The following is a 57,671-nucleotide window of genomic DNA, read 5'->3' on the forward strand; positions in this document are numbered from 1 at the left end:
GGCTTAAGAATATCAATAACACGGTAGACATGTTTTACAGCACCGATGGCGTCCATTGGCGTAAGATCGAGAGCTCTCTGGAAGTTTCCGGGATGAACCACAATGCGCTGGGCGGCTTTCTGAGTTTGAGGATAGGACTTTGCTCCATCGGTGATGGCACTGTGCGATTCAGGGATTTCAGGTATAAGGCGATAGAATAAGTTGTAGATGAAAAAATATGGTATACAGATACTGTTGGCATTGCTGATGTCGGCGACGACGACAAGGTCACAGCAAATCGTCAGAAAACAGTTATTTGATAATAACTGGAAGTTTTGTTTAGGTGATATTCCTGATGCAGAAACAAACAGATTCAATGATGATGGTTGGCGTAACCTCGATCTGCCCCATGATTGGAGCATCGAAGGGGAAGTAAATCCTAAAAACCCGACGAAAGGCGCCGGAGGATACTTTCCTGCGGGGGTGGGCTGGTATCGGAAAACCTTTGCAGTTCCCAATGAATGGAGAGGTAAAAGCATTTCTGTCTATTTTGAAGGGGTTTACATGAACTCCGAGGTTTTTATCAATGGAAGATCGCTTGGGGTCCGGCCTTATGGCTATTCCGCATTCAGTTATGACCTTACGTCTTACCTGGATCCCGGCCATGAAAACGTCATAGCCGTGCGGGTGGATAATTCAAAACAGGTGAACAGCCGGTGGTACAGCGGTTCAGGCATCTATCGACATGTTTGGATGGTGGTTACCGATCTTGTGCATGTGGCCAATTGGGGAGTATCGATTACTACCCCTGAAGTTAGTTCTAAAAGCGCGACCGTTCGGATAAAAACATTGGTAAAGAACGAAACCGGCCTTCCTCAACGTATTGTTCTTAAGACCAGGCTTAGCACCGGAATATCTAAAAATGCAGGGATTGGTCAAGTCAGCACCGAGCTGGCTGCCAACAGCGAGAAAGAAATTACACAGACCGTAATGGTGTCAGATCCGTTGCTGTGGACTCCGGAAACCCCCCAATTATATGCGGCTGAGATACAGGTGTTGAAAGATAAAAGAGTAGTTGACGCAACAAAGACGGATTTTGGTATCCGTTCCATACAATTTACCGCTGAAAAGGGTTTCCAGCTTAATGGCAAATCGTTAAAGATCGATGGCGGCTGTGTGCATCACGATAACGGTTGCTTAGGGGCTGCTGCGTATGACCGCGCAGAAGAGCGAAAAGTCGAGCTGCTGAAATCAGCCGGATTCAATGCGGTCCGTACTTCTCACAACCCGCCCTCCGAAGCTTTCCTGAATGCGTGCGACAGATTAGGCTTGCTGGTGATCGATGAAGCATTCGATTGTTGGAGGATGGGTAAAAACAAGTATGATTATGCCACCTATTTTGATCAATGGTGGAGGCGTGACCTGGAGACCATGATCGTTCGGGATATAAACCATCCTTCTATCGTACTGTGGAGCATAGGTAATGAAATAGTGGAAAGGGGGACCCCAGAAGCGGTAAAGACCGCAAAAATGCTCGCTGGTGCGATAAGGAAAATAGATACATCCCGCCCGATGACCTCAGCGATCGTAGAAAATGGTAAAGATTGGGCAGCACTTGATCCGCTGATGGCAGCGCATGACGTTGCCGGCTATAATTATCATTTATATGCTGCGCCATCCGACCATCAGCGAGTGCCTGCACGGATTATCCTTCAGACCGAGTCGTATCCCAAAGATGCTTTTGCCACCTGGAAACTGGTGCAAAACAACAACTATGTCATTGGCGATTGTGTTTGGACCGCAATGGATTATTTAGGCGAATCGGGGATAGGGCGTTGGTACTATTCGGGCGATGTGCCGGGTGAACATTGGGAGAACGATCTTTTTCCCTGGCATGGAGCTTATTGCGGCGACATTGACCTGATCGGCTGGCGAAAGCCCATATCGCACTACAGGAACCTGCTGTATAATAATACTGAGAACCTCTATATGGCTGTCCGGGAACCGGAACCGGCGCCTCTCGAGATCAAAGAAACCTGGTGGTCGGTATGGCCGACCTGGGAAAGCTGGACATGGCCCGGGCTCGAAGGAAAGAATATCCAGGTTGAGGTTTATTCCAAATATCCCAGCGTCAGGCTTTACCTAAATGAAAAGCTCCTGGACGAAAAGCCGGCAACCGAAGAACAGGAATACAAGGCTTCCTTTTCAGTGCCCTATTCGCAAGGCGTTTTAAAAGCTGTTGGCGTGGAAAATGGTAAGGAAATCGACTCAGCTATTTTGCGAACTTCGGGCGATGCCGCGAAAATCAAACTGATTGCCGATAGGAAAGAAATGATGGCGAGTGGCCAGGACTTGATCTATATTACAGTTGAAATAATGGATAAGGATGGGGTATTCCAGCCCAACGCCGACGGCCGCCTGCATTTTAAAATAGACGGGCCCGGTGTGATTGCAGGGGTGGACAATGGCGATATGAAGGACACGGACAAATATGTAGCGGATAACCGCAAAGCATGGCACGGCCGGGCGTTGGTTGTCATTAGAAGCACCCATACTGCGGGGGAGGTTAGACTTACGGTGACATCGCAAGGGTTGCCCGATGCTTTTTTGGATATTGCAACAAAATAAACTCACAACTTCTAAAAATGAAACGAAGAACATTGATCAAGGGAATTGCCGCCACATTGCCGTCCTGGTGGTTATCCCGCGCCTTGGGTAATAATTTGTTTGGAGAAAACCATTTGATAGAATCCATTGCAAAAGGTCCATTCGACCCGACCTGGGAATCGTTACAGAACTTTAAAACACCCGATTGGTTTCGTGATGCCAAATTTGGCATGTGGGCGCATTGGGGGCCGCAGTGCCAGCCGGAAGCCGGGGATTGGTATGCAAGAAATATGTATGAGGAAGGATCATGGCAATATAAAATCCATCTGGAAAAATATGGACATCCTTCAAAGTTCGGCTTTAAAGATGTGATCAACGAATGGAAAGCAGAGAATTGGAATCCCGAAGAATTGGTGAGTTTGTATAAAAAGGCGGGCGCCCGCTATTTTATGGCGCTGGCCAATCATCACGACAATTTTGATTTGTACGACAGCAAGTATCAGCAGCATTGGAACGCTACTAAAATAGGTCCGGGTAAAGATTTGATCGGCGGTTGGGCAAAAGCGGCAAGAAACAATGGACTTCCCTTTGGGGTAAGCGTTCATGCATCGCATGCATGGCGCTGGTATGAAGTGGCGCAGCGTTCGGACAAAACCGGGCAATATGCCGGCATTCCTTACGATGGAAAGCTTACGAAAGCGGACGGAAAAGGAAAATGGTGGGATGGCCTGGACCCGCAGGATCTATATGCGCAAAATCATCCGTTGAGCCAGAATAGTTTAGATAATGAGTTCAACCCAGCGCAATGGGATTGGGGTAATGGCGTATATCCCCCAGATAAAGCATACATCGAAAAGTTTTATAACCGAACGATAGACCTTATCGACAAATACAATCCGGACGTAGTTTATTTCGACGACGACCAGCTTCCGTTCTGGCCTGTTAGTGATGCAGGCTTGCGCATTGCCGCTCATCTTTACAATAAAAGCATTAAAGAACATGGGGAGCTTCGGGCGATCGTCAATGGAAAAAAGTTAAATGAAGACCAGCGCAAGGCCATGGTATGGGACATCGAAAGGGGGCAAGCCCACGCTATTCAACCGCTTCCCTGGCAAACAGATACCTGTATCGGAGGCTGGCATTATGACCGTGGGTTGTATCAACGCGATGGTTATAAAACGCCAAAGATGGTGATACAGTCACTGGTTGACATCGTGAGTAAGAACGGCAATTTAATGTTGAACATACCTGTTCGCGGCGATGGTACGATCGACGAAAAGGAGAGGGGAGTGGTGGATGAAATTGGCAGATGGATGCAGGTGAACGGTCAAAGCATTTATGGTACAAGGCCATGGAAAATATTTGGTGAAGGACCTGCGCAGGAGGAAACGCTAAGCGATCAAGGTTTTAATGAAGGGAAAGGAAAGCCGTTTACGGATGAAGACATTCGCTTTGCAGTCAAAGGCGATGTGCTTTATGCTACTGCAATGGGCTGGCCGAAAGACGGGAAACTTACGATAAAGAGTTTGGCCAATAACAGCCAGTATTTCCCGAAAGAGATCCAAAAAGTGGAGTGGTTACCAACCGGGCAGTCGCTAACTTTCGAAAGAAGGGAGAAGGGGCTGGTGGTTGTTCTGCCAGAAAAAACTTCGGATGAGTTGGCCTACGCAAATGTGGTAAAGATTCGTTATGCTTAGAAATTACCTGGTAACCACTTTCAGAAATCTGGCAAGAAATAAAACTCTTGCTTTAATCTATTTGTTCGGCTTGGGAGTCAGCATTGCTGCGTGCATGCTTATTTTGGTATGGATCAGATACCAGCTAAGCTTTGACAAGTTTAACAACAATGCTTCCAACATCTATCGTGTTTATCCTCATATATTGATGAACGGGAACAACTTCACTTCGTCAATGGCTCCGCCGCCGCTTGCCGATCTGATGAAGCGCGAAATTCCGGAAGTAAAAGCCATCACAAGGATCTGGAAATACAATAGCCTGGCTGTAAGCAATGAAGAGAACGGTAGAGTAGTGAAAACGTTTAATGAAGAGGTATACCAGGCAGACTCCACTTTTTTTGACATATTCGACTATAAATTTTTGCAGGGCGATCCACACGAGTCGATGACTAAGCCTTTCACGATCGTTATTACAAAATCTGCTGCTATTAAATATTTTGGCGAAGCCGCTTTTAATAACGGGACTATACCCGGCAAGGCGTTGACGCTTAAGTTTGGCGGATGGGGAAATTTTCAGTGCAAAATAACCGGTATAACGGAAGATGTGCCACCGAATGCACACTTTCATTACAATATTATATTCTCCAATGTGTCCGACCCATGGAATCGGTCGCAGGTGTGGGTTGATAATACATACTATACTTACGTACTGCTGCAAAATGGAACTGACCCTTCTGTTATTGAAAGAAAGCTTTTACATGCTGTTACGCCCTTTGTCGATCCGCAACTGCGAGCTAACTTTAACACAAGCTATGTCAACCTTAAAGATAAAGGCAACTATTGGGAATATAAATTACAGCCACTCACTTCCATTCATCTGCACTCAAACTTTGAAAGAGAACTGGAGCCGGGGGTGTCATTCAGCAATTTGTATATCCTGGGCACTGCGGCCGTCTTCCTGCTTCTGATGGCTTGTATCAATTACGCGAATATTTCCACCGCCAACACGATGCGGCGCTCAAAAGAGATAGGCATACGAAAGACGTTGGGGTCATCGAGAATAAGGCTGGTCGGGCTCATATTTGCTGAATCAGGCGCTATAAGTTTGATCGCATGGTTGTTGGCCGTGGTGATTATTATAGTGCTGCTTCATCCATTTGAGCAAATTATGGCTACTGAACTTCCTGCATCAGGACTTGTGAGCGGTGTTAATCTGGCAATATTCCTCGCCTTATTTTTTGTGGTAACTGGTTTGGGCGGTATTTATCCGGCATTGTACCTGTCTTCGTTCAATGCAGTAAAAGCCCTTAAGGGAGCAATAAGGCCGGGCAGGAAGATGATGAGCTTCAGGAGTACATTGATCGTAGTGCAGTTCTTTATATTTATAGCGCTTATATCCTGTGCTATATTTGTCGATAAACAGTTGAATTTCCTGCACAGCCAGTCTCCGGGGTTTGATAGAGAAAATATCCTGGTGCTGGATGACCCATCTATGTTATTAGCGCAAAAAGAATCGGCTTTTGTTACAGAGCTAAAAAAGAACACAAATGTTATTTCGGCCAATCCGTGTATCGATTATCCCGGCAGCGGCCTGGACAATTTCCCTATCGCAGCCAACTACATCCCAGGAACCAGAGATCACCTTCTGGCCAACTTCAGCGCAGGCTACGACTTCCTCAAAACGTTTGATATCCCGCTGTTGCAAGGCAGGGATTTCAACCCGCAGTCAGATAATGATACCGTACAACGTATAATTCTTAATGAAGCGGCGGTAAAGGAGCTTGGTATTCAGGAGCCGGTGAATAAGATCATCAGCACCAAATACCTGAATGCACTTGACATCAGGACGAAGCGATATGAAATTGTCGGTGTAGCAAGAGATTTCAATTTTCAATCCCTGCATAAAGGCATCCGTCCTATTGCTATTTTCCTCAATAATCAAGGGACTTATGTAGCTGTAAGGATAAAAGGCGGCAATTTGCCAGGCACAATTGCGTACATTAAGAACCTTTGGAATTCGTTCGCGCCGGGCGGGGCTTTCGAATATCATTTTTTAGATGAGCGTGTAGACAATTTGTACAAAACAGAATCTGTTCTAAGCCGGGTACTAAACGTACTTACGTTCTTTGTCATTCTCGTTGCAGTGATGGGGTTAACCGGGCTTACGGTATTAACCGTACAGCAGCGGACCAAAGAGATCGGTATCAGGAAAGTAGTTGGCGCCTCTCTTTATAATATCGTGGCGCTGTTCTCAAAAGAGTATATAAAATGGATATGCCTGTCTTTCATTCTGGCGACGCCAGTCGCATACTTCTTTATACAGCAATGGCTGCAAAGCTTTGCCTATCGGATTACGATAAGTTTGTGGGTGTTTGCTGCGGCCGCAGGTATTGCAGTCTTTTTGGCGCTGGCGACCATCGCTTTCCACGCTGTAAAGGCCGGACTGGCAAATCCTGTGACAAGTTTAAAGAGCGAATGATGAATATCAGAATCGGGATCATTCTTTGTTTGCTTACTTGCTTTGACATGAAAGGGATGGCTCAGCATCCCAGGGAAAGGATCAATTTCAATAGGGACTGGCTATTTCAATTGGGCGATCATCCGGGAGCGGAAGGTATGCGATACGACGACGCAGGGTGGGAAAGGATCGGCCTGCCGCATTCTTTCAGCACACCGTATTTTATGTCGCCACAGTTCTACATGGGCTATGGCTGGTACAGGAAACATTTTACGATAGAAAAAGCGGGCGATGGGAGGCATTGGTCACTGGAGTTCGAAGCGGCATTCCAGGATGCCGAGGTTTTCGTCAATGGTCAACGGGTGGGACGGCACCAGGGAGGGTACACCGGTTTCACAATTGACATTACGGATGCTTTGCGGCAGGGAGATAACTTGGTGGCAGTGCGACTAAACAATCTCTGGAACCCGAGGCTGGCGCCCAGGGCCGGTGAGCATACTTTTTCGGGTGGCCTTTACCGGGATGTATACCTTGTCGGTACGGGGGCCGTGCATGTAGCCTGGTGCGGGAGCTACATTACCACACCCGAAATTTCGGCAGCGCATGCAAGGGTGCGTGTGCAGGCGGAGGTAACCAACCACCTGGATTCGGCATGCGAGGTGGAAGTAAGGACCCTGGTGGTTGACGCGGTGGGGAGGGGCGTTGCCCGATTCGTTCAGAAGCAGCAACTCGCGCCGGGGGAAACCCGGAATATCGATCAGTCCGGCCTGCTGCGGTGCAGAGCCCGTCTATGGTCTCCGGAGAATCCATACCGGTACCGGGCAGTAATCTCGTTATATGTCGGCGGGCGAAAGGCGGATGAGTACATAACCCCTTTTGGTATCCGGTCAATCCGGTGGAGTGCGGACAGCGGGTTCTTCCTGAACGGCAGGCATGTCTACCTGCGCGGGGCGAATGTGCACCAGGACCATGCAGGATGGGGGGATGCCGTGACGAATGCGGGTTTCTACCGGGATGTCCGGTTGATGAAGGAGGCCGGCTTTAATTTTATCCGGGGCTCGCATTACCCGCATGACCCGGCTTTTTATGATGCATGTGACAGCCTTGGCATGCTGTGCTGGTCGGAAAACCCCTTCTGGGGTATCGGCGGCAGCGATAATACCCCGGAAGGTTCCTGGAACTCCAGCGCTTACCCGACTATTGCGGCGGATCAGGGGCCTTTTGAGGAAAGCGTTCACCAGGAATTGGAGGAGATGATCAGGATCCAGCGAAATCATCCGTCTGTGATCATATGGAGCTTATCCAATGAGCCGTTCTTTACGGCGCCGGCCACCTTACAGAAGGCAAAGCGGCTTCTGAAGACCTTGGTGAACATCGCCAATACCTGCGATCCGACGCGGCCGGCGGCTATCGGCGGCGCTCAGCGGCCGCTCGACAGCAACCGTATCGACAAGATTGGACAGGTGGCAGGTTATAACGGAGACGGTGGTGCGTTGCCGATATTCCGGGATCCGGGGATTCCAAGCGTAGTGGCAGAGTATGGGAGTGTATCGGCAAAGCGGCCGGGGAACTATGCTCCGGGGTGGGGCGACCTGGCGGTGGATAGCGGTCATGCGGTTCATCCCTGGCGGGCAGGGCAGGCGGTGTGGTGCGGCTTCGATCACGGATCGATTGCCGGGGGGCAGCTCGGTGAGATGGGGATCGTGGACTATTTCCGCATACCCAAACGGGCCTGGTACTGGTACCGGGCGCATTACAGGAATATACCGCCACCGGAGTGGCCGCGTGAAGGGGTGGCGGCAGGGCTGCGGCTCGAGGTGGACAAGCAAAGCGCATCAACGGACGGAACGGATGACATTCGCATCATGGTCACCGTGGTGAATGCCGACGGCAGGCAGGTGAGCAATAGCCCGCCGGTCGACCTGGAGGTCCTTTCCGGACCCGGAGTCTTCCCCACGGGACGCAGGATCCATTTTGCGCCGGGTAGCGATATCGCTATTGCGGATGGTCAGTCGGCGATCGAATGCAGGGCGTGGTATGCCGGTGATTGTCGCATTGTCGCCAGCTCACCAGGACTTACCTCCACATCGACCACTATCCGGTTCACAGGAGCCATCCCATATAGGCCAGGTATCACTCTTCAGAACAACGGAAACCCCTACATAAAATTTACCGGTGAGCGGCCGGACACGGCTATGCGGCATTTTGGGAGGAATAACCCGACTTTCGCCAGCAGCGCCGCGGCGGGGCACTCGCCCGGATTTGCCGCGGACGGCGATCCGCTTACGTATTGGTGTCCTTTGACGGAGGACAGCGCTGCCTGGTGGATGCTCGATATGGAAAAGAGCGTGGAGGTGGATAGCATCGTTGTCGATGCAGAAACCGCAGACGACTGCCCATACGAGATCGAGATCGGGTTAAATGGTCATTGGACACCCCTGGATGATGTGAAGGACGCGAGGGCGCGACGGACAATTCCGGTGGCAGCCATGCCGGGGCGATATGTGCGGATAAAATTTCAAGGCAGGTGCAAGGCCCGGCTGTCGGAAGTAATAGTAAGCGGCCGGATCTTGCCATAATAATGAGTAAGAACGGCACCCCGCTTGGGCGCACTGGATTAGAGTTTCACGGGCTGTTTTGAAGATGCGGTCTTGTAGATTGCTTCGACAAGGCGGATATCGCGCCGGCCTTCCTCGCCCGGCGCCAACATGGGTCGCTTTTCTATAATGGATAGGGCATCGTCGTCCATTTGTTTGGCCTGTTGGAAGGGAACCTCGTATGGATGATGGATAATACCCAGGGGGCTGGTGCCGTTCTGGCCATTGTATTCGGAATAGGGCTGCATTTTTATGTCTCCCTTATCACAGCTGATCGTAATAAAATTCATATACTCCCCAAAACTGGTTTTGATGTCGGCGGTCACACCACCGGGAAATTCGAGCATGGCAATGGTTGTTTCATCGAGGCCGTTTTTGTAGATCTCCGGTCGCGTAGTGGAGGTTTCGGCTGAAAGGATGGAGGTTGGTTCCATGCCTGTCCCTAATCTGGCTCCCTGGATAGCATACACGCCCATATCGTACAATACTCCGCCACCCATCTCTTTTTTTTGCTTCCAGTGATCGGTGCGATTTTCGCGGTAGCCGGCCGCGCAGTTGACTTTCTTCACCTTGCCGAGGTGTTGTCCTTGCACCAATGCGCGCCACTCCTGGGTATTCGGCTCATGCTGCAGGCGGTAACCGATGGCAAGCGACTTTTTGTTGGTCCGGCAAGCATCGATCATGGCCGTGCATTCCGCCTCCGTCAATGCCATGGGCTTTTCGCACCATACTTCTTTGCCTGCGTTGGCGGCCTTTATTACGTATTCTTTATGCATGGAGGGTGGTAAGACTACGTAGACCACATCGATATCGGGGTTATTGGCGATGCTGTCGAAGTTCTGATAGTTGTAAATGTTCTTGTCCGGAATATTGTATTTTTTTTGCCACGCTTGTGCCTTGGCAGGGGTACCCGTTACGATGCCGGCGAGGTAACAGTGTCTGGTTTGTTGCAGGGCCGGCGCCAGCAGGTCGGTGCTATAGTAGCCCAGGCCGACCAGTGCTACCCCCAGTTTGTCTTTGGAGGCTCTTGGAGTGGAGAAGATCGTCCTGGGAGAAAGCAGGAGGATGCCGCCGCCGGCAGCGATCGTTTTAATGGCACGTCTCCTTGAAATGAAGTTCATACGATAACAATTTAAGGTTACGACAAAGGTAAAATTCGGGTTCGAATAGCTGGAAGTCTTCGCCGGGGATACTGAATTCAATTGATTGAATAAACGTGTAAGAATTTAAAATATGTTAATATCAATTGATATACAATTACATATGTAAATATAAGGAAAAAGGGAAAAATATTTTATTCAATCGATTGAATTTTTTAGCTTTGAAACCGATTGCATTGCAAGGCTTGACGCCGGGAACAAAATTCATTGTCACAACTAAAACGCTGCTTAATGAAACGATGTTTGCCATGTGGGGAACCAAATTATCCCCCCGCACGCCGACTATGGCGTAGTCACCCTCTTGGGTTTTCCCTTATTTTAATGCTCTCCCTTCTCTCCTCGCTGACGGGCTTCGCCCAGCAACGGATCACCGTAACGGGCCGGGTTATTGCTGCCGACTCGGCGGTCAGCGGGGCGACCGTACAGGTAAAAGGCGCCAAAGATGCCGTGCAGACGGGAGCCGATGGCGGGTTCTCCATCAATGCCCCGAAAGGCTCCAAACTGGTGATCACCTTTGTCGGTTATGCGTCGGAAGAGATCGCCGCCGCCGCCACCTTCACGGTCGTACACCTAAGACAGACCGCACAACAAGGCAGTGAGGTCATCGTGGTTGGTTACGGCGTGCAAAAAAAGGCCACATTGACGGGATCCGTGGCCCAGGTATCGGGCGCAGAGATCGCCGTGAGCCCTTCCCCCAACGTTGGCGCATCGATGGCGGGTAAACTGCCGGGCCTCATCGTTAATCAAGGTAATGGCGAACCGGGCAGGGATGATCCGAATATCCTTATCCGGGGTATGGCTACCATTCCGAATCCCGACCCCAATGCCCCGGTGAATAGCGGCCCCCTCATTATCATCGATGGGGTGGAGCGCAGCCTGATCACCCGGCTCGACCCAAACGATATCGAGACCATTTCCGTGCTGAAGGATGCCTCTGCAGCCATCTATGGTGCGCGTGCTGCTAACGGGGTCATTCTCGTGACGACGAAGTCGGGGCGAAAGGGTAAGACGGTCTTCGACTTCAATTATAATTACGGTATCCAGGATGTAACGAAGATCCCCAAGATGCTGGATGCGCCCACGTATGCACAGGTATATAACGAGGGGTTGTTCTACCGCGAAGGGCGCCCTACGAACTTCACGCCATTTTATTCGGATTCGGCGATTCAGAAATTCAAGAACGGGTCCGACCCCGTCCTCTACCCCAATACCGACTGGGTAAAAGCGGTGCTCAAATCCTCGCATGTCCAGAAGGTCGGTATTCAGGCCAGCGGCGGTTCAGATGCCGTCCGGTACCTGCTGTCTTTCGGCTCGACAACACAGAATGGCGATTTCAAACACAGCCCGGATGATTTCCAGCAATACAATATGCGCCTCAAGCTGGATGCGGATCTGGCCCCCAACCTGACCGTTGGCGCAAACATTTCGGGCATTTTCAGGGATGCTACCTACTCTTCTGTTACCGGGCAGCCAGGAGCAGGCACGGGTGTTAACTTCGTCAATATCTTACAGTCGAACCCCACCCTGGCCGCGATCTATCCCAATGGATTGATCGCTCCGGGCCGGTTGAACCAGAACCCGCTGCTGCTGGATCAAGAGGGTTTTGACAAGATCAGCAATGGTTCCATCTACACTACATTTACGGGCACCTACCGCGTGCCCTTTGTTAAAGGGTTGCGAGTGGATGTATCCTATAACTACGACTTTGCGAACCAGTTCGAGAAACTCTGGCAGATCCCGGCCTATTTCTACTCGTACAATGTCAATACGGGGAATTATGATAAGCTACTCCAAAATACAGCTATCCAGCTGAACGATATCTACAACAAATGGACCACACAGCTGACCAATGCGCGGTTCACCTATGACCGGACCTTTGCCGGTAAACACCATGTGACGGCCCTTGTCGGGGCGGAGCAGCAATACAATACCAATTCCTTTACCAATGCGGGTCGCAAGAATTTTGTGAGCTCCGCCGTTCCGCAACTCAATGTGGGCAGCACGGCCGCGGCGGATCAGAGTGTCGCCGGCAGCGCCTCCGCGGGAGCTTATAACAACTTTTTCGGCCGGCTGAACTATGACTTCGCATCCAAATACCTGCTGGAATTCTCGTTCCGGGACAACGGCTCACAGATCTTTCCCGTGGGCAAGCGCTACGGCTTTTTCCCGGGCGGTTCGGCAGGATGGGTGCTTTCCGAAGAGAAGTTCATGCATAACATCCCCGCCATCACCTACCTGAAACTAAGGGCTTCTCACGGCGAACTGGGCAACGACCGGGTGTATCCCTACCAGTACCTGCAGTCTTATTCCTTCGGGAACAACTACGTATTCGGACAGGCCGATGTGCCCGGGATCCATCCGAACACGGTGCCCAACGCGGATATCACCTGGGAGGTGAGCAAGAAGACGGACTTCGGCCTGGTGGCCACATTGTGGAACGGCCTGCTGGGGATCGACGCTACCTATTTCCTGGAGCATCGTTCGAAGATCCTGGTGCAGCCCAATCTTTCCGTGAGCAATATTTATGGCTATCCCAGCCTGCCCAGCGAGAATATCGGGAAGGTGAACAACCAAGGCTACGAGCTGATCCTGACGCACAAGCAGTCCTTCAACAACTGGTCTTACTCGATCCTGGCGAATCTCAGCTACGCCAGGAGCAAGATCATCTATATGGATGAAGTACCCCATGCGGAACCCTGGCAAAACCAGACGGGCCACCCGATCGGTTCCGCGCTTTATTACAAGGCCATCGGCATCTTCAAGGACCAGGCTGACCTGACGAGGAATGCCAACCAGGCCGGCACCGGCTCGCAGGTAGGCGACCAAAAGATCGCCAATCTGAGCGGCGGTTCGCAGATCACGGCCAATGACCAGTTCCGCTTCGATTATTCCGCGATCCCCATGGAGACCTTTGGCCTCACTACTATTATCCGCTATAAATCCTGGGATCTAAACCTCTTCTTCTACGGGCAGACGAAAGCGTACAACTTTGACCAGGTGTATGCGAACCTGGGCAACACGGACTTTTCCAATGCGATGGTGGCCAGGGCGAACAATCGTTGGACGGTGAGCAATCCCAACGGCAGTCTTCCCCGGTCCAATGAGTGGACGCCAGGCGCGACCACTTTGTACCTGAAGGATGCAACCTTTATCCGTCTGAAGACGGCTGAAATAGGTTATAGCCTGCCCCATAGCCTGATAACAAGGACGAAGACCTTCAACGATGTGCGGTTCTATGTCAGCGGCTTCAACGTGCTCACCTGGGCGAAGGCTATCAAATATGCCGACCCCGAGATCAGCGGGAACTCCACTACGTACCCGCAACAACGGATCATCAATTTTGGATGCACAGTCAAGTTTTAAAATTGTCAACAGATATGAAAAAAATACTTGTCATAATCATCATTGCCGGCAGTCTGGCGGCTTGCCGAAGAAATGTGCTGGACATTCCTCCGCAGGACAGGATCGCAGAGAATGTCGTCTGGACCGATCAAAACCTGGTGGCTGCTTATCAGAACAGCCTGTACAACGGGATACCCCATGGTTTCTACCTTCATATGTACTCGAAGTACAGCGACGAAGCGATCAATACGGCGCCATGCTGCGGGGCGGATATCTTCAAGCAGAATACCTACAACCCGGACAATATCGCCAGTGTCAACAACGGCGATTTCTGGGGCGGATATATGTATTACTGGACCCAGGGGTACCAGTATATCCGGCAGGCTAATTATTTCCTCCAGAAGATGGCGGCCGCTGGTTCGATCAGTTTCCCGACCAAGACGCGATTGATCGGGGAAACGCACTTCATAAGGGCATTCATCTATTTCAACCTCATCGAACGCTATGGCGGCGTGCCAATCGTCGATACGGCTTACACATTGGGCGATAGCGCGAATTTCAAGCGGAACACCTTCGACGAATGCGTAGCCTTCATCAAGAAAGACCTGGACGCCGCAAAGACGGCTTTGCCGCAGCGATACCAGGCAACAGACCCGAATTTTGGCCGGGCGACGCAGGACGCCTGCCTGGCGTTGTGGTCACGGGTTACGCTATACGCCGCTTCGCCCCTGTTCAATACGACCAGCGATCAGTCCAGGTGGCAGACGGCCTCCGACGCTGCCGCCGCGCTGCTCAACAGCGGGTATTCATTGTATTCGGATTACCGAACCTTGTTCAACCAGCCAAGCGGCAGTGCGGAGAACGAGTATATTTTTACCCGGGAGTTCACCACGGCCAACGGTACCCAGTATCCCATGCACAACCTTGGCCGCCGCTATGGCGCCTACGGCGGATGGTGGGCGAGCAACGGTCCTTCGCAGAACCTGGTCGACGATTATGATATGGCCACGACGGGTGAGCCGCCCTTCAAGTGGACCGGCGGAGGACCTGGGGCAACGACGGCGGCTACGCAGTCGCCCAACCCAGTTTCGGGATACGATCCCAACCATCCCTATTGGAACAGGGACCCGCGGTTCCAGGCGACCGTCTGGTGTGATTCGGGGACCTATCACGGCGATACCCTTTTTACATGGATCGCTTCCGATGGGAATTCCTGGGGATTCGACTCTTATAAACAAAGCAGTGATAATCCCGAAGGAGGATATATCCTGAAGAAATTCATGCCGGACAATGGGCCGATCAACTGGCAGACGTTCTACACAACACCGTGGCCTTTCTTCCGCCTGGCGGAGATCTACCTCAACTATGCCGAGGCGCAGTTCAATCTCGGTAACGAGGCCGTATGCCGGCAATACATCAATCTGGTGCGGGCAAGGGTAAACATGCCGCCGGTCCCCGCGACGTATACCGGCACGGCCTTACGCGACCGGCTCTACAACGAACGACGCATCGAGTTGGCCTTCGAGGGACACCGGTTCTTCGACGAGCGGCGGTGGACGATCGCAGGGGATATAGAGAACCGGCCACTGCGGGGAATGAAGATCATCAAAAACCTCCAGACCGGAGTGACGACATACACGCCAGTAACCTGGCTGCAGAAGATCCCTTATACCAGCGCCATGAACTTAATACCAATTGAAAGGGCGGAAATAAAGCGGGACCCGAATGTGACGCAATCGCCGGGCTGGCAATAGGGCTCTCCCGGCGGCGGGAAGACAAATGGTTACTGCCGCCGGGAACTTTGACGGATGCGGATCTCGGAAGCAATGACGACGGTTTCGGTCTTCGGCATCTCGTCCTGTTGGTAGATACGCTGGAAGTAAAGCTCGGCGGCTTTCCGGCCCAATTCCGCGCTGTGCTGGTCGATGGTCGAAAGGGAGGGTGTGACAAGTTGGGAAAAGGTCTCGTCGGCAAAGCCGAATACACCCAACTGGGAAGGAATAGTGATGCCAAGGGCGGCAGCGGCGTCCATTACCCCCAGGGATTGGAGGTCGGACACGGTGAAAATGGCGTCCGGGCGGTTGGGAAGCCTCAACAGGGGTAAGGCAGCTTGATTTGCACGTTCGCGTGAGAGAACGTTGTCGATGATGAAATTGTAAGGAATAGACAGGTTGGCTTCGGCGATGGCCGCGATGAACCCTTCCTTGCGCTCCCGGAAGATCTTCACGAGGTCCGGGCCGCCAAGAAAGGCAATGTTCCGGTAGCCCTCTCGGATGAGGCTCCTGACGGCTTCATAGGACACTGCCTTGTTATCATTGATAACCTTGAAGCTGTCGAAGGCATCAAGACAACGGTCGAATTGAATGACGGGGATCTTGTTCTTTGCAATCTGCCGGAGATGATCGGTACTGGCCGTTTCTTCCGCATTGGAGATGAGGATACAGTCGACATTCTGATGGATAAGGGTTTCGATGGCCTTGCCTTCCTTTTCGTAGGACTCGTGGGACTGGCAGATGACCAGGCTGTGGTTATTGGCAAAACAAACCTCTTCGATGCCTGAAATGGCATCGGAAAAAAAACTCTGGTTGATATGTGGAACGACTACGCCGATGGTCCGGGACTGACCACGCCGAAGATTGGCAGCACGCGAATTGTGCTTATAGTTGAGTTGCTCAGCCTTTTCCCTTACGCGCTGCCGCATGCTCTCGCTGACGGATTCGTGGCTGCTCAGCGCTTTGGAGACATAGGAGGGGGAGATGTTGAGTTCCTTGGCAATGTCATAGATCGTCGCGCGTTTTCGGCTGTTCATGTCAACTTTTTCAATGTTGAAATTAGGTTGAATTCATGAGAAACAATAGCCTTATGGAAATAAAATTACCGTCGGTTGTATTCGGTACCAGCGGACTGGGAAATCTGTTCGCCGCCACCCCCGAGGAGGTTAAAACACGGGTCGTGGAGGCATGCACGTCCTTGTCAGACGCACCGGTGGTCTTTGACTGCGCCGGCAAATACGGGGCCGGTCTGGCGCTGGAAGTCTTGGGCCGGGCACTGCGTCGGCTGAATGTCGATCCACAGGATGTGGTCATCAGCAATAAATTGGGCTGGGTCCGAAGCCCATTGCTCGGCGATGAACCAACGTTCGAGCCGGGGGTCTGGAAGGACCTTCGTTACGACGCAGTGCAGAAGATTGGTTACGACGGGATACTGGAGTGCTTTGAACAGGGGAATCAATTGCTGGGCGGCTATACGCCGCAAATGGTGTCGGTGCATGATCCGGATGAATATCTGGCCGGCGGCGGTGTGCAAAAGGGCCTGGATCTCCGCCGTTATGCAGATATTCTCGATGCCTATGAAGCCTTGTTCGACCTGAAGCGCCAGGGGCGGGTGTCGGCAGTCGGCGTCGGCGCGAAGGACTGGCGCGTGATAAAGCAGATCGTGGAGGATGTGTCACTGGATTGGGTGATGTTTGCCAATAGTATGACCGTGAAAAACCATCCGCCGGAGTTGATGGACCTCATCAGAAAGCTGGCTGATCGGGGCATTGCAGTGATCAATTCCGCCGTTTTTCATTCCGGGTTCCTCGTAGGTTCTGATTACTTTGACTATCGAAAACAACAACGCGCTGACGCAGCTTCGGCGCCCCTGTACCGATGGCGGGAAGAGTTCTTTGCCGTCTGCGACGAATTCCAGGTGACGCCTGCGGCGGCTTGCGTGCAGTTCGCCCTAATGGTGCCGGGCGTCAGCAGCATTGCGTTGCACTGCTCCGAGGCCGGCCGGGTAAGAGAGAACCTGGACCTGGCGGCCCGGCCGCTCCCGGAGGAGTTTTGGCGGGCATTGCAGGAGCGGCATCTGATCGATGTGGATATCCCGGCATTCGTGCGGTGATCGGCTAAGGAATTCATTAACAAACATACTATTTTCAATGAAGGAGATCCTATTTGCAGCATTGCTGGGGATGACAACAATATCCTCTGCTCAAACAGCAGGCGAACTGACCCTTTGGTACCGGCAGCCGGCAGGCGCCCGGTGGGAAAATGCCCTGCCGGTGGGCAACGGCCGGCTGGGCGCGATGGTTTACGGAAATGTCGGGCTCGAGAACATCCAGCTAAATGAAGAGTCGGTATGGAGCGGTAGCCCTAACCGAAACGATTACCCGGAGATGCTGGCGGCGTTGCCGGAGGCCAGGAAGCTCATCTTCGAGGGAAAACAGGCTGACGCGCAAAAGTATCTCGAGCAGTCCGTAAAGCTGAGTAAATCGAGCGGCCAGATGTTTGAGCCGGTAGGGAGCCTCCGGCTGGCTTTCGACGGTCATGACAATTATAGCCATTACCGGCGGGAACTGGATATCAGCCGGGGAATCGCCACGACCACGTACACAGTAGGGGACGTTCGCTACACCCGGCAAGTGCTGGCATCGCTGCCCGATCGGGTAATCGTGGTGCGGTTGACGACCAGCAAGCCGGGAAGCCTCTCCTTCAGCGCCTCTTATACCACTCCGGAAAAGAATGCGGAGCGGAAGACGAACGGCGGCGGGGAACTCGTCATCTCGGGAACCACGATGGATCACGAAGGCGTCAAAGGAATGGTCCGTTACGAAGGGATAGCTAAGATCACAACGGAAGGTGGTGCCATACAAAAGTCCGATACCTCGCTGCTCATCAGCAGCGCCGACGCCGCGACCATCTATATCTCCATCGCTACGAACTTTGTCAACTATCACGATCTGACCGGGGATGCCCATGCCCGCGCGACGGGCTACCTCGCAAAAGCATCCGCAAAGTCGTTTGCGGAAATCGAAAAAGCGCATATAACTGCCTTCGGCCGCTATTTCGACCGGGTACAGCTCGACCTCGGCCACTCGGACAACGACAGCCTGCCCACCGACGAACGGCTCAAAAACTTCCGCAACGCCAACGATCCGTCCTTCGTGACGCTGTACTACCAGTATGGCCGGTACCTCCTCATCTCCTCCTCCCAACCGGGCGGCCAGCCGGCCAATCTGCAAGGCATCTGGAACGACCGGTTGATGCCGCCCTGGGACAGCAAATACACCTTGAACATCAACGCGGAAATGAATTACTGGCCGGCGGAGAAGACCAATCTTCCCGAGATGCACGAGCCGTTTCTGCAAATGGTACGGGACTTGTCGGTCACGGGCCGGGAGACGGCCCGGGTGATGTATGGGGCCCGGGGATGGATGGCCCATCACAATACAGACATCTGGCGGAGCACCGGCCCCGTGGACGGGATGTTCTGGGGCCTGTGGAGCGATGGTGGGGCATGGACAAGCCAGCATTTATGGGAACATTACCTGTATAACGGCGACAAGACCTGGCTCGCTTCCATCTATCCGGTAATGAAGGGCGCGGCGATGTTCTATGTCGACGACCTGGTCGAAGACCCCCGAAACCACTGGCTGGTGATCAATCCCGGAACATCACCCGAGAACGCACCCAAAGCGCACGGGAATTCTTCACTGGACGCAGGCACCACGATGGACAACCAAATGGTCTTCGATATCTTCAGCACCGTGATTCGGGCATCGGATATCCTTCACCGGCACGACGCTTTTATCGACACCCTGAAAACCCTGCGCGCCAAATTGCCTCCCATGCATATCGGCAAGTATGGCCAGTTACAGGAATGGCTGGATGATGTAGACGATCCTAATGACCATCACCGGCATATCTCCCATCTGTACGGACTCTTCCCCTCCAATCAGATCTCACCCTACCGCACTCCTGAACTGTACGCGGCAGCCAGGAATACGCTTATCCAGCGGGGTGATGTCTCGACGGGCTGGAGCATGGGCTGGAAGGTCAACTGGTGGGCGCGGATGCTGGACGGCAATCATGCCTATAAGCTCATCCAGACGCAGCTTTCACCCCTGGGCGTCAACCCGGAGGGTGGGGGTACCTACTCCAACCTTTTCGATGCACACCCGCCATTCCAGATTGACGGCAACTTTGGCTGCACCTCGGGCATTACGGAGATGCTCATGCAAAGCGCGGACGGCGCGCTGTTCGTGCTGCCGGCCTTGCCCGACGCCTGGCCCGCCGGCAGCATCCGCGGACTCCGGGCAAGGGGCGGCTTCGCGATCGAAGATATGGAATGGAAGGACGGTAAGCTGACAAAGGTGGTGATAAAGTCCAACCTTGGTGGACGCCTGCGCCTTCGCGTGCCCAATGCACTACGCTGCCTCGACGGCGCCCTTTCGGCCGCTACGGGGCCCAACGACAACCCTTTTTATCAGACGGAACAAATACCCGGGCCCGTCATCTCGCCGGAGGCGAAAGGGATCGCGACTGACCCGAAGCCGACTCTGCTATACGATATCGCCACACAACCGGGCAAGAGCTACACCTTTCTGGCAGACAACGCTCCCGGCCTTGAACCCTCCCCAAAAACTACGAATCGATGAGAACTCCGATAGCACTACTCCTTCTCCTAATAACCGCCTATCCAGCCGCCGCACAACGTCTGCGCCTCGAATCGCCCAACCACCGCATCGTCGCCAATCTGTATTGCACGCAGGGCGGCGACAAAGGGGACTGGTACCTGGACCTATCCGGCATGATCCCAAAGATCCCGTTAGGACTGGTACGCAGCGACCAGGCTTTCTGGGACGATCTTCACTTCATAAAAGCCGGTAAGCCGCTGGCCATTGACGAGCAGTATACGGCCATCCACGGCAAGCGGTCTCTTTGCCGGAACAGGGCCAATGAGATCACTGTTTCGTTCGAGAATGGAAAGCACTCGAAGCTCGAGTTGATCATCCGCGCTTATGACGACGGTCTGGCCTTCCGCTACCGATTCCCCGATGCAGGAAATTCGGTCGTCGTGAAAGAAGAGATCACGGCCTATACGGTTGCCCCGGGCACGGCCCGCTGGCTGGAAAAATGGAACCCGGCCAACGAAGGCCTCTATAAGGCCATGAAGGACGACAGCGTTCGACAGGATTGGTGTTACCCCGCCCTGTTCAACGTCCCCGGCTCCGAGAAATGGTTCCTCGTCCATGAAGCGGACCTGGACCGCACGTATTGTGGTTCCAAACTGAGCAATATCGCCGCCGGCGACTCCTATAAGGTCACCTTCCCCGACCAGAAGGACGGCCGGGGCCTCGGCGCCTCGACGCCATCCATCCGCTTGCCCTGGCAGTCGCCCTGGCGGGTGATCATTGCCGGAAACCTCGGCGACATCGTCGCATCCACCCTGGTAGAGGACCTGTCACCCCCCTCCGTCCTTCAAAGAACGGATTGGATCAGACCGGGCCTTGTCTCCTGGAACTACTGGTCGCATAATCATGGCACGAAAGATTATAAGGTGATCTGCGCCTTCACCGATCTGGCGGCAAAAATGAACTGGCCCTATACGCTGTTTGACTGGGAGTGGGACGCCATGGGAAATGGCGGCACGCTGGAGGACGCGGCGAAATACGCACTCTCTAAAGGCATACGGCCACTTATCTGGTACAATTCCGGTGGACCGCATACATTCGTGACGGCCACTCCGCGGGACAGGATGTTGACACACGAAAACCGGATGGAGGAGTTCCGGAAATTGAAACAGTTGGGATTTGCAGGAGTAAAGGTCGACTTCTTCGAAAGCGAGAAACAGGAGATGATCCGGTACTATCTCGATATCCTCGACGATGCCGCAAAGGCGGAACTGATGGTTTATTTCCACGGCTGCATCGTGCCCAGGGGATGGTCGCGCACCTGGCCGAACCTGATGACCTGCGAAGCGGTGCGCGGCGCGGAATGGTACAACAACGGACCGGATTTTACCATGACGGCTCCCGAACACAACTGTACACTCCCTTTCACCCGGAACGTGGTCGGCCCCATGGACTATACACCCACGACCTTTACCAACTCACAGTTCCCCCATGTCACCTCCTATGGTCATGAGCTGGCGCTGAGTGTAGTGTTCGAATCCGGCTTACAGCACCTGGCCGATCGGCCGGAAGGCTATGACGGGTTACCCGACGCGGCAAAGCACTTCCTCATGGAAGTTCCCAATGCCTGGGATGATATCCGGCTGCTGGATGGCTACCCGGGACAGGACGTCGTTCTGGCGCGGCGCAAAAGCGAGGCTTGGTGGCTGGGTGGCCTCAATGCCGCACTGCGGGAGAAGACAAAAAAGCTGCGCTTCGGATTTTTACCTGCGGGCGTGAAATATAAGCTGACGCTCATCGCCGATGGAGAACATGACAAAGCGCTTGCAACAACCTACCAGGTGGTGGACAGTTCGAGCGAGGTGGAGGTGAAGATGCTGCGCCGGGGCGGCTTCGCCGCGACGTTGACGCCCGCACAACGGCTGCCTTACCAGGATCCGGCGTTGAGCGCCGAAGAGAGGGCAAGGGACCTGATCTCCAGGCTGACTCTCAAAGAAAAGGCACTGTTGATGCAAGACCAGTCTCCCGCCATCCCGCGTCTTGGAATAAAGAAATTCAACTGGTGGAGCGAGGCGTTGCATGGACTGGCCAATAACGACAGTGTCACCGTATTCCCCGAGCCGATAGGCATGGCCGCGTCGTTCGACGACACACTGGTCTACAGGATATTCGACGCCGTTTCGGACGAGACGCGTGCCAAATACAATGAAGCAATGAAAAGGGGCCAGGAGAACCGGCGTTTTTTAAGCCTTTCCGTCTGGACACCCAATATCAATATCTTCAGGGATCCCCGCTGGGGTCGTGGTCAGGAGACGTATGGCGAAGACCCATATCTTACGTCGCGGATGGGCGTGTCCGTGGTAAAAGGATTGCAGGGCCCTGCGGATGCGAAGTACCGGAAGCTTCTGGCCTGCGCCAAGCATTTTGCCGTGCATTCGGGCCCCGAGTGGAGCCGGCATGTTCTGAATGTGAACAATGTGGACCCACGGGACTTGTGGGAAACGTATCTGCCCGCCTTCAAATCTCTCGTCAGGGACGCAGACGTCCGCGAAGTGATGTGCGCGTATCAACGCATAGACGACGAACCCTGTTGTGGGAACAACCGGCTGTTGCAGACCATCCTCCGGGAGGATTGGGGCTTTAAATACCTTGTCGTGTCGGATTGCGGCGCCGTCACGGATTTTTATTCCAGTCACAAGGTCTCTTCCGATGCGGTGCATGCTTCGGCAAAAGCCGTTTCGGCAGGCACGGACGTGGAATGTGTATGGGCCGGATATGCCTTCGCGCATCTCCCGGATGCCGTTGCGAAGGGACTGATCACTGAAAAGGAGGTCGACCAGCATTTGTTGCGTGTATTGACGGGCCGTATGGACCTGGGCGATTTCGACGAGGATGCCCTGGTGCCCTGGACGAAAATACCCTCCTCGGTGATCAATAGTCCGCAGCACCGGGAGCTGGCTCTAAACATGGCCCGCGAGTCGATGACGCTCCTTCGGAACAAGGATAATATCCTTCCTTTGAACCGGGCGGTGCGCCCGGTGGCCGTTATCGGTCCCAATGCGGACAATGAGACGATGCTATGGGGAAATTACAACGGCAAACCCCTGCGGACGATTACCATCCTCAACGGCATCCGGGGGAAGGTCAACGCACAGTCCGTGGTTTATGACAAGGCCTGCGATCTCGTGGAGAATAAAGTGACGCTAAGCTATTTCTCAAAGACATCGATCAATGGAGGGACCGGGTTTAAAGCGAGGTATTGGAACAACCGGGAGATGACAGGCGATGCTGCCGCTACCGACAGGATCACCCATCCCCTGAAGATGACGACCGCAGGGGACCATGAATTTGCGCCGGCCGTCAAACTCGTGGGCTTCTCCGCCAGCTATGAAACGGAATTCGAGGCGCCCGAGACGGAAGAGATCGTATTCAAATGCGGCGCCACCGGTCATTTTGAACTGCTTGTCGACGGCGTCTCGCTGGCGAGACACAACAACTGGCGAACCCTGCCATCGAGGGTCCCTTTTAAAGTCGAAAAAGGGAAAAAGTATACAATCGAGATCCGGTATGCCCAGCTGAATAATTGGCAGGCTAACCTGGAATTCGACTTTGGGAAAGAAGTGGACATCGATTTCTCGTCGCTGATAAACAAGCTGAAAGGAGTGGATGTCGTGATATTTGCGGGTGGCCTTTCCACCTTGCTGGAAGGGGAGGAGATGCCCGTGAATTATCCCGGCTTCAAAGGCGGCGACAGGACGGATATCGAGCTGCCCGAGGTGCAGCGTAATTGTCTGAAGGCATTGAAGGCTGCCGGCAAAAAGGTGATATTCGTCAATTGTTCCGGGTCAGCCATTGCATTGACCCCTGTGATGGAGAGCTGCGATGCGATCATCCAGGCCTGGTACGGAGGTGAGTCGGGCGGGCAGGCCGTGGCCGATGTCTTGTTCGGCGATTACGATCCGTCGGGCAAGTTGCCGGTGACCTTTTATAATAGCTCCGACCAATTGAAGGATTTTGAAAGCTATTCGATGAAAGGCCGGACCTACCGGTACATGTCCGATCCGCTTTTCCCGTTTGGATTTGGATTGAGCTATACCAATTTTTCCATCGGGAATGCCGATGCCGGCAATAAGGTCGTAACGAAGGAGAACGGCTTATCGCTGGCCATACCCGTGTCGAATACCGGCAAGCGCACAGGGACGGAGATAGTGCAGGTCTATATCCGAAGGGCTGACGACAGCAGCGGGCTGTTGAAGACCCTGCGCGGGTTCAGGCGGGTGACCGTGCCGGCAGGGAAGACTGTCGTGGCGACCGTCGGGCTTCCGTACAGCGCCTTTGAATTCTACAATGACGAAAAAGGACAGATGACGGTTACCCCCGGAGACTATGATGTATGGTATGGGAATAGTTCTGCGGACAGAGACCTGAAGAAGATCAGCGTTACGGTGAGATAAACGTCCATCACCATGGCAAAATTGAAGGACCTGACGATCTATGACCTCGCGCGGGAGCTGAAATCGCAGGAGGCCAGAAGCTCAGCCAAAATGAATTTAAAATTAACAGGCATGGCCTTTCGCTTATGAACAAACTACAGGCAATCTTGCGATCAAGGCTCATTACAACAGCATTTCTCAGCTTTTCCATATCCGGCATGTGCTGGTCGCAATCATTGTTAAACAAGCCGGAAGATAGCATGGTGATCTGGTACCGTAAGCCTGCTGAAAAGTGGCTGGAGGCCTTGCCTATTGGTAACGGCTATATGGGTGCAATGGTGTTTGGCGGTGCCGCACAGGAGCGTATTGCATTAAACGAATCCACTTTTTGGTCGGGCCGCCCGCATGATTATAATGACTCGAAAGCGATCAATTATTTCGCTCAAATCCGCCGACTCATTGTTGACGAAAAATTTCAGGATGCCGAAAAATTGGTTGATGCGCATTTCCTTGGCATCCCCGCGGCGCAGCAAGCTTATCAGCCTATAGGTGATCTGTCTTTATTGTTCGATGGGATGGACAAGGTGGAAGATTATCGCCGTGAGCTTGATATGGAAACCGGCATCGTCAAAATAAATTACCGTGTTGGCAAGGTAACCTTTTCACGTGAAGTCTTTATGTCATATCCTGACCACGTGATGGTAGTACATATAACGGCAAATAAGCCAGGCAGTGTTTCAGTTGGAGCAAAATTTACCGGCCCTTATGTCGATAAAATAACTACAACCCCTGTCTCATTGATAATGGATGGAACATGGAAACCCGGAAATAAAAAAAATTGGCTTATTGCTTCGGTTGAAGGTCCCGGTATGCATTTTCAGTCGGCATTGCAACCACGAGCAGACGGTGGAAAAGCTACCGTTACTGATTCAACCCTTAACATTAACGGAGCAAACGAAGTCACATTTATAGTTACGATAGCGACCAGTTATGTAAATTATAAAAACATCGATGGCGATGCTGCCGCCAAATGCGCCAAAATATTAAATGCCGTATCCGGCAAAAGCTACGCGTCATTACGCCAAAGACATATAACAGACTTTAGTAGTTTAATGGGCAGAGTGCATTTGAATGTCGGTGACAATTCCTTAAACAGAAGGCCGACAGACGAACGCCTTGCTGCGATGAGAAGGTCGCCCGACAAGGACTATGCGGCGTTGGCAAATGTGGATACTTCACGTTCCCCCGTTGCAGATGCGAATTTAGAGGCTTTAGCGTTTCAATTTGGCCGTTATTTATTGGCATCAAGCAGTCGGGCAGGCGGGCAGCCTGCGAATCTTCAGGGAATATGGGATGAGGAAATTTACCCGAACTGGGGCAGCAAATACACCATCAACATTAATTTAGAAATGAATTACTGGCCCACCGAAGTTTGTAATCTGCCGGAATGCCATCAACCACTATTTGACCTGTTAACGGACCTTTCCATCAATGGCGCCGAAACGGCCAAAAAATACTACAACCATGGTGGTTGGGTAGCACATCATAATACCGATCTGTGGCTCGGTACAGCACCTGTGGATGCAGCCCGGTTCGGTATGTGGCCGATGGGCGGCGCATGGCTTTGCCAGGACCTGTGGGAACATTATGCATTTACGGGCGACAAGCCTTTTTTAAGGAAATATTACCCAATTATCCGCGGCGCGGCGCAATTCCTGCTGGAATTAATGGTTGTTGATCCTGAACATGGCTGGCTGGTTACCCCCTTTTCTATGTCGCCAGAGCATGGTTATTATGATAGCAGCGGAAAATTGTCTTTCTTATCCCCCTCGCCAACGATGGATATTGCTATTATCCGGGAGTTGTTTCCGCATTGTATAGCAGCCAGTAAAGAATTGGGCATCGATGAAGATTTTCGGAAAAAACTGGAGACGGCCTTGACAAAATTACCGCCCTACCAAATAGGAAGTTCGGGTTTTTTACAGGAATGGATAAAGGACTGGAAACAAGCTCCGGCCGGGCATAATGTATCGCCGCTGTTTACATTTTATCCGGGCCGTTCCATCAGGCTGCGCCGTGACCCTCAGTTGGCAGAGGCTATTCACAAATGGATGGATGAACATCCGGCCCCTGGCGGCTTTCCCATGTCATGGGATATAGCGGTTTGGGCACGTTTGGAACAGGGCGATAAAGTTGCGGAAGTAACAAATAAATTTTTGAGCAACAACTATGTAGGCCCGAATCTGCACAATAAAAGGTCAAATCAGTCTGACGCAAATTTTGGTTTTACTGCCGCTATTGCTGAATCTTTACTACAGAGCCACGATGATGAGATAAGCTTATTGCCCGCCTTATCTACCGATTGGAAGGACGGGTCTGTCTCGGGTTTGCGTGCGCGTGGCGGATATGAAGTAAGCATGCAATGGAAAAATGGCAAGCTGGTATCCGCACATATCCATAGCATCAAGGGAAAAACTCTTAAGGTGCGTTATGCCGACAAAACAGCAACGTTTTCCATTAAACCCGGTAGTACCATTAACCTGGACCGTAACCTGGTGGCAATGGACACGGCATTTTCTTATGCCCAGCATAAAAAGTCAGCCGCCAATGAAATGTGTTGGTGGTATGATAAACCTGCTACCAAATATTGGGAGGGTTTACCTATCGCAACCGGTCGGTTCGCTGCTATGATCGGCGGGAAAACAGCAGAAGAGGATATTGTTTTTAATGATGAAACTTTATGGTCTGGAGGTCCCTACGATCCTAATAATTTAAACGGTCCTCAAATTTTGGCAAACGTAAGGAAACTGATCCTTGAAAGAAATTACGTTAAGGCCAACGAGGAAGCCATGCAATTGAATAGTATGCCCCCCAATGTGCAGCACTATCAACCCATGGGCATACTAAATATTTCTTTTAACGATGATCAACCCAATGCGGTTGACCATTACAAAAGAAAACTGAGTATGGATAGCGCCGTGGTAACGATTACTTATAGGGAAAACGGCGTTAACTTTAAGCGCGAGATCTTTGCCAGCTTTCCTGATCAGGTTATAGTTATACATGTTACAGCCGATAAGCCCGGCAGTATTAGCTTAAAAACAGGCTTGAGCAGTTTGCAACCTTCAGCTCAAACGAAAATAATAAATGGCAACCTGGTTATGAATGGCATAAACACAGAACTGACAGGTGATGGGTATACGGCTACTCCGGTTCCGGCGGCGTTAAAATGGTCGGCCCGCTTAAAGTCAATAGTTGATGGCGGTAATGTGACTTACGGAAAGGAAGAAGGAAGAACAGGCAATATTATAAAAATTGATAAAGCTAACTCGGTAACGTTGCTATTGGCAGGCGCTACCAGCTGGAAAAGCTGGAATGATGTTTCGGCAGATGAAAAAGCACGTTGTGATGAATACATTACGAAAGCTGCGACCTATCAATACAATGAGTTAAAACAACGACATTTGAATGATTACATGCCGCTGTTTGCCAGTTGCCAACTGGATCTCGGAGGTGGTGCTGCCGGAATGCTTACTACTACCGAGCGTATGGAAAAGATCAAAGCCGGCGAAGCAGATCCACTCTACATTGCTCAATATTTTCAATACGGCAGGTATTTACTATTGGCCGGCGCCCGTGAGGGGACATTGGCTTTTAATAACCACAATATGTGGCTGAATAATATGGAAGGACGATGGCAGGGCAGATGGACGCTGAATATTAATATACAAGAGTGTTACTGGCCAGTTGAAAGCACAAACCTTGCACGACTCAACCAATCGCTATTGTTGTTTACCGAGCAGTTGGCGCAAGCGGGAAGGCGCACCGCTAAGGAACTGTATAATTGCCGTGGTTGGGTGGCGCATCACGGTACGGATATATGGTTTAACACTGCACCGACCGACCGTAACCGCGAGGCTTCCATATGGCCAATGGGAGGCGCCTGGTTAATGCAGCAGCTTTATGACCATTATCAATATGGTCTTGATAAAAAATATCTGGAAAGTATTTATCCTTTATTAAAAGGCTCGGCTGAATTTTTTTTAGATTATTTGATGACCGACTCTGCCACCGGTTACCTGGTAACCTGTCCATCTACAAGTCCGGAAAACAATTTTTTGACGGATGATGGAAAAATAGGCGCGGTTACCATGGGATCAACAATGGACAATGAATTGTTAAGAAATCTGTTTGGCCACACTATTGCAGCTGCAACAATATTGGGTAAAGATCATGATCTATGTAGTGAACTGGAGAGCGCATATAAAAAATTACCGCCGCTGAAAATTGGAAAATTTGGGCAGTTGCAGGAATGGATGGAAGATGTTAAAGAATATGATACAAGTCATCGCCATATATCCCATTTGTTTGCCTCGTATCCTGATGATGCTATTACTTTACGTAAAACTCCCGAATTAGCACAGGCAGTAAAGGTTGTATTACAACGCAGGGGAGACATCAATATGGGTTGGTCGGGAGCCTGGAAGATCAATCAGCACGCGCGGTTGGAAGAACCGGAAGCAGCCTATAAAATACTAATTCTTATGCTTACCGATGTGAGCATACATCCTCGTGCCGAAGATAGCAGGATCACTCCATCCTTTGAGGGCAACCAGGGCATACAAGGCATTACCGCCGGTATTGCCGAAATGTTGATGCAAAGCCACTCGGGAGAAATTTCGTTGCTACCTGCCCTCCCGGCTGAATGGCCAAAAGGCAGGGTCACAGGATTAAGGGGACGTGGTAATTATACTGTTGATATACAATGGGACAAGCAACAACTAAGTAATGCAACGCTTATTTCCGGAATAACGCAAACTTGCCGTTTAAGAACTAAAAAAACGGTGGGAATATTATTAAATGGGGAAAATATACCTGCCAAACAGGTTGAAAAAAATGTTTATGTTTTTAAAGTAATCGCAGGTAAAAAGTATAAAATAATCTAAGGTCATTTGGTTTTGTCGGTTTTAAAAATACGCTGGGAAAACCAATACAAGTTATTATCCCACTCGATGTTATCGTGCGCATGAGTATCCACGCTCCAAACGTGAGAAATGCCTTTTTCCCTGAGAAACCGATGGACCTGCTGACTAACGCCCCAAAGTCCGTCTTTATTGCCGCATGCTATCCATAGTAATTTGATCTTTTCCCGGGCAGCTTTAATATCCGGAACCAATTCCACATTTGTATATATACCGCCGAACTGGTTTGTATTAGGCGCCGAGGAAAACCCTCCTATATAGGCAAAAATTCCCAGATTATACAAACCTATATTTAACGATTGCCCCCCTCCCATTGATAAGCCGGCAATGGCGCGATGTTCGCGATCACTATATGTGGAATAGTGTGAATCGATATAAGGAATTATATCTTTCAATAGATCCTCTTGGAATGGCTTTCCGTAACCTGCAAAACCATCCGCTCTCCCTGAACGGCTTGCTTTTGATGTATCTGTCACTGTCAGCTTTGAATCACAGTTTGGGAAAACCATAACTATAGGCTGAATTTTACCTTCTGCAATCAGGTTATCTAAAATGTTATCAGCCTGGCACCATTCAGTCCATTGACGATAGTCTTCCCCTAAACCGTGCAACAGATAAAGCACGGGGTATTTCGTAGCGGAGGAGTATCCTGGAGGCGTATACACGCTCATTTGCCGAAGCTTTCCAAGAGTTTTTGAAGCATATTGAACGGGTGTCAACTTTCCGTGAGGTATATTGCTCTGCTGGACGTCAAATCCGGCTGGTGGATCGGGAAACGTAGGGGCGGAGTCCACCTTAAAAGAAGCAGAGTCTGTTTGCGCCAGACAGGTATGACTGGCAATGATAAATATTAACGAAATAAATGAATGCCTGTTACTCATTTTAGTCTCTTGATAGAATTAATGTAAATTTTCTTTTGAGCCGTAAAAATGGTTTCTCAAAAAAACGGTATGACAACACGGCAATAATTGCCGTTGCAACGAAAGCAATGATGAAACCTACATCATTTCGCCACTCATACGCACCAATCATTCTGCTGAAAGCATCCAGTTCCTTCTTATATATTTGATAAACAAACCAGAAGATCGTTATATTGTGCCATCCTGGACGAAGTGAACATTTTTTACCCCTGAAATGCGAGAGTTATACCCCTCTCCGGGCTGACGAATAGTTAAATTAATTTTGAAAAAGCAGCGGCGCCAGTTGGTATAGGCTGCGCCTCCAGGTAAGAAACTCATGCGCTGTGTTTTCAGACACAAAAGAAACTACATTATAACCAGCCTGTTTTAGCGCGTCTGTTGCTTGTTTGACCCGGTCGGGATTTTCGCGGCTGCCGCAACTTATAAAGATCAGTTTCGGTTTTGTTTTGTCTTTCAGTTCTTCCGGCGTATAAAGGCCACCGCTCAGCAACGCATACTGTGAGAAAACTTCCGGTCTATTCAGCGTTATCGTGTGCGTTTCCATGCCGCCCATTGAAAGCCCTGCCATCGCCCTGTTTTCCCGGTTGGCCAATGTGCGGAAATGAGCGTCTATATAAGGGATCAGTTCTTCTGTCAGTACTGTTTGAAACGTGTCAATTTTAAATTCCCGCATGTGGCCGAATCTTACTTCGTTTGTTATGCCATAGGTCATTACAATGATGAACGGCTTGATCTTTGCGTCGGCGATGAGGTTATCCATGATCAGGTTGGCATGGCCCTGGTTGCTCCATGCAGTTTCATCTTCACCCCATCCATGTTGCAGGTATAACACCGGATAACGCTTGTTGGCATCTTTGCTGTAACCCGGCGGCGTATACACAAATGCCCTGCGGGATGTATTGGTGCTTTTGGAAGGGAAAAGCACCTGGACCACATTCCCGTGCGGCACATCTTTCAAGGCATAAAAATCCTGGTCGTGTGCCGGTATTTCAATGCCGCTCTCCCAGCGAACCGAACCATAGAAATTGAGGGTGCCGGGATCGTTGAATACACCGCCGTCAATGGTAACGTGGTAATAGTGAAAACCTTCATCCATCTGCCCTGCTGTGGTGCCTGTAAAAAATCCGTCCTCCCCTTTTGTAAGCAGTGTACCACCCTTGCCCCCTAACCCCAAGCTCACTCTGACACTGTCTGCCCTTGGCGCCAGTATCCTGAACCGGGCATAACCCTGCGAGTTCACCTGTGGGTAGGGTTGCCCCGGCTGGTTCAAAACGGATGGCTTGAAATCTTCCTTGATATCCTGGGACATGCAGGTATTACCGGCCAGGGCAGCCAGGGAAAACAGGAGTATTTGCTTGAGTCTACTGATCATTGGGCTTTGTTTATGGTTACTTTTATTTGCGTGAATAAATGCGGTGGAAATGCGTACTGCAGTTTGTTGTCGTTTATTTTAACGGGCTCTGAAACCGGCCCATAGTGAGATAACGCGGTCAACATCGGTTTTTTCATATTAAAGGAATTTTATACTTCCCATAGGTATGGATCATCTGTTTGCGGATGCATCACCTAGCTGGAGGGCATTCACGGCCGCCGACAAAAGGATATAATTGGCGCAGATCCCTACGGTTACCTCATTCTCCCCCCAGAAGAAAGGCCAGTCCTCTTTGTTCTCGGGAAAATCAGGTTTCAGGATAAGTATGCCGGGGACGACGCCGCCTGCGATATAGCTGAAATCAGCCCGGTTGTTGCCGTACGTTATTTTCTTCGAACGGGTTCCCACTGCCGATACGAACGAAATATTGGAATAGGGATGACAGCCAAAAAGATAGTCGAGGCCGCGGTAGACATACGCCGCACTCATGATATCCGGAAATTGCCGATGGGCATAATAGCAGGTGATTGCCCAGTTGACAATACCACTATTCCCGCCCCAGCCGCCGGCGGCCATGGGCACGCCATAAGGGTTTTGGCGGGCATAGCCGTCACTCACCCCTTTGAACCTGGTTACATAGGGGCGAAGCCTGTCCCTGTACGCCTGGTCCATATAGGGACATGCCTGAAGGGCCGTCGCCATGCCGAATTGCACGTTTCGGTCGAGCGATTGCCAGATGCCTTCACGGAATTCCTTTCCAAAGCCCTCTTCCTTTGTGGTTATATACAATTGCAGCGCGGCAGTTGTCTTTAGGTTACGTCTGAACATCATCGAGAACCTGGAGGTATCCTGCTTGCTCATACTGTCGTCTTCGTTCCAAAGCTTGCGGGCATAGTACAGGCATTGTACGGCGAGCGTGTCGTCGAATCCTTTCAGTGCACGGCTCGCGGCAGCCAGGGCAGCAGCAGTGTAATAATCCAGGAATACCGTCCTTTCCGTAAAGGCCCACCTGTCATCCATCGTCCCGCTGGATCTTCCATCCGTCTCATAGGGCTTAAGACGCGGATTATAAGGCAGATTGTCCGTTTCCATCGACCCATCGCCCAAATGGTGATATTGGTGCAGGTTGGGCACGACGATCCCTCTCACCGGGTGGCCGATATTCTTCACCTGGGCCACCATGTTAAGCACTCCATGCTTTATCTGTTGCAAGATATCCTGCTTCCCATCCGGTCGATGGATGTCTACATACCTTGTCGGATAGTCGACAAACGTTTCGTCACGGTCTAACCTGAATTTTTCCCAGGCGTCTACCAGCGCCAGCACGGCGTCACAATGCGATCCGGTTTGGATATCGAAATCGCCGGCGTCGTACCAGCCGCCGACGGCCATGCCCGGGATGCGCTCGAGCGACTTATATTTTGTCTGGGTGGATGGTCCCATGCTATATCCGTCAAAATGCTGATGATTCACCGGCGCCTGCAACGCGTCGTCCAGGAATGACGCGCCATGCCATACCCGGTAAGCCTCATTCACTTCCATGTGGTCCATCTGTACCGGGAACCACACATCCAATGTCGGATGCCAGATATCCACAAAGACATCGGGACTGATCCGAAAGCTGTTCGTCCGTTGGTTACCGTATTGTAAAAAATAGACGCCGGGTTCTTTTACATCGCTGAAATCGAAGACCTCGTAATTGTATCGAAGATACCTGCCCCAGGGATGGAGCGGAGCCCGCAGCTTCTCTACCTCCCTGCCATCTTCCGTCACCTGATACAGCACTGCTTCGGGCAGCGGCACATCGGCTTTATCCAATTCGATGACGGCCGTTTTGTCCTGCCCGGGCGTGTAGCCCACCTGGGAGAACCCGATGACCGGCTTTCGCTTCCAGCCTGGGATCGCGTTAGGTTCTACATACCAGCTGAGCACCTTTCCCGTCTTCCCTGCCGGCAGCAGGCTGCGTATGATGAACCAGCCGTTTTGGCCAAGGTTCCTTCCGTCGAATAATAGCAGCTCGGCATCCGTGCTCCGGATAAGCACTCTTCGCTCGGGGTCTTCGGGCGCCAGCACAAGAGTCCGGCCGGTGGCCAGCGGCGAAGGGATGATGAATTCATGCCGCCCCCGGTCGTCGAAAGTGGTGTGACCCGCAAATTGGGGAATTTTTTTGTCCGCCGACTCCATCCTCGTTTTGCTGGATGGATATAGCGGGAAATTTCCAGGGTTGCCATCGACAAGATAGGTCTTCTCAAAATAAGCGGCCGGCAGAAATTCCAGGTTGAATCCGGCATTACCCGCCAGCTTTTCGGGCAGCGGCTGATCGAGGTAGACGCTGATCTCGACGCCTTTATCCTTAGCAGTCACCTGTACCTTCGAATGGAAATTGTATTCCTTGTAGGTCAATCCGGCCTCGATGGCGCCGTGCTCATGGTCCACCTTTCGGCTTTCCAGCACGGGGATAAGGTCCCACTGTTCCGGCGTAGGCTCCAGCCTGACGGCCCCGCCCGTGGCGGTCCTGACACCATGATGGATGATCTCGATGCCCGCCGTCTTCTCATCGAAGAACATACCATTATATTGGCTGCTGAACACCATCACATTGACACCGGGTTTCTCAAAATAGCCGGAATCGTTGATAAGGAGGGGTTCGCCGGAATTCTTATCCTGTGCAGTGGCCCGGAACCCGCATACGGTCGACATCATGATGCAGAGGGCTGCTAAACGTGCTATCATCTCAATTGTTATTTTGGTCTAACTTTCTGGATGGGCCAATTTAGTAGTTTACTCCTGGAATACACTGCCGCCGAAGCTATTTCGGCAAAGAATGAGCTATTATCATCAGCTGTGATAAAAAAGGGTCATCTGGCGGCCCTCTTTTGCGCGATATATTCTGATGGTTGGATGTTAAATTTTACCTTAAAGGTCCTGGCGAAATAATTTGGTGAAGAGAATCCTGTTTGGTAGGCTATCTCCGCAATACTAAGGTCGCTCTTTTCCAATAATTGGGCCGCCTTCGCCAATTTGAAAGAGCGGATATATTCCACGGGTGTTTCCCCCGTAATTTCCAGCATCTTGCTATACAGCGAGCTCCTGCTCATACCCACCTGCCTGCTGAGGAATTCGACGGAAAGCTCCGGACTGGCGATATTCTCTTCGAGGCAGCGGACAATGGCCTGCATCAATCTTTCCTCTTCTGTTTGTACCCTTACTTCGGGCTGAAGCACTTTGATCTGCCGGGTATAAGCACTCTTCAGGTTGCGCCCCAGTTCGAGCAGGCTTCTCATCTTAGCATGCAGTACTTCAAAATTGAAAGGCTTAGTGATATAGTCGTTGGCTCCTGTTTCCAGCCCCTCCAACTGCTGCGCGTCCCCGGTTAACGCCGTGAGCAATATGATGGGTATATGGGAGGTACGCTTGTCGGCCTTCAATTTCTTCGAAAGCAGGATGCCGTCCATATGAGGCATGCTGATATCGCTGACGATCAGCTGCGGGTGGGCGGCTAATGCTTTCTGCCAGCCTTCATTACCGTTGGCTGCCTCGATGATCCTGTAATTCTGCCGGAGGTTGTCCTTGAGGTAGAACCGGAAGTCTTCGTTATCCTCCACCAGCAGGACGGTGGGCATTTCGGAGATGACAGCAGGCTCTTCATTTGCCGTCGGAGTTTCCTGCTCCGTTTGGGGGCGTGAGGAAATGGCAGTTTGGCGGTCCGTCACTACCTGGAGGGGAAGGCAGATCGTAAAAACGCTTCCATGGTCCGGCTCGCTTTCCACCTCGATGGTGCCGCCGTGCAACCGCACGAACTCTTTTGTGATGGACAGCCCGATACCCGTACCCTGGTTGAGAATAGCGTCTCCGGATGCATGCTGAAAGAACCTGTCAAATATCTGTTGCAGCTTATCAGGCGGTATCCCGATGCCGGTGTCGATCACGCGGATGGCAATGCGCTTTTTCCCGGCTTCATCCGGCTCGTCGGGGGCATCCATCAGGACAGAGATGCTTCCCTCTTCCAGGGTGAACTTAAAAGCGTTGGAAAGAAGGTTGAAGAGAATGCGTTCCATTTTATCGTGGTCGAACAACACATGCAGGCTAGGGATATTGCTGGTAAAATTCAGCTGGATATGTTTTCTTCCGGACAGATCGGTAAAAGAATGGACTGTGTCTTTTACAAAAGCTACCAGTTCCCCCTCCGTCAGCAGCAGGCTGAGCTCCTGCACTTCCATCTTCCTGAAGTCGAGCAACTGGTTGACGAGATTGAGCAATCTTCTGGCATTCCGGCGGATCATATACAGCTTATCACTCGATCTCTTCCCCTGCTGTTCGGACAGCAGCTCGTTGACGGGCCCCATGATGAGGGAGATGGGAGTTCTGAATTCATGACTCAGATTGGTAAGGAATTTAAGCTTCATGCGGTCAAGCTCCTGTGCCCGCCTTACCTCCGCGCGTTCGCGCTCCAGCTGGAATTTCTTCCTCACCCTCGAAAGCCCGCGATACCGGCTGTAGAGTAAAAGCCCGCCGGCCGCCAGCACATAAAAAATATAGGCGTAAACGGTGCGCCAGAAGGGGGGCTTTACAAAGATGGTTATCAACCTTTCTTCCGTGCTCCACACGCCGTCGTTGTTGATCGCCTTCACGCGGAATACATATTCGCCGGGATCGAGATTGGTATACCTGGCAGTGTTCATGGCGCCGGTGTTCCATTCCTTATCGACTCCTTCCAGCTTATACGCATACTGATTCTGCTTTGGAAGGGTGTAGTTGAGGGCTACAAAGCTCAGTGCAAAGTTTTGTTTGTATTCAAGCCTTATCGTGTCGGCGACGGAGATCTGGTCGCTGATAGGAGATGCTGGTCCTGCCTGGACAGACTTGTTGGCTATTTGCAGGTCTGTCAGTACAACGGCCGGTGCATTCCTGTTGATCGTGAGACGGGAAGGGTAGAAATAATTGAAGCCCTGCTGGCCCCCGAATAGCAAGGCGCCGTCTGATAAGCGGATGCCCGACCCGTGTACGAAATTGTTATTCTGCAGGCCGTTGAGATAGTTGAAATTTCGAAAGGTTTTTGTCTCCGGGCTAAAACTGCTTATGCCTGTATTGGTGCTGACCCAGATGTGTCCCTGCGTATCCTCGACTATCTGGTAGATCGTCGTATTCGGGAGACCGTCCTTCTCGGTGTAATTGATGAATTGGCCGCTTTTCCTGTCGAATACGCCCAGTCCTCCGCCATAGGTGCCTACCCACATCCGGCCGCGGCTATCGCACAGCAATGCGTGTACTTTATCAAACGGCAACCGGCTGTTGCTTTGGCTATACAACGTAAAATGGTTGTCCCGGGGCCCGAGAATGGCTAGTCCCCCGCCATGAGTGCCGATCCAGATATTGCCATCACGGTCTTCTTCCAGAGCCCTTATATAGCCATTCACCGGCAACAGAATATCGGTCGGGGCCGCCGGCGCCGGTGTATATCTTGCAATCACCCTGTTATTCACCACCAAACTCACTCCTTGCCCGTTAGTGCCCACCCAGATGCGCCCTTTACTGTCTTCCAGGATACTGTAAACCTCATTTTCACTCGGATTCGCCTGCCCGGGCCCCATTGTTATGTGCCTGATCCTTCCTGTCGCTGTATCCATCACGACCAGCCCGGCCCCGAGTGTCCCGATATACAGCCGGCCATTTCGGGCAAGCTTCAAAGCGAGCACGGCCATCAAGTCCTTTTCCTTGCTATCCACCCCTAAACGCACCGGCTTCAATTCGTCTGTCGCCCTGTCGAAGCTGTAGAGGCCGGCATCGTCCATCCCCACCCATATCCTACCATCCCCTCGTTCGGCAAACGATGTTACGACAGATCGTTTTGCTTCACTGTCGGGAAAGGCGTCACTCGGCTTTATGTCAAACAGGTTGAGGTTCTTATCGTATTTATCGATGCCGCCGCGGTAAGTGCCCACCCAATAAATATCCTCCTTATCGATATAGATACTTTTGATGGCTTTGCTTGTCAGCCCATGTACATTGCCATCCGGCAGATAGGTGACGGCCCGCCCGGCCTTCGGGTCCAGGACATGGAGACCCTCCATGGTGCCGATCCATAATTTACCATCGCTGTCCGGTACGATGGCATTGATAGTCTTTTCACCCAACACCTTGTTGGCCGGGTCCATCACGCTATACGGGACAAAGGCGCCCTTGTCCGAACGCATCATACACAGGCCGTGCACAGTGCCCACCCAAAGATGTCCCGATCGATCTTCCCCCAGGACTTTGACATGATTGTCCACAAGGCTTTCCTTGTCGGAAAGGGCATGCCCAAACCGTCTGAACGAATGCGTGGCCGGCTTATACAGGAACAACCCGTTGTCCGTGCCTACCCATATCCTTCCCCTGCTATCTGCAAAAATGCATTCCAGGCTCATCCCGGGCGATGCCCCGCCAGGCTCGTATCCCAGAGCCATTTTGGTTAGCTTCCCTGAATCCGGATCAAGCATGTAAGGAGACTCGAACTGTGCTATCCAGACCTTCCCTTCATGATCGCTGCAAATACCCCGGACGACGGCATTGGGTACCAGCCCGGATGTGTCGCCCGGGCCCGGGAAATGGACGAACCTGTCCTTTTTCCGGTCGTATAAACTCACCGCGCCGCCACTGGTGCCTATCCACAGATTACCTCTGCTGTCCTCGTGCAGGGCGAGTACCTCATTGGCGCGAAGACTTTGGTTATCGCCGGGGATGTGACGATAGACGGTGAAATTTGTCCCGTCGAACTTGTTGAGGCCATCATCCGTGGCAAACCACATCAATCCATACCTGTCTTTCACGATGGCATTTACCGTATTGGAAAGCAGTCCATCCTTTGACGTCAATGACGTAAAGTTGATATGTGCGGGCTGAGCTATACCGGCTATAGCCAGCCGCATGAAAATTAGGAGTAATATGTTATTCTTTATCGCCACAACCCTCTCATCCTGACAATATAGTCGATAATACTGAAATTCAACAATTGTGCTACACATTTCGACAAATAGTACATATGTAAGAGGCTGTTGATTATAGATTTGTATAGATTATGATTGCAACTGCCATTTCCGAAAAAATAGATGATGTCAATCCTTGCACAGGATTGACAGCCGCCCAAAATGTCTTATTAGTCTACTGTAATAAGTCAGAAGTGGACCAGTTCGCCCGATACCTGGGCGACGTTTGCCATCTCTTCCCGGTGAGGACCGAGCGGCATCTGTTAATGACGCTGGAAAATCACGCGATCCAAATGATCATCATCAAAGGAGAAACAGGAGGTCCCCAGGGTGGGGTCCAGCTATGTTCCCGCCTGAAATCCACACCCCGGTTTGCACATCTCCCCGTGATCCTGCTGATAGCGGCGAATAGCCCCGAAGTGCGCATTGGCTGCCTGGAATCCGGGGCGGATGCGTGGATGGAAATGCCGTTGTCCCGAAGCTATCTGCGGGCGCAGATCAGAAATCTTTTCGCCAACCGGCATCGCATAGAGAGCTACTTTAGTCAGTCCCGCCTTTTCAAGCATCCGATTGCCTGCTCCGGAGACAATGAGGCGTTTTTGAACAGGTTGAACAGCTTTATCGTGGAGCATCTGCCTGACACCGGCCTTAATGTCGACACGCTGGCGCAGCTGATGAATATGAGCCGGCCTACGCTATATCGGAAGATCAAGTGCATCTCTCATCTTACCCCCAACGAACTGGTGAACACCATCAGGCTCAATAAGGCTGCCGAGTTGCTGACCAGCGGCAACAAGAAGGTTCTCGAGATCGCCAAATTGGTGGGATTCCATTCGAGGAGCAATTTCGGCAAGGCATTCATAAGGCATTTCAGTGTCACGCCAGTGGAATACCGGAAAACGATCAAAATTTGATAAGATTTTGATATATGTTTTCATCGGTTGAGATTTTTTTGCATCGTTTAGCAAGCATAAGAAATTAAAAATTAATTGCCAATATAGTTATTAAAATAATAATTTAAACGAAAAACGGCGAGGTTACAATTTTTATGCAATCGGTTGTAATTTCCCTTTTTTTCTACTTTTACTCCGAGACTTATTCTAAAAAATTGCCATTAATCATCAATTGTTTGCTTATGAGAAATTCTAAAACTGCCATTCTACGAATTGCAAAGGGCACTTTGTTCCTGGTATTTCTTTTCTTTTCATCCAGCTTGCTCGCACAGACTCCTATCAAAGGCAAGCTTGTTGATGCCGGTGGTGCGCCGCTAGTTGGGGCATCCGTCGGTATAAAAGGTACTACGCGGGGCACTACGACCAACGCCGCAGGCGAGTTTTCCATTGACGCAAAACCCGGCGAGACATTGGAGTTCTCGATGGTCGGCTTTCAGGCGGCATCCACAAAAGTGAGCGCGACCACCGACCACTTGACGGTACAGCTTCAACCAAAGTTGAGCGCCGTCGAAGAAGTAATTGTAATAGGGTATGGTACACAAAAGCGCGCATCGGTGACAGGGGCCATTTCGAGCGTCAACAGCAAGACGGTAAAAGAATTGCCCGTAGCCAGCGTGGCGCAGGCGTTACAGGGAAGGGTCACCGGGCTCCAGGTGACCAACAACGGCAGCCCCGGCACGGACCCGATCGTTCGCATACGGGGCATCAGCTCGATCTCCTATGCGCCCAATCCTTTGTATGTGATCGATGGTCTGCCGACAGGAGATCTGTCTACCATCGATACAAGGGATATCGAAAACGTGGATGTGCTCAAAGATGCCTCCGCGGCGGCTATTTATGGATCGAGGGCTACCAATGGGGTCATCATGATCACGACCAAGAAAGGACAGAGAAGCGGCAAGATCCGCGTCAGTCTCGACTCCTATGTGGGGACACAGGACGTGACCAAGCGGCTGAGCCTGCTGAACACGGCGCAATTCCAGCAGTATGCCATCGCTTACAGGGGCAGTAATGTCGCCCGGCTGATGGCGCCCTGGGTCAATACACCGATCTACCAGGGCACTACCCAGACGTATGGCCAGACCAATACCAACTGGCAGGACGCCTATTTCAAGAGCGGGGTGATGACCCAGCACAATATCGGGCTCAGCGGCGGCAACGATGTTTCGCGTTTCTACGCTTCGGCCGGCTATTTCGATCAAACGGGGATCGCCCCGACGGTCGGCTATAAGCGGTATAATTTCCGGATCAATTCGGAGCATAACATCAGCAAGGTGTTCACCTTTGGGGAGAACCTGTACCTCGCCGACGGCGAGCAGGCCTATGACAACAACGAGGCCGGGTCGAGATCCAACCTGATCAATGTCATCCGGATCATGCCGCATATGCCGGTGTACGATCCTACCACGACCGACGGGTTCCGTGGTGTCAACTCCGTGCTGGATGGCGGCGACCCGACCAATCCCATAGAAGATGCAACGGTGAAGAATCCGGGCACCCGGTCGACTCTGAAGATCCTGGGTTCGGCTTATGCAGAAGTGAGCTTCACCAAGTGGTTGAAGTTCCGCTCGACCATCGGCATCGACTATGCCAACGGACTGGACTACCGCTTCTCGCCGATCTTCAACGACAGCGGAACTGTCGCGGGTAGCAGCGCCATCCTGGCGGGCGTCACGAACAATCGCTCCGTCTCCACGGTAAAGCTCTATACGCAACAGCTGACATTCGACCGGACATTTGGCAACCACCATTTTAACGCTATCGCCGTATACGAGTACCTTCAGCAAAAGATCCGCAATGAGAATGCGAGCGGCAACCAGGCGTCCAACAATATCCAGGTCCTGAATAACGCCACCAATGTGTCGGTTCAGACATTGAAGTACGAAGGGAACCTGATCTCCTATGTAGGCCGGCTGAGCTATGACTACAAGGGCAAATACCTGCTGAGTGGCGCTATTCGCCAGGATGGTCTCTCGATATGGGCTCCGGGAAAGAAATGGAAGGTCTTTCCTTCCGGCAGCGTCGGCTGGCGGATCGACCAAGAAGATTTCATGAAGAGCCTAACGGAGATCTCCGAGCTGAAGGTAAGGGCGGGTTACGGGCTCACCGGGCTGAATGGCTTTGCTTTAGGATTTAATCCCTGGCAGCAAGTCGTCAACGCCAGCAGCGCTTACTATCCTTTCGGCAATGTCTTTACAAGCGGCCCTGCATCTTCCATTCAAGCCCTTGGTAATGCAAGCCTCGAGTGGGAGACGACCAAATCGCTGAATTTTGGCCTGGACATGGGCTTGTTGAACAATACCATTACTTTGTCTGCCGAATATTTCCGGCGGACGACAGACAACCTGATCCTGGCCGTTCCTGTGTTTCCCTCCGCGGGTTACCTGGTGAATACCGTCCCGCAGAACATTGCCTCCATGACCAATAACGGCTTCGAGCTGCAGCTGGGCTATACCAAGCGGACAGGCGAATTCCGGTGGAATGCCAGCGGCCTCATCAGCTTTATCACGAACAACGTGACCAAGCTGGCTCCCGGCGTCAAGAATTTAGAAGCGGGCGCGGATGCTGATCTCAGCGAAGGGTATAACGTCACCAATACGGCGGTTGGCCATCCGATCCAGTCGTTCTACGGCTGGCAGACGGAAGGCATCTTCCAGGACGCGACGGATGTAAGTAAACATGCTACGCAAACCGCAGGCACCGGACCTGGCGACCTTAAATTCAAAGACGTCGATGGCAACGGTGTCATCGACAACAACGACCGGGTCTTCCTCGGCAGCTACATACCGACGTTTACTTATTCCATCAACTTAGGTGCGAGCTATAAGAATTTCGACGTATCCACCTTCTGGCAGGGCGTGCAGGGTAATAAGATCTTCAATGCCACGCGTACCATCTCGGAAGGCATGATCCGCTTCTTCAATGCAAGCACGAAGGTGCTGGACGCCTGGACGCCCACCCATACCAATACCAGCGTACCCCGCGCCATCTCTTCGGATCCCAACCAGAATGCCCGGCCCTCTAACCGATTCATAGAGGACGGCTCCTATCTCCGGCTCAAGAATGTCATGATCGGCTATACGATCCCGGACAAGCGATTGCAGACGATGACAAATGGCGTCGTGAGGAGCTTCAGGATCTATTTCTCCGCGCAAAATGTCCTGACCATTACGAAATATTCGGGCTTCGATCCGGAAGTGGGCAACCGGCAGGTCAACAGTTCCTCGCTGACCAATGGGATCGATGCGGCCGTGTATCCGCAGCCTCACGCCTACCAGGTCGGTATCCAGGCCAATTTTTAAAAAAATAAACCTTGAAAATACAATTATATGAATCAAATTATTAAAATATCGCTGGCGGTAACTATCCTTGGTACTGCCGCCGTGATCGCCTGCAATAAAAAATTGAACTACTCCGATCAGAACAATCCTACTACGGACAGTTATTTTAAGACGGCCGCCGAGCTCCGTAATGGAGTGGATGCCGTGTATTCGAGCCTGCACAGCGCGAACCTCGCCGGTCGCGAATGGTTCTTCACCCACGATATGCGGGGGGGTGAGACCGGTTCGGGCGGCGCGCAGCTCGAGGCGCCGAGGGCCGAGCTGTTGACGCAGCCTTCGCCTTCTCCGTCGAACGCCGTCATGACCAGTGTCTGGACGGGGACTTATGAAATGATCAACCGGGCGAACCTCGTCATTTCAAAGGCTCCCGGTGTCAAGGACGATCCTGCCTCGGCGGCTGTGATCGTCGGGGAAGCCGAATTCCTGCGGGCATGGGCTTATTTCGAACTGGTCACGATGTGGGGTGATGTACCGCTTTATACCGTACCGGTTACGTCGGTAACAGGCTACAAAGGCAAGACACCGGCCGCCGACGTATATACGCAGATCATCAGCGACCTCACCGACGCCGCTGCCAAACTGCCCAACACGCATTCCACCGATGGCCGGGCCACCATGGATGCGGCCAATTTCCTGCTGGGCAAGGTGCTCATGCAGAAGGGCGATTATGCGGGTGCGAAGGCCGCGTTGTTGAAGGTGTATGGAAAATATTCGCTGATGAGTAATTTCCTGTACAATTTCGATGGCGATGTCAAGCTGGCGTCCAATACCCTTGCGACCGGCCATGAATTCAACGCGGAGTCCATTTTTGAAATAGTCTTCATCGACAAGGGTGACGATAATTTCAACTGGGGCTATACGGGTGAGGGTGCGACGGCCGATGAAAGCGTCATGCGCAGCCAGGAGTATGGCATCGTATGGGGTAATGTGGTCCCTTCCAATGCGATACTCAATGAATTCGAGGCGGGTGATCCACGGTATAAATTCACTTTTTACGAGTCCGGTGACAATATCCTGACCTTTGCCGGGACGCAGGCCGGCACGCCGCTGACGGAAAGTGGCATGAACGTGGCGCCCAGCAACCATAACGGGACCATCCAAAGGAGAGTTTACCGAAAATATTCTGTACTCGACTGGACCAACGACGGGTTTCATCCCGACGGGCTAAATTTCCGGATCATGCGCTATGCGGAAGTGTTGCTGATGCTGGCGGAATGCGAGGCCGAGGTAGGAACTCCCGCGCAGGCAGCCATCTATATCAACCAGGTGCGTAGCCGGCCGAGCGTGAATATGCCGCCGGTGACGCTGACCAACCACGATAACGCCATACAAGCGGTGATGCATGAAAAGGCGGTGGAGATGGCCGGGGAAGAAGTGAACAACATCGACATGCTGAGATGGAGAGCGAAGGGATATTATCCATCGCTGCATCCCGATCCAAAGCCGGGACAGGTCGCCCTGTTCCCCATTCCGGCCAGTGAGACCTCGGCTAACCCGATGATCAAATAAACGTGTTTGTTCATGATGTCACATGAGGTCTGCAAATATCACCGCCTGACGCTGCTTTTCATGGCGGTGATATTTTTTTCCGCCTGCCACCACATCCGGAAGAACAGCCTTTTTACAAAGCTGCAGCCGGACGAATCCGGCATCCATTTCCGCAACGATCTGAATGACGTCGATTCTTCCGTGTCCTTTATCAACGAATTCGGATATATGGGCGGTGGGGTCGGCATCGGCGATTTCAATAATGACGGCCTGAAGGATATTTTTTTCACCGGCAACCAGGTGAGCTGCCGCCTGTATATAAATAAGGGCAATAACCAGTTTGAGGACATCTCGGAAAAGGCGGGAATAACGACGAATGTTTGGGCCACCGGTGTGAGCATCGTCGATATCAATAACGACGGCTATGACGATATCTACGTCTGCGTCCTGGGAAAAGACCTGCTTCATCCCGCCAAAAACCTGTTATTCATCAATCAGCGTAACCTTACGTTCAAAGAAGAGGCAGAAGACTATGGGCTGGCTTTCTCGGGCTATTCCACCCAGGCGGTGTTCCTCGACTACGACAAAGACGGCGATCTCGATATGTACCTCGTCAATTATTTGCTGGGGACCCATACCAACGCCATCGTTCCCCGCAATCGCAGTGGCGGGTCACCGGCCAATGACCGGTTATTCAGGAATGAAGGCTATTCAAAGGAAAAAGGGCATCCGGTGTTCACGGATGTTACCTTACAGGCAGGTATCCGGGAAGACGGCTACGGTCTTGGCGTTACGGTCAGCGACTTCAACAATGACGGCTGGCCCGACATCTACGTCGCCAACGATTTTCTCTCCAATGACGACCTGTGGCTCAACTGCCGCAATGGAACCTTCACCAACGTCATTAGCCGGAGCCTGCAGCACCAAAGCTATTCCAGCATGGGAGCGGATGCCGCGGATATCAATAATGACGGGCTACCGGACATCATAACGCTGGACATGCTGCCCGAATACAACCGGCGAAGAAAAGAGTCTTTTTCCTTTATGAATTACGACCGGTACCAGGCCGAACGGCAGATGGGTTACGAACCGGAGTTCATGCGGAATATGCTTCAGTTGAATAACGGCATCGTCCATGCCGGCGACACGGGTATCCCCTTTTTTAGCGAGATAGGCCAGCTGGCGGGTATCGAGGCGACAGACTGGAGCTGGAGCGTGCTGATCGCGGATTTTAATAACGACGGCTGGAAGGATATCCACGTCACCAACGGCATCGGCCGGGATTTTATCAATGCCGACTTCCTGGAGTTCAGCAGCAGGATATTCGGCAGCAACAAGACCCGGCCCGAACAGGAGGCCCTGATCAGGAAGCGGCTGGCGGAACTGGATCATGTCAATCTTCCCAATTACCTGTTCATCAATCAGCATGATTACACCTTTTCGGACGTATCTGCGGATGCGGGTATCGACGAGCCTTCCATGTCCAATGGCGCTGCATATGTGGACCTCGACAACGACGGCGACCTCGACCTTGTCGTGAACAACATCGACAAAGAAGCCTTCGTATTTATCAATAATACGGTGCAAAAGGGAAAACCGCCGGAAGCACATTTTTTAAGCCTGAACCTGGCAGGCGACACGCTCAACAGGCATGGCTTCGGGGCCAAGGTGTATGTATACACCGGCGGCATGGTTCAAATGCAGGAAGAGAACCCGGTGCGGGGGTATTTTTCCTGCGTCGACCGGAAATTGCTGTTTGGTCTTGGCAACAGTAAGCGGATCGATTCCCTCACGGTGGTCTGGCCCGATAGTGGTCTTCAAACGATGAGGGATATCCCGGCAGACACCCTGCTCACCTTGTCGTGGGCAAATGCCGCCAGGGCCCGCCCGGCGCCGCCGGCCGATTCGAGGCCTATCTTTTCAGATATCACCGCTTCATCCGGCATCGTATACCGACACCAGGAAAACTCCTTTAACGATTTCGCGCTTCAGCGGTTGCTGCCGCATAAGTATTCCCAGTTGGGGCCGTTCATTGCTACCGGCGATATCAATAAGGATGGCGCCACCGACTTTTTTATCGGCGGCGCTTTCAATTTTTCCGGCAAGCTCTTCATGCAACAGAAAGACGGATCATTTACGTCGAAGAACCTTGTCGACAGCATCAAGATGGAAGAGGACATGGGATGTATACTATTCGATGCGAATGGGGATGGCCATCCTGACCTGCTGGTCACCGGCGGTGGCTATCAATACGAGGAAGGCTCTGTATATTATAAACCGAGACTGTATCTCAATGACGGAAAAGGAAATTTCAGTCTCAGCAAAAATGCCATACCGGACAGTGTAAGGACCATTGCCGGCTGCGTTGCGGCTGCGGATATCGACGGTGACGGCGACCTCGACCTGTTCATCGGCGGGCGGGTGTCCAAAGAATATCCGTTGTCGCCGCGAAGTTATATTCTCAGGAACGATAAAGGCGTGTTTACAGACGTTACGGCAAAAGTGTGCCCGGCCCTGGAAAGGGCCGGCATGGTGACGGCGGCGGTGTGGATGGATCTTAACAACGACAAATATCCGGACCTCGTAGTCACCGGCGAATGGATGCCGGTGCGGTTCTTTTTGAATGAGCGCGGCACGCTGAAGGAAGTGACGGATGCCATGGGCCCGGCCAATATGCACGGCATGTGGCGAAGCCTCGTCGCCGCGGACGTCGACAATGACGGCGACCTCGACCTCGTTGCCGGCAATCTCGGAAGTAACTGCGACTACCGCGTCAGTCCGGCCACGCCGATGGAACTGTTCGCAGCGGACATCGACGGCAACGGCAGGATAGACCCCATCCTTTTCTACTACATAAAGGACATGGACGGTGTCCGGCGCGAGTATCCTGCCTTCGGCAGGAGCCAGCTGGCGGCCCAGGCGCCCACCGTAAAAAAGCGTTTTTTGCTTAATGAAGATTATGCCAGGGCGGGATTTCGGGAGTTGTTCCCGGGCCGGACGAAGTCCGACGTTCTCAGCTTCTATTGCGATGAGACCAGAAGCTGCTGGCTCGAAAACACCGGGAATGGGAAATTCATCAAGCATGTCCTGCCGATGGAGGCGCAATTCGCTCCCGTCAATGCCATTATCTGCGAGGATATCGATAAGGATGGATATAAGGATCTCCTGTTGGCGGGAAATGATTACCAGACTGATGTTATTACCGGCAGGTATGATGCGTCCTATGGCTGCTTCCTGCGCGGCAGTCGTAAAAAAGACTTTACCGCAGTGCCGCCGGCGCAAAGTGGCTTTGTATTGAAAGGCGATGTAAAAGACCTGGCGTTGATCAGCCTCGGCGGAGATCGACGAATTGTCCTTGCGGCGGTGAATGACGATAGTTTGCGGGTATTCAGAATCAATGTTCAAAACCTGAAAAAATAAGGGAATGTCTTACCGTACGCTGCTGTTTTTTGTACTTCTAGGCCTGGCTTCCTGCAAAGACAAGCCCCTTCCCAACCAGGAAATGATCGACTTGCTGAAGGCCTCGGCGAAACTCGATCATAACCATGAGAATGTTTTTTCCCCCGAGGCCATGATAGAATACTGCGATTCTGTTTTACGCAAAGACCCTGGTGAAGAAGCTGGAAGAACCGCGCTTCACCGGAAAGCCAATGCATTATTGCAATTGGGCGAAGAGCAGAAGGCGATAGATATCTTACAGGGACTGCTGGATCGGATTTCTTTAGGCGCTATCGACCAGCGACAGGCGATCATGAAGGATATGGCCATCGCCTGGTTACGGTTGGGCGACAGGACCAATTGCATCACCAACCATACCGCGGAGTCTTGTATTTATCCAATTTCGGCAGGTGGAGTACACCGCGATAAGACAGGGGCCGAAAAGGCTATTGACCTGTATAAGGCGATATTGGTGGACAATCCTACCGATCTCGAGTCCAGATGGCTGCTGAATATCGCGTATATGACTACCGGCGGTTACCCGGAAGCCGTGCCGCCACAATTCCTTTTGAAGGTAAGGGACGACGATAGCATGCACGCGGTAAAGCCTTTTCGTAATGTAGCGATGAACATCGGTTTGAATTATAAATGTATTGCCGGAGGCAGCATCGTAGATGACTTCAACAACGATGGCTATGATGATATTGTCCTGAGCAGCTGGTCGTTGACCGAGCCGATGCGCTATTACCGGAATAATGCCGACGGGACTTTTACAGATGTCTCGGATTCTTCGGGCCTGGGCTATCTCACCGGAGGGCTCAATATCATGCAAACCGACTATAACAATGACGGCTACAAAGATATTTTCGTATTGAGAGGAGGCTGGAAAGGAAAGTTCGGAAAGAATCCTAATTCCTTGTTGCGGAACAATGGGGACGGAACGTTCACCGATGTGACCAAAGCCAGCGGGTTGCTGTCTTTCCACCCTTCGCAAACCGCTACCTGGGCGGACTTCAATAACGACGGGTGGCTCGATGTTTTTATAGGTAACGAGACGACCCCTGGTGAAGAGGTACACCCTTGTCAGCTGTTCATCAATAACAGGAATGGGACATTTACCGAGATGGCGGCAAAGGCCGGCTGCGCCGTCACGAAATTCGTAAAAGGCGTCACTTCGGGAGACTACGACAACGACGGACGAATGGATATTTTTCTTTCCACGATGAATGGGAACAAGATCCTGCTAAGGAACGAATCGGATAAGAACGGCGCCATAAAGTTCAGGGATGTAAGCCAACAGGCCGGGTTGACCCATAACCTCACCCGTACATTTCCCACCTGGTTCTGGGATTACGATAATGACGGCTGGCCCGACATCCTCGTGTGCGGGTATGAGTTTAACCAATCCCTTTCGTATTATGCGGCGGCGGAGGCGATACAGCTGCCGATAGGCAATGCCGGTAAGGTCTTTTTGTTCAGGAACAACCATGATGGAACATTCGAGGATGTGTCCGCAAGGGTGGGGTTGAACAGCACTGCCTTTGCGATGGGGGCCAATTTCGGCGATATCGACAACGATGGATACCTCGATTTTTTCCTCGGCACCGGTAACCCGCAACTCAAATCGGCCGTTCCAAACAAGCTGTTCAGGAATATGCGGGGCGAGCGCTTTTTGGACGTTACTACCGCGGCCCGGGTAGGGAATATACAAAAGGGCCATGGCGTCTCCTTTGCCGACCTGGACAATGACGGCGATGAAGACATCTACATCAAAATGGGGGGAGCCTATACGGGTGATGCATACGAAAATGCTTTGTATCTGAACCCTGGCCAGAATACTAATCACTGGGTAAATGTCTTACTCGAGGGCAAGGTATCGAACAAAGCCGCCATCGGCGCGAGGATAAAGGTAACATTCATGGAAAATAAAACCGAGCGATCGGTATTCCGGGATGTCAACTCCGGCGGCAGCTTCGGTTCCAACCCCTTGCGCCAGCATATCGGCATAGGGCAAGCGACGTCGATCGGGCAGGTGGAAATATATTGGCCCGTGACAGGGAAAACGCAGGTTTTTCACCATCTGCCCATCGACACGAACATCAGGATCGTCGAGGGGGACACCACATTCAGCACCTACCGGCTTTCCCGGCTCGATTTCCAATCCGGGGTGAAAAAATTGATCAGTTGCGCCCCGGGTAAATTTTGATAGCAATTAAACCACTCCAAAATAGATCATCAGAATGAAACAGATCGCAACAAGCCTGTTGTTGGCTATAATGCTCTTGACGAATCATCGTTTGTTTGCGCAAGATCCGAAGGCGCCGCCGGCCGGCTTCGATTCCTTGCGTGCGGATATTCCACATGGCCGCATCGATACCATACACTATGCCTCCGCTACTGTCGGCGCGACACGCAGGGCGCTTGTCTATACTCCGCCGGGGTATTCCCGTCAGAAGCGCTATTCCGTTCTATATCTCCTGCATGGCATCGGTGGCGACGAGAAAGAATGGCTGAATGGCGGCAAGCCCCAGGTGATCCTGGATAACCTGTACGCCGAAAACAAGTTGCAGCCGATGATCGTCGTACTCCCCAACGGGCGGGCCATGAAGGACGACCGGGCCACCGGCAATATCATGGCGCCCGACAAAGTACAGGCCTTTGCGACATTCGAGGGCGACCTGTTACACGACCTGATCCCATTTATCCAAAAGAATTATCCCGTCTATGTCGACCGGGAAAACCGGGCTATTGCCGGTTTGTCCATGGGAGGCGGCCAGTCGCTGAATTTTGGATTGGGCAACCTGGCTTCATTCGCCTGGATCGGCGCCTTCTCCGCGGCGCCAAATACCAAAAAGCCCGAAGAGCTGGTTCCCGATGCCGGAAAGGCGCGAAGTGAGCTTAAACTGCTATTCATCACCTGCGGTGACCACGATGGCCTCATCAGCTTCAGCAGCCGCACCCATGATTACCTGGCCGCGCACGATGTGCCCCATATCTACTATATCCAGCCGGGCTTTCATGACTTCAAGGTCTGGAAGAGCGGCTTGTATATGTTCTCTCAACTGTTGTTCAAACCGGTGGATACATCCACCTTCGCCGCTTACCTGGCCGCCTCTACCGGGCCGCCTGCCTCAACCAATGTGCCGGGAATGCAATACCCGCAGATAGTGCCGGACAACCGTGTGGCCTTTCGTATCAAAGCGCCCGATGCACAAAGAGTCCAGATCGATCTGGGACGGAAATACGATATGATCAGGGATACGGGCGGTTATTGGGTATTGACGACCGACCCCATTGTCGAAGGTTTCCACTACTATTCCCTGCTGATCGATGGACTCGCCGTCGTGGACCCTGCCAGCCAGACCTTTTACGGGATGGGCCGGATGGCCAGCGGCATAGATATTCCCGATTACGACGGTGCATTTTACGAGGCCAGGCCGGTGGCGCATGGACAGGTGCGGAGAATCAACTACTATTCCACCATCACCCGGTCGTGGCGAAGGGCCTATGTCTACACTCCGCCGGGCTATGACAACGAATCGGGCAAGCGATATCCGGTATTGTACCTGCAGCATGGGGCAGGGGAGGACGAAACAGGATGGAGTACCCAGGGTAAGATGGATTTTATCCTCGATAACCTCATCGCGGAAGGCAAGGCGACACCCATGCTGGTGGTGATGGACAGGGGATATGCCACCGATCCAAGGCGGCCTGCCGCCAATCCGGCCGGTAACAGACCCGGAGCAATGAATGGCAACGTTTTCCCGGAGGTGCTCGTCAAAGAGATCGTCCCGATGGTCGACAGTGCATTCCGCACCCTGCCCGACCGGGACCACCGCGCCATGGCGGGGCTTTCCATGGGCGGTTTCCAGACCTTCCAGACCACTATGTCGAATCTCGACAAGTTCGCCTACATCGGCGGCTTTAGCGGGGCCACGTTCCTGCAGCCGGGTACGGACATCACCCAACTCTACGACGGGGCATGGGCCGATGCATCGGCCTTCAATCAAAAGGTGAAACTGCTGTATCTCAGTATCGGCACCGCCGAACCTGCAAGAATGTACACCGGCATCAAGGGCCTGCACGAGGCCCTTGAAAAAGCCGGCATCCGGCATGTCTATTACGAGTCGCCCGGCACATCCCATGAATGGCAGACCTGGCGCCGGAGCCTGAGACAATTTGCGAGCCTTATTTTTAAATGATCATGCTATGAGAGTCATTGCCGTATTCTTAGTCGTTTCCATTACGCTGGCACCCTGCCTGCTGGCGGGATATGATGGCCGCGACCCGCGGGCGGACATGCCAGCCAATTATAACAATGTCAATACTTACGTCAATCCCGTATTGCCTGGTGACCATCCTGATCCCACCTTATTGCGGGTAGGAGACGACTTCTACCATTGCGGTTCCTCTTTTCATTTTAATCCCTACCTGCCGGTATATCATTCGAAGGACCTCGTGCATTGGGAGATCATCGGCCGGGTAGTGCCTCCTGCCGTTGCCGCTTCATTTGTAGCCGACCGGCCTTCGGGCGGTATCTGGCAGGGAGCCATCACGTATTTCTATGGGTGCTATTGGGTCTATTTTTCGTCGGGCGGACAATGGTTTTGCAAGGCAGGCTCGCCTTATGGCCCCTGGTCGGCGCCGGAACGCGTACAAACCAACCCGGCAACCGGCAACCTTGGGTACGACAATTCCATTTTTGTGGATGATAACGGCAAGCCCTATATGGTGATCAAGAACGGGCAGAAAGTAAACCGTATCCAGGCCCTGGGCAAGGACGGACAGCTTACCGATACGGTGATCAATCTCGATTGGATCAATGCTAACTTGCAATACAGCTGGGCCGAAGGTCCCGTGATGTGCAAACGCAACGGATATTACTTCTATTTCCCCGCCGGGGATGTTACCGGCGGACAGTATGTATTGAGATCAAGGAAGCTCACCAGCGATTCCACCAGTTGGGAGCGGCTGGGGAATTTTTTCCGGTCCGTTACCGATCCCGATGCCGGATTCCGTCGGCCCAACCATATTTCAGCGCCGCTGCAACTGGCGGATGGCAGTTGGTGGACATTGGGGCAGAGCTACGAGAAATATGCTGCCGACGACTGGGCCGGCACAGGCCGCCAGACGTCTTTGTACCCTGTCGAATGGGAGGGCGACCGCCCCTGGGGGATGGCGCCGACGACCCAGCCCATTGTACGGCCCAACCTGCTTCAGTCGGGTATCCTGTGGCGAAGCGTGCGGGGTGACGATTTCGATAGCGGGCAGTTAGGTTGGCAGTGGCATTTCCTCAGCCGGAAAGCCGCGTCGGGCTATTCGCTGAATGCAAGGAAAGGCTGGGTGCGGCTTACGCCTGATAGCGGCAGGACACACGTGGTGCAGAAAGAAACGGACCACTATTACACTGCGGTAACAAGGGTCGATCTCGATGCGGCCGATACAACTGCAAAAGCCGGTATCTATCTTACCAATGGCAACCAGCACGAGGTGGCAAGGTTGTATACGGGATATGACAACGGCAAGCGGATCACATTCCGGTTGGATACCGCTATCCGCAGTGTGGTCAACACCGCGGGAAATATCGTTTGGTTAAAGTTGGAAAGAAAAGGACACGCCCTCAGCGGCTATTACAGTGATGATGGCATCCGATGGCTCTCGCTGGGGCCTTCTATAAGTGCTGCCAACCTCGATAAAGAACAGCCAAACTTCAATTCCTGGGTCGGCACGAGTGTAGGATTATTTGCAGAAGGCCGGCCAGCGGACTTTGATCTCTTCACCTGCAAGGACGCTTTTTCTCCGCTGACGGCGGCCGGCTATGCCAATTATTACGGGGTCAGGCCTGTGGGCGAAGGGGAAGGCAAGGTCGTCACCAACACGTCGCCGCTTGGAGGATGGCTGATGATCTCCGGGGTGGAGACGGGCCGCCACGCTGCGTCGGCCGTGGAAGTGATGGTTTCCGCCCGGGCAGCGGGCACGATCGGGATATGGCTCGATGATTTGCAGCACGGTGCCCACATAGCCACGATACCCGTAACGGCAACGGGGGGAGAAGACCAGTGGAGAGCGGTGAGGCAGCGGGTGACAAAATTCAAAGGTCATCATGATGTGTTCATCAAATACGGGACTGGGGAAGCGGGATCCATCTATATTCGATCATTGAGGTTTATAAGGTGAGGTTGTTAGAGGTTTGGCGATACTCTGCGGCCCTGATTGACCACGTTAACCAGGCCTACTTCCTCCGATTAAAAGTAGATTTATAAAGTCATCAAAATTTCGGTAAATTTGTATGAATCGAAAATGAGTGTTTATGGCTGAAGTTAAGACCAAGAAGGAGACCATTGACGAGATAGTTAGGGAGGCAAAGAAGCTCGATAAATTGGAGCTTCAGATCCTGCTTGCAAAGCTCAGGGTAAGGAAAATGCGCAAGGACGGCGTACGCCCCGCTGCTCGTCCCCGCAGAGGTGTAAAACCGCCCTCCATGGAAGAAATCGACTTGTGGAAACACGAATCCCGGAAGGCCCATGCGGGTAAATAGGTTTGTGCTTGACGCCAACATCTGGGTCAGCTACTTAATTACGGAAACCGAACAGAAATTAGTCGATATTATTGTTGATAATGATTTGACCATTTTTCGATGTGACGAGCTGCTTGTGGAAATTGCTCGCGTCTTAAACTATCCCCGGTTAAAGAAATACGAAGTTGATATTCCTTACGCACTAAAGGTGGTGAGAAAGGCCACTGCACCTTACGAACTTACTTATCCGATAAAGCGATATATCCCAACCGATAAAGATGACGACTATTTGATCGCGCTTGCACTTCAAACCTCAGCTGGTTTCATTACCTCTGGGGATAAAAATATCCTCTCGGAAAAGGCAACGCTGGAGAAGAAATTTAAGAAGTTGAAAATTCTTACCAAGGCGGAATTCGAGGCGATGTTTACAAAGTAAGTATACCATATTCTTCCACTCAGATATACACGCTGGACGCGGCTTTTCGCGAAAATAAAAATGGGACAAGTGACTTAGTTGTCAACTTGTCCCATCAGGTGATCCCGCTGGGACTCGAATTACGTTGAATATCTGATTTTCAATCAATTGAATACGTATGGCGATTATGCCTGGGTACAAGGATAGGTACAGGCATGGTTTGTACTCGGTTGATGAGGGGATGCAAAGAACTGAGGTTGCAAACTTAGGTTATTTGTTTAAATTGTTGCATGGGCGTTGGACAACACCATGGATGCAAATTAAATTGGGACAATTTTTATGATCAATCAAAAGGATAAAAAGAGGATAATTACTTATGGACCTTCGGATTTGAGAAATTTTGAAGTCTTGGCTTATGAATGGATTGACAATTTATGCTTTACAATCGATCCTGCGGAATGCCTCGAAAACGCGGAAGAATATTTAGCAGTAGTACGTGAACTCTTTCTAACAGAAGGCTGGTATGGCGACGGAAATATTGAATTAATGTGGATACCGCCATTTATGTTTGAGGGCCCCAGAACAGATCTATTTACACTCGGGGTAATCGTATGGCATGTAAAACAACGGGAAGATGGAATCTCTTGGATCTTGCATCCAAAAGGTATGTTCGAGAATTTGATCACAAACGAATGATGTATTTAGTTAGCTTCAACCAACAATTACCCAACCCCAATCGTTTATGGCTTATAAATTGACCAATCCGCCAAATGATCTAAGAGCAAGAGATTTATGGCTCCAGCACGCAGCAGGGTTCATAATATTTCAAGACATGAGAAAGTATGCCATCGACAGAATCCCTGCCAATACAGACGATAATACAAAGGAATTAATTACAAACGGAATCGATGACGCTGTGTATGGACTAATGATGATCCTCGACGGGGTTACAGGAGGATTGCAAAATGACCAATATGCTGTTTCTATGGAAAGCATTATTAAACTGAAGAGAAATGGGGAAACAATACAGGAAATCAATACCTTCGACGGCGATGGAATGTGTATGGGATTTCATGGCTGGAAGGAGAATGATTTCGGTGACAATGAACTGACCGAAAAAGAACCGTAGCATTCGGGACCGGTGATGGTTTAATTTTGTTTAAATATTGGTACTTATAGTACTAATGTGGAGCTAAAATTAAACTAAATAACCCCCCGCTGTGGGCTATATTCGCAGTCAGGAGATAAATGGGGTTCGTATGTTCGTAAAATTGGCTTGTGCATGAATCATGCACAAGCGAAAAAAATGAACAAACTAAAGTCAATGAGGTTTTCCAGAAAGTTTGGCAAGGTGAGAATAAGGAGAGGTCAACTTACCTGCTTCATCTAAAATGTCAGCGCGCACCAATGAGCGAAGGGCTTCCTCTTTTGAAACCTTTTCCTGGAGCTGTTTTTGGGCCAACTCGATCAATTTATTGAAGTCTTTTTTTAGCATGTAGATGCGCAGAAAGGATTCGGACTAAAACGGCTCAATGTCCTTTCGGACGAATTTCAATTTAACCCGATGTAGTATCCGGCTACTTCTTGACCTTTTTTGCAGTACGACGGGCCTTTCGCTTTGGCCGGGGCGCTCTGGTTATTTTTCCTGTTGCTTTATAGTCCGCGATAATTTTGCTCATTATCCGGCGATCTTCGTCGGTTACCACATGGGGTTCAACTACGAAATCCACGCCTTTGGGTTCTCTGATGTATCCCATAATATCTCAATTTTTAAAATATCTGTTAATCAATTTTGCAGCTGCGTCCGCGTAAATGACCATGCGATGCCCTCCGACATGTACGGCCTGCAACGTTTTTTCATAGTGGGCAATTAACCGGGTCTTTGAGAAAAAGGATAGAAAGCCTTCATATCCTTTCTCCAACGATTCTTTGCAAGCAAAAGCTACCAGATTGCCTGGGACGCCTTCATATAGTTTCGGTTTGCCGAAATTGAAGGGGGCGCTTTCGATCAAGTGCATAAAAAAATGGTCGCCATAATCGCTTATACTTATAAGCCCTTGTATGATGTTCGGATTGCCTTCAATGGTCAACTTATACGTTGCTCTGTCAGTCAATTTGGCCTCAGATTTCCAATCAAATTTCCACCCGGCTTTCTTGGTAACGCTTTTGAGATCGGCTTTTGTTACTGGCAACACTTCCGTTGGAAAACTATCTCCGGAGATCGTGTTTGTAATGCTGTTCGTAAGCCTATCTACCTCAATATCAATATAATATTTTGATTCTTTCACCTACGCGAATTTACTAAATATCTTCTCATTATTCGAAATAAAATGGCTTTTCTAGTATCTGGGAAACATGCTAATTAGTGCTTATGACGATGTCCTAAATGCTGATCCTGCCCAAATTGATCGGGGACAGCCGGCTGAGTGTGGAGGACGGCGGAAAGGACCTGGGGGACATTGGCGCTGAAGCCGGTGTCCTGGTGCAGTTTCTCCTGCTGGCGCTTCTGTTTGGCGGGCCGCTGGCGGCTGGCGATGGCTGCATTGAAAGCGGCGGTTGTGTACTGCTGACCCAGGTGTATGCCAGTGACGGCTGTACGCGTTTGGTGATCGATGAATATCTGATCATGCG

31 protein-coding genes (1 of these 31 running past the window's edge) are annotated in these 57,671 nt (G+C 51.6%); 22 read left to right on the forward strand and 9 right to left on the reverse strand.

Translation table 11 applies throughout. The features are described from left to right. The 5 genes from IEY39_RS29675 to IEY39_RS00570 all read left to right on the forward strand — a co-directional run. A partial coding sequence (locus tag IEY39_RS29675; protein WP_229688706.1) for a hypothetical protein occupies nt 1–200 on the forward strand: 200 nt, incomplete at its 5' end. A gap of 7 nt (nt 201–207) precedes the next feature. Beyond that, complete coding sequence (locus tag IEY39_RS00555; protein WP_229688707.1) at nt 208–2,607, forward strand: glycoside hydrolase family 2 TIM barrel-domain containing protein; 2,400 nt, start codon at nt 208–210, stop codon at nt 2,605–2,607. A 17-nt stretch (nt 2,608–2,624) separates the two neighbouring features. Continuing rightward, nucleotides 2,625–4,283 carry an alpha-L-fucosidase gene (locus IEY39_RS00560; protein WP_188927467.1) on the forward strand — a complete coding sequence of 553 codons (1,659 nt, stop codon included), beginning with the start codon at nt 2,625–2,627 and terminating at the stop codon, nt 4,281–4,283. Beyond that, complete coding sequence (locus IEY39_RS00565; protein WP_188927469.1) at nt 4,276–6,741, forward strand: ABC transporter permease; 2,466 nt, start codon at nt 4,276–4,278, stop codon at nt 6,739–6,741. The genes IEY39_RS00560 and IEY39_RS00565 overlap by 8 nt, the downstream gene beginning before the upstream one ends. After that, on the forward strand, nt 6,738–9,299 hold the full coding sequence (locus IEY39_RS00570; RefSeq protein WP_188927471.1) for a glycoside hydrolase family 2 protein: 2,562 nt from the start codon (nt 6,738–6,740) through the stop codon (nt 9,297–9,299). Before IEY39_RS00565 ends, IEY39_RS00570 begins: the two co-directional genes overlap by 4 nt. A gap of 38 nt (nt 9,300–9,337) precedes the next feature. Here IEY39_RS00570 and IEY39_RS00575 read toward each other — a convergent pair whose 3' ends face one another. Continuing rightward, nucleotides 9,338–10,438 carry a Gfo/Idh/MocA family protein gene (locus IEY39_RS00575; RefSeq protein ID WP_188927473.1) on the reverse strand — a complete coding sequence of 367 codons (1,101 nt, stop codon included), beginning with the start codon at nt 10,436–10,438 and terminating at the stop codon, nt 9,338–9,340. 360 nt (nt 10,439–10,798) lie between these two features. Between IEY39_RS00575 and IEY39_RS00580 the strand changes: the two genes are divergently transcribed. Together IEY39_RS00580 and IEY39_RS00585 are read left to right on the forward strand one after the other, a co-directional pair. Continuing rightward, a complete protein-coding gene (locus IEY39_RS00580) occupies nt 10,799–13,840 on the forward strand; it encodes a SusC/RagA family TonB-linked outer membrane protein (protein WP_188927475.1) in 3,042 nt (1,013 codons plus the stop codon). Between the two features lie 14 nt (nt 13,841–13,854). Next, nucleotides 13,855–15,573 (forward strand): RagB/SusD family nutrient uptake outer membrane protein, encoded by a 1,719-nt coding sequence (locus IEY39_RS00585; RefSeq protein ID WP_188927477.1) that lies wholly within the window; start codon nt 13,855–13,857, stop codon nt 15,571–15,573. Nucleotides 15,574–15,602: 29 nt separating this feature from the next. On the opposite strand, the gene IEY39_RS00590 is transcribed toward IEY39_RS00585, so the two are convergent. Next, nucleotides 15,603–16,628 carry a LacI family DNA-binding transcriptional regulator gene (locus IEY39_RS00590; protein ID WP_188927479.1) on the reverse strand — a complete coding sequence of 342 codons (1,026 nt, stop codon included), beginning with the start codon at nt 16,626–16,628 and terminating at the stop codon, nt 15,603–15,605. A 53-nt stretch (nt 16,629–16,681) separates the two neighbouring features. Here IEY39_RS00590 and IEY39_RS00595 point away from each other — a divergent pair, with 53 nt between their 5' ends. From IEY39_RS00595 to IEY39_RS00610, 4 genes are all read left to right on the forward strand, one after another. Then, nucleotides 16,682–17,704, forward strand: a complete 1,023-nt coding sequence (locus IEY39_RS00595) for an aldo/keto reductase (protein WP_188927481.1) — start codon at nt 16,682–16,684, stop codon at nt 17,702–17,704. Nucleotides 17,705–17,741: 37 nt separating this feature from the next. Then, complete coding sequence (locus tag IEY39_RS00600; protein WP_188927483.1) at nt 17,742–20,240, forward strand: glycoside hydrolase family 95 protein; 2,499 nt, start codon at nt 17,742–17,744, stop codon at nt 20,238–20,240. Continuing rightward, complete coding sequence (xyl3A, locus tag IEY39_RS00605) at nt 20,237–24,670, forward strand: xylan 1,4-beta-xylosidase (RefSeq protein ID WP_188927490.1); 4,434 nt, start codon at nt 20,237–20,239, stop codon at nt 24,668–24,670. The genes IEY39_RS00600 and xyl3A overlap by 4 nt, the downstream gene beginning before the upstream one ends. Nucleotides 24,671–24,795: 125 nt before the next feature. Continuing rightward, nucleotides 24,796–29,595 carry a glycoside hydrolase family 95 protein gene (locus IEY39_RS00610; protein WP_188927492.1) on the forward strand — a complete coding sequence of 1,600 codons (4,800 nt, stop codon included), beginning with the start codon at nt 24,796–24,798 and terminating at the stop codon, nt 29,593–29,595. A gap of 2 nt (nt 29,596–29,597) precedes the next feature. Here the strand turns inward: IEY39_RS00610 and IEY39_RS00615 are convergent, their stop codons facing one another. From IEY39_RS00615 to IEY39_RS00630, 4 genes are all read right to left on the reverse strand, one after another. Continuing rightward, nucleotides 29,598–30,512, reverse strand: coding sequence for an alpha/beta hydrolase (locus IEY39_RS00615; protein ID WP_188927494.1), 915 nt, complete (start codon nt 30,510–30,512; stop codon nt 29,598–29,600). 295 nt (nt 30,513–30,807) lie between these two features. Beyond that, complete coding sequence (locus tag IEY39_RS00620) at nt 30,808–31,923, reverse strand: alpha/beta hydrolase (RefSeq protein ID WP_188927496.1); 1,116 nt, start codon at nt 31,921–31,923, stop codon at nt 30,808–30,810. A 171-nt stretch (nt 31,924–32,094) separates the two neighbouring features. Next, entirely contained in the window at nt 32,095–34,656 is a 2,562-nt protein-coding gene (locus IEY39_RS00625) for a glycoside hydrolase family 9 protein (RefSeq protein ID WP_229688708.1), read from the reverse strand. Nucleotides 34,657–34,781: 125 nt separating this feature from the next. Continuing rightward, a complete protein-coding gene (locus tag IEY39_RS00630; RefSeq protein WP_188927497.1) occupies nt 34,782–38,831 on the reverse strand; it encodes a hybrid sensor histidine kinase/response regulator transcription factor in 4,050 nt (1,349 codons plus the stop codon). A 149-nt stretch (nt 38,832–38,980) separates the two neighbouring features. Between IEY39_RS00630 and IEY39_RS00635 the strand changes: the two genes are divergently transcribed. From IEY39_RS00635 to IEY39_RS00685, 11 genes are all read left to right on the forward strand, one after another. Beyond that, nucleotides 38,981–39,802, forward strand: a complete 822-nt coding sequence (locus IEY39_RS00635; protein ID WP_188927498.1) for a helix-turn-helix domain-containing protein — start codon at nt 38,981–38,983, stop codon at nt 39,800–39,802. Between the two features lie 221 nt (nt 39,803–40,023). Further along, a complete protein-coding gene (locus IEY39_RS00640) occupies nt 40,024–43,143 on the forward strand; it encodes a SusC/RagA family TonB-linked outer membrane protein (protein ID WP_188927499.1) in 3,120 nt (1,039 codons plus the stop codon). A 27-nt stretch (nt 43,144–43,170) separates the two neighbouring features. Next, nucleotides 43,171–44,691 carry a RagB/SusD family nutrient uptake outer membrane protein gene (locus IEY39_RS00645; protein ID WP_188927500.1) on the forward strand — a complete coding sequence of 507 codons (1,521 nt, stop codon included), beginning with the start codon at nt 43,171–43,173 and terminating at the stop codon, nt 44,689–44,691. A gap of 12 nt (nt 44,692–44,703) precedes the next feature. After that, nucleotides 44,704–48,090, forward strand: a complete 3,387-nt coding sequence (locus tag IEY39_RS00650; RefSeq protein ID WP_188927501.1) for a VCBS repeat-containing protein — start codon at nt 44,704–44,706, stop codon at nt 48,088–48,090. 4 nt (nt 48,091–48,094) lie between these two features. Then, on the forward strand, nt 48,095–50,314 hold the full coding sequence (locus IEY39_RS00655; RefSeq protein WP_188927502.1) for a CRTAC1 family protein: 2,220 nt from the start codon (nt 48,095–48,097) through the stop codon (nt 50,312–50,314). A gap of 34 nt (nt 50,315–50,348) precedes the next feature. Further along, nucleotides 50,349–52,310, forward strand: coding sequence for an alpha/beta hydrolase-fold protein (locus IEY39_RS00660; protein ID WP_188927503.1), 1,962 nt, complete (start codon nt 50,349–50,351; stop codon nt 52,308–52,310). Between the two features lie 7 nt (nt 52,311–52,317). Further along, nucleotides 52,318–54,285 (forward strand): family 43 glycosylhydrolase, encoded by a 1,968-nt coding sequence (locus IEY39_RS00665; RefSeq protein ID WP_188927505.1) that lies wholly within the window; start codon nt 52,318–52,320, stop codon nt 54,283–54,285. Between the two features lie 133 nt (nt 54,286–54,418). Then, nucleotides 54,419–54,646: a hypothetical protein gene (locus IEY39_RS00670; RefSeq protein WP_188927506.1), complete on the forward strand. Its 228-nt coding sequence runs from the start codon at nt 54,419–54,421 to the stop codon at nt 54,644–54,646. A 4-nt stretch (nt 54,647–54,650) separates the two neighbouring features. Continuing rightward, nucleotides 54,651–55,061, forward strand: coding sequence for a putative toxin-antitoxin system toxin component, PIN family (locus tag IEY39_RS00675; RefSeq protein ID WP_188927508.1), 411 nt, complete (start codon nt 54,651–54,653; stop codon nt 55,059–55,061). 318 nt (nt 55,062–55,379) lie between these two features. Then, on the forward strand, nt 55,380–55,736 hold the full coding sequence (locus IEY39_RS00680) for a hypothetical protein (RefSeq protein ID WP_188927510.1): 357 nt from the start codon (nt 55,380–55,382) through the stop codon (nt 55,734–55,736). 136 nt (nt 55,737–55,872) lie between these two features. Further along, nucleotides 55,873–56,169, forward strand: coding sequence for a hypothetical protein (locus IEY39_RS00685; RefSeq protein WP_229688709.1), 297 nt, complete (start codon nt 55,873–55,875; stop codon nt 56,167–56,169). A 192-nt stretch (nt 56,170–56,361) separates the two neighbouring features. On the opposite strand, the gene IEY39_RS00690 is transcribed toward IEY39_RS00685, so the two are convergent. The 3 genes from IEY39_RS00690 to IEY39_RS00700 all read right to left on the reverse strand — a co-directional run. After that, nucleotides 56,362–56,535, reverse strand: a complete 174-nt coding sequence (locus IEY39_RS00690) for a hypothetical protein (protein WP_188927512.1) — start codon at nt 56,533–56,535, stop codon at nt 56,362–56,364. A 268-nt stretch (nt 56,536–56,803) separates the two neighbouring features. Continuing rightward, nucleotides 56,804–57,328 (reverse strand): hypothetical protein, encoded by a 525-nt coding sequence (locus IEY39_RS00695; protein WP_188927513.1) that lies wholly within the window; start codon nt 57,326–57,328, stop codon nt 56,804–56,806. Nucleotides 57,329–57,402: 74 nt separating this feature from the next. Further along, nucleotides 57,403–57,671 carry the end of a relaxase/mobilization nuclease domain-containing protein gene (locus tag IEY39_RS00700; RefSeq protein WP_188927514.1) on the reverse strand. 943 nt of this gene lie beyond the right edge of the window, so the window shows 269 of its 1,212 coding nt (coding positions 944–1,212); its start codon lies off the right edge, out of view — the gene reads right to left on this strand; its stop codon occupies nt 57,403–57,405.

Origin of the sequence: Puia dinghuensis, from assembly GCF_014642875.1 — a bacterium.
Taxonomy (GTDB): Bacteria; Bacteroidota; Bacteroidia; order Chitinophagales; family Chitinophagaceae; genus Puia; species Puia dinghuensis.

Bases quoted from the DNA above. Each gene is read 5' to 3' on its own strand.
- IEY39_RS00555 (WP_229688707.1), top strand. From the start codon at position 208: ATGAAAAAATATGGTATACAGATACTGTTGGCATTGCTGATGTCGGCG.
- IEY39_RS00560 (WP_188927467.1), top strand. From the start codon at position 2,625: ATGAAACGAAGAACATTGATCAAGGGAATTGCCGCCACATTGCCGTCC.
- IEY39_RS00565 (WP_188927469.1), top strand. From the start codon at position 4,276: ATGCTTAGAAATTACCTGGTAACCACTTTCAGAAATCTGGCAAGAAAT.
- IEY39_RS00570 (WP_188927471.1), top strand. From the start codon at position 6,738: ATGATGAATATCAGAATCGGGATCATTCTTTGTTTGCTTACTTGCTTT.
- IEY39_RS00575 (WP_188927473.1), bottom strand. From the start codon at position 10,438: ATGAACTTCATTTCAAGGAGACGTGCCATTAAAACGATCGCTGCCGGC.
- IEY39_RS00580 (WP_188927475.1), top strand. From the start codon at position 10,799: ATGCTCTCCCTTCTCTCCTCGCTGACGGGCTTCGCCCAGCAACGGATC.
- IEY39_RS00585 (WP_188927477.1), top strand. From the start codon at position 13,855: ATGAAAAAAATACTTGTCATAATCATCATTGCCGGCAGTCTGGCGGCT.
- IEY39_RS00590 (WP_188927479.1), bottom strand. From the start codon at position 16,628: ATGAACAGCCGAAAACGCGCGACGATCTATGACATTGCCAAGGAACTC.
- IEY39_RS00595 (WP_188927481.1), top strand. From the start codon at position 16,682: ATGGAAATAAAATTACCGTCGGTTGTATTCGGTACCAGCGGACTGGGA.
- IEY39_RS00600 (WP_188927483.1), top strand. From the start codon at position 17,742: ATGAAGGAGATCCTATTTGCAGCATTGCTGGGGATGACAACAATATCC.
- xyl3A (WP_188927490.1), top strand. From the start codon at position 20,237: ATGAGAACTCCGATAGCACTACTCCTTCTCCTAATAACCGCCTATCCA.
- IEY39_RS00610 (WP_188927492.1), top strand. From the start codon at position 24,796: ATGAACAAACTACAGGCAATCTTGCGATCAAGGCTCATTACAACAGCA.
- IEY39_RS00615 (WP_188927494.1), bottom strand. From the start codon at position 30,512: ATGAGTAACAGGCATTCATTTATTTCGTTAATATTTATCATTGCCAGT.
- IEY39_RS00620 (WP_188927496.1), bottom strand. From the start codon at position 31,923: ATGATCAGTAGACTCAAGCAAATACTCCTGTTTTCCCTGGCTGCCCTG.
- IEY39_RS00625 (WP_229688708.1), bottom strand. From the start codon at position 34,656: ATGATAGCACGTTTAGCAGCCCTCTGCATCATGATGTCGACCGTATGC.
- IEY39_RS00630 (WP_188927497.1), bottom strand. From the start codon at position 38,831: ATGCGGCTGGCTATAGCCGGTATAGCTCAGCCCGCACATATCAACTTT.
- IEY39_RS00635 (WP_188927498.1), top strand. From the start codon at position 38,981: ATGATTGCAACTGCCATTTCCGAAAAAATAGATGATGTCAATCCTTGC.
- IEY39_RS00640 (WP_188927499.1), top strand. From the start codon at position 40,024: ATGAGAAATTCTAAAACTGCCATTCTACGAATTGCAAAGGGCACTTTG.
- IEY39_RS00645 (WP_188927500.1), top strand. From the start codon at position 43,171: ATGAATCAAATTATTAAAATATCGCTGGCGGTAACTATCCTTGGTACT.
- IEY39_RS00650 (WP_188927501.1), top strand. From the start codon at position 44,704: ATGATGTCACATGAGGTCTGCAAATATCACCGCCTGACGCTGCTTTTC.
- IEY39_RS00655 (WP_188927502.1), top strand. From the start codon at position 48,095: ATGTCTTACCGTACGCTGCTGTTTTTTGTACTTCTAGGCCTGGCTTCC.
- IEY39_RS00660 (WP_188927503.1), top strand. From the start codon at position 50,349: ATGAAACAGATCGCAACAAGCCTGTTGTTGGCTATAATGCTCTTGACG.
- IEY39_RS00665 (WP_188927505.1), top strand. From the start codon at position 52,318: ATGAGAGTCATTGCCGTATTCTTAGTCGTTTCCATTACGCTGGCACCC.
- IEY39_RS00670 (WP_188927506.1), top strand. From the start codon at position 54,419: ATGGCTGAAGTTAAGACCAAGAAGGAGACCATTGACGAGATAGTTAGG.
- IEY39_RS00680 (WP_188927510.1), top strand. From the start codon at position 55,380: ATGATCAATCAAAAGGATAAAAAGAGGATAATTACTTATGGACCTTCG.
- IEY39_RS00685 (WP_229688709.1), top strand. From the start codon at position 55,873: ATGAGAAAGTATGCCATCGACAGAATCCCTGCCAATACAGACGATAAT.
- IEY39_RS00690 (WP_188927512.1), bottom strand. From the start codon at position 56,535: ATGCTAAAAAAAGACTTCAATAAATTGATCGAGTTGGCCCAAAAACAG.